Below are 47,724 nucleotides of genomic sequence, written 5' to 3'. Positions count from 1 at the left end.
ACGACAGCCCTCCGCCCCTACGAGCGGCCACTGACCATCCTCGGACTCAACTGACCTGCACCAACGCACGATCAACGAACTTTGCAATCGCCCTGGTCTCGACATGCAGTTCACAATTCCCGCTGGTCAGGACTGTGAGAGCCGTGTCGAAGCAGAGGCGGGTAACCACTCGACCCAGAAGGTTCAGGTTCGTGCCTGCCATCAGGATTCATCGGGATGTGCGTATCCACCTTGGGTCCGGGTTTCCCGTGGAGTCCGATCGGCTTGCCACTCTTGTTGTGGAGGCGAACATAGCCATTCGGGTACCTGCCGGTCGGATCCATCACGCGAACCATGTCGGCCTTTCCGGTCGGCCCAGCTTCTGCCGCACAATTCCCTTTCCGTTGTCAGCGCGCCGCTCTATCCAACCGTCATCGACGTCAGCGGGACACAGGCCAAGACTGATTGCGGTAGGGCATGGTGTCGAATTGTGAACGACGACCGGCGTGGCGCCAGCGAGTACATATAGTACGTGTGCTTGCCGGACGGGTGTCACCTGTAGTTTCGGCTGGTCAACGAATTCCTGCCGGTCCGTGGGTGTGCGTGGAATTATCGTGATGCGCACCCGTGTTGCCGCAGCGGCAGCGTTTCCATCAATCGACCCAGAAGGGTCTGCCGGAAGTATCTCCGGCAGACCCTCCGTCTTTCATCTTCTGTGATTACTAACCTCGTCGATGCGAGAATTGTCCCAACTCTGCACTCCTTGGTGGCCCCCAGGTCAGCGCGTCGGTACCGGTCGCACATACAAAGGCTCCGAAGGAAACGATGAGCCGTCCATGCACTGTGAGCGGATCCTCGTCACTCCCTACTGGTCAAGGTGGCTGACTAAGGAGCTCCTATCCGTAGGAATTCACCATAGATTCGATGCAGTAGAACTGCATATCGATAGTGGGCCTCGGCAGCTTCTCGCTGCTCCGGGGTTGCGCCTTGGCTGAATCGCGCCAGGCGAGAAATGAGCCCTTCAAGCAAACCTATGACGTCTCCCCGGGCCGGCCTGAATATCCCTTCGTCGACAAAAAGGATAGCCTGGGTCACATGTTCGTCGGCGAGGGCTAGGTCTCCATGAATGAGTGCCAGGTTCTCGCCTGCGTGCAACAGATTCTGGCCGCGGCGTAGGACGGGGAACGGCAAGCGCCGCCAGAGAGCGTAGTCCTCCATGAAATCCGACATCGACTCATCCTCTCATTAGCCGGCGCCATACCAGAAGGACACGGCTTTGCCGTCGGGGCCAATGATCCCGCCTCTACCCGTCTGGGGGTCCACGTATTTTATGCCACGCGACAGGTCCACCAGCTCCTCCAAGCTGGCGTTGAGCCCTCTCTTCCCTCCTGGCTGGGCAATGCCCGCCGCCCAGTCTTTCGCGTCCTGGAGGTACTGCTCACGTGTGATACTGCGCGCCTTTGCGTGCTTATCCCAGTGGTATTCGAACTGATCCTGAGAGGATCTGCCGCTGGGGTTATAGAAGACGTTGTCGATTTCCTCGGTGCACAATCCTGCATTGTGCACCAGCACGGGCACTGTACCGGCCAGCACATAGTACGTGTGCAGGTCGCTGATGCTGAGGTTGTAGGCGGACTGGAGGGTCTTCCGGTGACGGACTGCCGAGATCCTCGCGCCGTCGGCATCCGGTGTTCGGAGCGTGTCGCCGGGGGTGAGGTCAGCCGCGTCGGTCCAGGTCCTGGTCTCCTCGGACCAGAAGGGGTGGTGGTCCGTCGTGGTGATGGTCTCGTCACCGGCCAGGGTGATGTCGGTGAAGTCGCGGTCGTCGGGGGTGTAGATGGTGTCTTGGACTCGCCGCGGCCCCTGTGTCCCGGAGTCCGGATCCGCAGCTAGCACTAGGTCGCCGACCTTGATCTGCTCGATCGGAAGTGTCGAACCGTCTCCCATGAGCACTCGCGTACCGGCGGGGAAGCTGTTCTTTCCTACCTCGCACCGGCGGGCCTTTTTTCGCAATTCTGCAAGCTTTTCGAACAGTTCCCTAGCCTTGGGGCCGAGCTTGTCAGCATATCGAGCCCATTTCGCCGGGGTTGTGAACCAACCGACGAATGGGAGCATTGAGGCGCATGACAGTGCGGCATCTTCCCACATTCCCTTGCCGCCGGTGGGCCAGAACTGGTCTATCGTCCCTTCGGTGGCATACGTCACGCAATTGATGCCATCTGCAGGCTCTCCGAGGCCGGGTATCATTCCGAAAATGTCGACTTGGGCGTGCTTGAAGTCGATTTCGAATCTAAGATCGTCCGTGAATATTCCTCCTGCGGCTAGGGCGACCTTCAGGGGGGAGGGGAGCCAGGATGGCCAGAATTTGTTTCTTTGATATTCGCCCGCTTTGAAGTCGAGCTGTTCCTGGACTGTTGCGAGGAATTGGTCTACCTGGTGGCGGGCGATGGTAGCGCGGTATTTGTCTTGGGCTGCGCTGGCGCTCATGCCGGCGTCGAGGGCTGAGTTGCGGGCGGATTCGGCTGCCTTGTAGGCGCTCGCGGCGTATCCGGTGGAGGCGACGGCGCTTGCGTGGGCCGATGCAGCCGAGTCGTCAGCGCGGCGGGCGCTGCGGGCGGCCTGTGCTTCTGCCTTGTGCGCGTTGGCGGCTGAGAGGGTGGCATCGGCAGCGGACTTGTCTGCGCGGTCGGCTGAGTGCTTGGCCTGGGTTGCGTAGTCGTTGGCCTGACTGGCGTATGTGTTTGCCTTCTGGGCGTGGCCGGCAGCCTGGTCGGCGAAGCCCTGGGCTTCGGCTGCGGCCTTGGCGGCCTCGTAGGCGTTCTTGTAGGCGGTGGCCGCGATGCCGCTGGCCTGCGCGATGATTCCCTGGATCTGGGCTACGTGTGCTGCGGTCAGCTGGTCTTGGCGTTGGGCACGGTAGTGGCCGGATTCGATGAAGGTGATCAACTGGCTGTCGGGACTTGCCATCGCGGCTTGTACTGCGGCCTTGACCTCGGGGCCGCCGCCGTCGGCGAGGCGGACCGCCTGGACGCGGTAGTCCTCGATCCGTGCCTGGTGCTGATTGGTGGTCAGGAAGTCGGTGAGAGCCTTGGGGTTGTCGTCGATCTGGGCAGCCCTGGCGGCTCTCTTGACTCCGTCTCCGCCCGCATCGGCGATGCGGGTGACCTCGATGCGCTGGTCAGGGGCCGCGGCCTCGTACTGGCCGTTGGTGAGGAAGGCACGGATCTGGGTTGTGTCGCCCTTCAACGCGGTGGCTGCCGCAGGACGTACGCCTTTGTAGGGAGAGTCCTGCGAGAGGCGGTTGACCTGTTCGCGTTCGTCTTGTTCCTGTGCTGTCTTCCAGCCGGTGCGGGCGTATTCCACGACGATCGCGGTGTCACCGGTAAGGGCCGCCTCGGCTGCGGCAAGGCTCCATGAGCCGCGGGACTGCATGGCCGTGAGGGCCATTCTGCGTCCGGCGACGGCAATCTGCGTGGCGTCGGCACCGGGCTGGGCCGCTTGCTCGGCGAGTTTGGCGAAATCGGTATCGAGTTTGGCGGCTTCCTGCTGAAGGCGGGCCACTTCGGCCTTGACGAGGTTGGCTGCTTCGTCTGCGTCTCGGGCCTGGTTGACCATCGCTTTGGTGCGGGCCGCGACTTCCTCGGCTTCGGTCTTGCGTGCCGTCTCCTGGATGCTCTGAGCCCTCTTGACCGCTGCGGCGGCTTCGTCGGCCGAGCTGAGGGCCTGCGCGGCGTTGACTTTGGCCGCATCGGAGGCCGCTTGGGAATTGCCAGCGTGATCGGCTGCCCTGCGAGCGGCCTCGGCCGCGCTGCGGGCATGGCCGGCGGCGGAGCGGGCCGCGTCACGTGCCTGACGTGCGGCACGCGCGGTATCGGCGGCGTTGGCCTGGGCGGCGGCGGAGGCGCGCTTGGCCTCTGCGGCGTGGCGGCGGGCGGACGCTGCTGCCGCTCGTGCATCTTCGTCGCTGAGGCCTGCTCGTTTGGCCCAGTTGCCGGAGGACTCCGCCAGGTCGGCGGAGGCGGTCATGTCGTTGATCGCCTGGATCGAGGCCGCCAGAGCTGCGTCGGCCTGTTCGACCACTTTGGCCGTGGCCTCGGCCGAGTCGGCTATCTCCTCTGCCTGGCCGGCAGCGGCATCGGCGTCGGCCGCTGCCTTCGCGTCGACCTTGCCTTTGACGGCCGCGTTCCACGCCTGAGTGGCGGTCTGGGATGCGTGAAGTGCTGCGTTGGAGGCGTTGTGGGCTGCGATTGCTGCGGTCTGTGCGGCTGCGTTGGCTGCGCGTGCTGCGGCTATGGCGGACTTGGCGGCAGCAGCAGCGCGGCGGGCGGATTCGGCAGCCCGCCGGGATGCGTCCGCGGCCTTGGCGGCGTCGGTCTGGGCGGCCTCGGTCTCGGCTGCGGCCTTGGCGGTCTCCGCCTTGGCCAGGCGTGCTGAGTTCCTGGCTTTCTCCGCCTCATCGACGGCGTTTCCCTTGGCCTTCTCGGCTGCCGAGCCGGCATCTGCGGTCTGCTTGGCCAGGTCGGCGATAGAGGCGTGCTCCTGGTCTTGGGCCCGGGCGATGTGCTGGCCGAAGACGAGGAAGTCGCGGACATCCTCGATCCCCGTCTTGAGGGCCTGGGCAGCCGCGCGCTTGGTGGCGGGGCCACCCGCGTCCGCGATCTGGACGACGCGGACCCGGGCGTCGTCGTCGCGCTTCTTGTACTGGCCCTCGCGCAGAAAGTCCTCGACCTGCTCGAGGGTGCCGTGCATCGCGATGCTGCCGGCCTCCTTGACGCCTCGGCCTCCGGCGTCCATGGCCCGTGCCGTCTCGACCCGTTCGTCGTCGGCGAGTGGCTGCTTCCAGCCATCCTTCATGAACGCGGCCAGTTCCTGCGGCGTGCCTTCCAGGGCCTTCGCAGCGGCCTTCCTGAGGCCGGGGCCCGCGTCGGTGACGAGTCTGAGGGCAGCCTCGCGCAGGTCTAGTTCTTCTGCGGCCTTCTGGCCGCTGGCCAGGTACTGGCGGACCTGTTCGTCACTTCCGACCAGTGCGGCTCCAGCTGTGGACTTGACAGTGGGGCCGCCGGTCTTCCAGTTCTGGAGGACCTGTTCTCGTTCGCTCAGCGGCAGGGCGCCCTCTGCGGTGGCAGGTGCCGAGGACATCAGACTTGCGAGCAGGGCCAGGGGCAGCAGACCTCGCGCGGCGCTTTTGGCGCCCGCGATTCCTCTGCCGCTGGCTCGGGCCCACCAGTTGCGGTTGTGACGCACGAAAGGGTTCCCTTTGCTGGTTCGTGGGAGCCGTGGTGCGTGCGCGGAGAACCCTTCGACGGGCCTGGCTTCGTTGCCGCTCGGCGCACACCGAACGAGCCTGGCACCCTCTGCGATTCGGCATTCCCAGGCCGAAGACGGCAGGCCCGTTCCCGGGCTCGGCCCGGAACGACGCTACTTGATCACAGGTATGGATCGGCTGCGCCCAAGGATGGTTGTAGAGAAGCCTTTCGTCTTGACGACTTCTTTACTTTGAGTGGCTGGCCAGGGGAATGTTCCGCCCCCCTACGTAGCGGTTCCATCGTGCGTCTATTCTGCTCGGCGGCCCCAGGCGATCATGTCCGGCCGCAACCCGCAACCGCGCGGCATGGTTTCACCTCTCCTCACGCCCTCCCGCACCGGCGGTGAAGGGCCCCGTTTCGAAAGCGAACCAACATCAGTGCGCATACGCAGATGGCTGCCCGCAGCAGCCTTGAGTGCGGCCGTCACCATGGGGTGGACCCCGGTGCCCCTGGCTTCCGCCGCTGCAGATACCCCGGCCAATGTCGGCGCCCCCTTCGTAGTCGAAGACGGCACCTACCCGTATAGAGGCGACATCCTGGCCGCTACCGGTGTCAGCCTGGTCGCTGGTGACGGCAACATCACCTACACGAGCTGCTCCGGCCCTCACCAGATCACGGTCTGGGCACGGGACGTCAAGACCGACAAGTCTATGATCTGCTTCGGGGCCGCCGACACGGGCTACCTCGCCGTTGACATCCCGAAGGCCTACCAAATCGAGGCCCTCGGCCGGGATATCAGGGCCGAGATCTCAGTCAACGGGACCACCCAGAGCGTTGACATCCGCAGAGATGCCCTCCCCAAGGCAATCGGTGAGGGCACTTTTGTCGACCCCAAGACGTCCGTCCTGCTGGAGATGCGGGTCACCGGTTCCAGCGCGGTAGCCACTGCACCCGCCGGTGACAACCCGCTGGCGTTCACCGGCAAACTGCGGATCGGCGATACGCGATCCTGCACGGCGACGCTCATCGACCCGCGCTGGGTGGTCACGGCCAAGAGCTGCTTCGCCGACAAGCCCGCCGAGAGCATCAATATCCCGGCCGGCGCTCCCAAGAACAAGACCGTCCTGACCATAGGCCGCGCCGACCTGGCCACCACCGGCGGACACACCACTGACATCGTCGAACTCGTTCCGCGCGACGATCGGGACCTCGTCCTGGCGCGCCTGGCCACCCCCGTATGGAACATCGCCCCCGTCGTGCCCTCGGACACCGCCCCCGCGGCCGGGCAGGACTTCAGCGTCTCCGGCTACGGCCGGACCGAGAACGCCTGGACTCCCACCAGCCTGCATACGGCAACCTTCACCGCCGGCACCACCGACACCACCGGCTTCGACATCGCCGCCAAGACCCCCGCCAACGCCCTCCTGTGCAAGGGAGACGCCGGTTCCCCGGTCGTGCAAACGGTGAACGGCAAGCCCGCGCTGGCCGCCCTGGTCAGCCGATCCTGGCAGAACGACTGCCTCGACAGCACCGAAACGAAGACCGGCGGATACACCACCCGCCTCGACGACCTCGGCCAGTGGATCGATGACCTGCGCTCACGCCGCTCCGCAGCCTCCAACGAGGCCGGCGGGAGCGAGCGGGTGCGGTGGGCCGATTTCGATGGTGACCGCAAGCCCGACTACATCACCATCGCCGACAACGGCGAGGTCAAGGTCTATCTCAACCACGGCGGAGACCCCGCCGGAGCAGGCGGCTGGCAGCCCGTCGGGAAGGTGGCCGGCGGACTCACCACCGACCGCAGCCGCGTACGTCTCGCTGACTTCGACGGTGACGGGAAGGCCGACTACATCGTCATCGACCCGGACGGCTCCGTGTACGTCTACCTCAACCGCGGTGGCGACACCGGCGGAGGCTGGCAGGCCGTTGGCAAGGTCGCCGTCGGGCTGACCAACGACGCCAGCAAGGTCCGCTTCGCGGACTGGGACGGCGACGGCAAGACCGACTACATCGTCCTGAGCGACACCGGGGCCGTCGGCGTCTACCTCAATCGTGGCGGCGACACCGGCGGCGGCTGGCAGGGTGTCGGTACCGTCACCACCGGCGCCACCACCGACCGCACCCGCATCCGGTTCGCCGACAACGACGGCGACGGCAAGGCCGACTACTACATCGTCAAGCCCGGCGGTGGCATCGACCTCTTCAACAACCGCGGCGGCGACACCGGCGGCGGATGGAAGCCCATGGGGCAGATCGCCGTCGGTCTGACCAACGACCACCCCAAGGTCCAGTTCGTCGACTTCGACGCCGACACCCACGCCGACTACATCCTCGGGGACGCCAACAACGGCGCTACCGTCTACTCCTGGAACGGCGGAGACGGCGGCAATGGCTGGAACGGCCTCGGCAAGGTCGCCGGCGGCGCCTGACCGACCCGACACAGACACCTGGCCGGCCACCGCATCGCCGCAGTGGCCGGCCAGGCCGAGTCGGCGGGCCGGTGGCCTCTGGCGCAGGAGCCGAATCCGGCTGCCGAGCGGCGGCTCAGACCGCCCCGCAGGGGCATGGCGCCCGGTCCGGAGCCTCCGCGGCCCCGGACCGGGGCCGTCAGTGGGCGCCGGCCAGGTCCAGGGAGGACAGGGCGGCGGCGTGCGCGTCCATGCGCTCGGCGGCGAGGATCGCGACGGTGGTGTCGGCGCGGGACGCGGCGACGAGGAGGGCGCGGGCGGCGAGGTCGTGCGCACGCTGGTGCAGCGCGGCGGTGTCCCCGGCGGAATCGGAGGACCCGGCGGCGCCGTGGTCGGCGCGGGTCGGCTGGGCCCCGCGCAGGCGCGCGACCTGGTCGGCGATCCGGTCGGCGGCGTCCTGGAGCCCGAGCTCGTCGGTCAGCGCGAGCAGCGCGGCGAGGTGCCCGGCGAGCTGGATGTCCAGGGCCTCGCCGCGGCTGCTGCGCGGGTAGTCGCTGGGGTGGCCGCCCCCGTGGTGGACGACCGGCTTGGTGCGGATCGGCTCGTACATGAGGAGGCCTCCTGCGTGGTCAGGAGACCATCCTACATTGGATTGGTTCTAAGATTGAGTTGAATCCTGGTAGAGCCTCGCCGGAGCCTACGGCTGGCTGTAGCCGTCCAGGAAGTTCCCGATCCGCGTCACCGCGTCCGCCAGGTCCTTCGACGTGGGCAGCGTGACGATCCGGAAGTGGTCGGGCTCGGTCCAGTTGAAGCCCGTACCGTGCACGACCATGATCTTCTCGGCCCGCAACAGGTCGAGGACCATCTGGCGGTCGTCCTTGATCTTGTAGACCGAGGGGTCGAGCTTCGGGAAGAGGTACAGCGCGCCCTTGGGCTTGACGCAGGTGATGCCGGGGATCTGCGTGAGCAGGTCGTACGCCGTGTCGCGCTGCTCCACCAGGCGCCCGCCGGGGAGGACCAGGTCCACGATGGACTGCCGGCCGCCGAGGGCCGTGGCGATGGCGTGCTGGGAGGGCATGTTGGCGCAGAGCCGCATGTTCGCCAGGATCGTCAGGCCCTCGATGTACGACGCGGCGTTCTTCTTCGGGCCGCAGACGGCCATCCAGCCGGCCCGGTAGCCCGCGACGCGGTAGTTCTTGGACAGCCCGTTGAAGGTCAGGCAGAGCAGGTCCGGGGCGATGGCGGCGGTGTTGGTGTGCGTGGCGCCGTCGTAGAGGATCCGGTCGTAGATCTCGTCCGAACAGACCACCAGGTTGTGGCGGCGGGCGATGTCGGTGAGCCCGCGCAGCATCTCGTCGTCGTAGACGGCGCCGGTCGGGTTGTTCGGGTTGATGATCACGAGCGCCCGGGTGCGGTCGGTGATCTTGCGCTCGATGTCGGCGAGGTCCGGCATCCAGTCGGCCTGCTCGTCGCAGCGGTAGTGCACGGCCGTGCCGCCCGCGAGGCTCACGGAAGCCGTCCACAGCGGGTAGTCCGGCGCCGGGACGAGCACCTCGTCGCCGTCGTCGAGCAGCGCCTGCATCGACATCTGGATCAGCTCGGAGACGCCGTTGCCGAGGTAGATGTCCTCGACGTCCAGGTCGATGCCCTTGGTCTGGTAGTGCTGCATGACCGCGCGGCGCGCGGAGAGCAGCCCCTTCGCGTCCCCGTAGCCGTGGGCGTTGCCCAGGTTGCGGAGCATGTCCTCAAGGATCTCCGGCGGGCAGTCGAAGCCGAAGGCCGCGGGGTTGCCGGTGTTGAGCTTGAGGATGCGATGACCTGCTGCTTCGAGTCGCATGGCCTCTTCGAGCACGGGGCCGCGGATCTCGTAGCAGACATTGGCGAGTTTCGTTGACTGGATCACCTGCATGACGGGAGCTTACGGGGCCCCGTGCGGGCGTGCCGCGCTATTTCGGCCCTTGGTGTGGGGCGCGATATGTCCCGTTTCGCGCGAAGGGCGGGTGCGGGCGGCGCGCACCCTTGGAAACGGTGCCTCCGTGCCGCTGCGGCCTGCGGAATGAGTGCCACCCGCGGTCGGCCGTCGGCCCGGTGTTGCGCTCGTCACTGAACCGTCGGGCCCGGCGGCCAGGGCAGCGCGAAGATCTCAGATCCTCCGCCGTCTGCTGCCCTCCGTTGTCGAAGGCTGTGACAACCTGGCCGTCTGCGCGTCCCGGTCCCGGCCCTGGACTGCCCGAACCCCCGTGCCGTGTTCATGCCATCGCTGTCATAATCGGACGTTGTGTGGACAACGCTTGCGCCGCTCATCGGCGTCCTGCTCGGCGGGCTCATGTCGATGCTGGCCCAGCGCTCGGCAGGACGCGCCTTGGAACGAGGCGAGGCGCGCCGCAGTGTTCGTGAACTTGCCGAGGTGCGCCGCAGCGAGCGTCTCACTCACCTCATCGAATTTCTGTCTGCGGTGCAGGAAGCCGAACGAGTCGCGGTGGATCGGCATCACCACAACCTGGCTGACGAGCAGTGGCAGGCCCGGGCAGGACAGGTCCTTGACAGGGTGTGGGTGATGCAGAAGACGATCCACGTGCTGTGCACGTCCGAGGTCAGCGAAGCGGCACGTAGCCTCGCGTGGGCAGTGCAGGAAGTGATCAGGAAGGGCCCCGAAGACCCGGGAGAGCCACAGGATGAGAAGGTCTGGGCGCACATCCGTCCGAGCCGACAGGCATTCCTTGATCTCGTGCGCGACCAGCTGAGTTGAACCCCGGGGAGGGGTTCGGCAGCTGCCGTGAGCGGCCCGGGACAAGCAGCACCGGCAGCAGGCCGTCGAATGGCTCCTTGGCCCATCGACAAGCTGATCACGATCACTTCGGAATGACTCGTCTAGAAGTACGTCGTGGCACCGGAGACGAGCGTGCCGACGAGGAGGGCGAAGGCCGCGGCGGCCTTGCCGTCGACCCACGGGCGGAAGGTCTTGCGGGGTGCGCGCGTGCGCGTGCGCAGCAGGGCGTCCGTCGCGTGGCCGGTGGTCAGGGGGACCATCAGCGTCTTCAGCTCGTCCAGGCCGAGGTGGAGCGTGCGGTCGGTGGCCAGCGCGCCGAGGGTCACGCCGAGGACGGCCGCCACGGCGACCGGCGCCGACGGGGCCGGCTGGGGGCCGCGGCCCCGGGGGGCACTCTTGCGCTCCGCCAGGGCGGACGCCACCACGAAGGCGGCGGTCACGAGGACGGCCGCGATGAGCGCGAAGAGTCCGGCGGTCTTCCGGGTGTCGGGGGATACGGGTACATCCGATCTGGGGGGAGGGGGCCCGGTCCGGTGGAACCTAGTCGAAGGAAGACGCAGGTGAACTGGCCGATATCGCCCGCTGAATGACCGGAATAGGACATTCCGAATCTTTCGTCGAAGTGATCCGTGTCATACCGAAAGGGGTGCCGGACATGCGGAAACCCGCGGCGGGCGGGCCCGGTGAGGGGCCGCCCGCCGCGGGCGGGTGGTGGTGGGGGCGGTTGTCAGGCCGCCGGGGCCGACCGGGAGGTCGCGCCGCAGCGCACCCGGGTCACACGGCCCTCGGCGGCCAGTTGCCGAAGGTCCCGGTGGATGGTCATCCGGCTCACGCCCAGGTCGCGCACGAGGTCCGCGACCAGTACGAAGCCCCGGGCCTCGGCCGCGGCGGCGATGAGCTCCCGCCGCGCCCCGCAGGGCATGCCCAGGCCGGGGGTCCGCTGACCCGGCACGGCTACTTCGCCTCGGCCTTGAGCAGCTCGGCGAGCTCCTCGTCGGACTCGCGGCCCGGGGTGGGGAGGTTCCACTTGGTGATCGCGAAGCGGAAGACGAAGTAGTAGACGACCGCGAAGCAGAGCCCGATGCCCGCCAGGCCCCACGGGTTGGAGGCGATGCCGAGGTTGAGGAAGAAGTCGATGGCGCCGGCCGAGAAGCCGAACCCGTCCTTCATGCCGAGCGCCCAGGTCAGCGCCATGGACACACCGGTCAGGACCGCGTGGATCGCGTACAGCACCGGGGCGATGAACATGAAGGTGAACTCGATCGGCTCCGTGATGCCCGTGACGAAGGCGGTGAGCGCGAGGGAGAACATCATGCCGCCGACGACCTTGCGGCGCTCGGGGCGGGCGCAGTGGACGATCGCGAGGCAGGCGGCCGGGAGGGCGAACATCATGATCGGGAAGAAGCCGGTCATGAACTGTCCGGCGCTCGGGTCACCGGCGAGGAAGCGGGCGATGTCGCCGTGCTTGCCGTCGAACTCGCCCGCCTGGAACCACGGGAAGGAGTTCAGCAGGTGGTGCATGCCGACGGGGATCAGCGCGCGGTTGGCGACGCCGAAGATGCCCGCACCGACGGCGCCGGAGTTGACCAGCCACTCGCCGAAGCCGTGGATGCCCTTGCCGAGCACCGGCCAGATCAGGCCGAAGACGATGCCGGTGACCAGGCCCGCCAGGGAGGACAGGATCGGGACGAGGCGGCGGCCGCCGAAGAAGCCCGCCCAGTCCGGCAGCTTGGTCCGGTAGAACCGCTGGTACAGCAGCGCGACGATGATGCCCATCACCACACCGCCGAGGACACCGGCGTTGACGGGCGCCTCGACCAGGGCGACCTTGTGGTCGACGACCGCCTCGATCTTCGGGACGTTGCCGTCGGTGAAGGTGCCCAGCACCTTGGCGAAGACCAGGTAGCCCGCGACGGCCGCGAGGCCGGTGGAGCCGTCGGCCTTCTTCGCGTAGCCGACCGCGATGCCCACGGCGAAGAGCAGCGCCAGGTTGTCGAAGATGGCGCCGCCGCCGGCGGCCATGTACCGGGCTATCTCGTTGCACCAGCCCGGCAGCGACTTGCTGCCCAGCATGTCGCCCTGGCCGAAGCGCATCAGCAGCGCGGCGGCGGGCAGCACGGCGATCGGCAGCATGAGGCTGCGGCCGAGGCGCTGCATGACCGCCATGGCGGCGGAATTCTTCTTGGCGGTCGGCGCGGTCTGCGCGGCCGTACTCACGTGGCTTCCTCCGTGGGAACCGGCGCGTTGCCAGGGCAGGTAGCACTTGTGTGGGCTGGGCAACAGCGATGTGGAACACGCCATTTGGACGTGGTGTAGTCCAGTTGTAACACGGTTAAAACGGCATAAATGAGGTGAGCAGAATAATGCGGACCTAAGGCCCGGGAAGAGGGGTCGCAGGCCCCGTGGGCCGGTGCCTTCCGGCGTGCCCCCGGGTGCCGGGCGGGCCGGCTGGCAGCATCGAAGGCATGGACTACCGGTACGCGACCGAGGCCGACGCGCCCGCCATGGCGGCGCTCTTCGCCGCCAACCACCACGACGCGCTCACGGAGGAGCAGCGGGCCGCCCAGGGCTTCGTGCAGGGTGCGTTCGACGAGGCCGCGCTGAGCCGGATGGCCCGGGGCGGGGAACTGCTCGTCGCGGACGACGCGGGCCGGGTCGCCGGCCTGCTCGCGGTGTCGGTGGCGCAGGACATGCCCGCCCCGCCGCCGCCGGTCCTGGGCCTGCTCCGGGCCCAGGACACGCTGCACTGGCGGGGCCGCCCGCTGGGCGAGACCCGCTGGCTGCTCTACGGCCCGGTGGTGGTCGACGCCGCCCACCGCGGCCACGGCGTGGCCCGCGGCCTGTTCACCATGGCCGTCGCGGAGGCGTCCGGCCGCGCGGAGGCGCTCGTCGCCTTCATCGAGGTGGGGAACCTGCCGTCCTGGCGCGTGCACGTGGACGGCTTCGGCATGACCCCGCTGGGCGACTACGTGGCCGCCGACCGCACCTACACCGCGGTGGCGGCTCCCGCCGACGCCTGACCGGCGAGGAACGCCGCCCATGCCGTGGCCGCCACCGCGAACCGCGGACTCGTCTCGCCGAGCTTGGAGTCCCGGACGTGCACAGTGTGCGGGCAGGTGGCGACCTCGACGCAGTTGCTGCCCTGGGCGTCGCTGTACGTCGACTTCCGCCAGTCCAGGGCGACTTCGACGCAGTTGCCGCCCTGGCCGTCGCTGTAGCTGGACTTGAACCACGTCATGTCGCTGCTCATAGTTCCTCCGCGAGCTTCTTGATGTACTCCGCCGAATCCGCCGCGCTGAGGGCGTTTGTGCGGATCATGCCATGGGCCTGAGTGAGCGCGCTGACCTTGTCGGGGTGGGAGTACATCGCACTCGTTTCCTGCCCATCGGCCCATGTCCATACCTGATGCTCGGGGGTCTCCAGGAGGATGATCGGCCCGACGAGGGCGACACCTGGACACTTGCCCCGGGGCAGTACCTGCACGGAGACGTTGCGCAAGTCGGAGAGCTGCAGGCCGTGCAGCAACTGGCGTCGCATTACGTCCGATCCGCCAACGTCGGTGTTCAGCGCGGCCTCATTGACGATGAAGCTGTACATCGTCCTGATCCGGCGCCTCATCACTTGCTGGCGTTCGAGGCGTGCCCGGACGCGTTCCTCGACAGTCTCGTCATCCAGGAGGGGGCTGCTGGAGCTGATCAGGGCCCGCGCGTACTCCTCGGTCTGCAACAACCCCGGGATCAGCAGCGGCTCATAGTTGTTGAAGGCGAAGCACTCGGCCTCCGCCGCCATGAACTCCTCGGACCGTTTCGGGAACGGATCCGGCTTCATGAACTCCGAGATAGCCGCCAGTTTTCCGGCGGCTCCGAACATCTGGTCCGCGACCTGGAGCAGCCGCAACGTCGGCCTCCGGCGGCCCAGTTCCATCGACTTCACCGTCTCCGGGTCGTAATTGGCCTCCGCCGCCAGTTCCTCCCGGGTCTTGCCCGCCTCCGTGCGCCACAGCTTGATCTGGTTGCCGCCGTACCGCCACGCCTCGGTCATCGGTCGTCTCTCCCCTCGCACCGGTACCGCGCGTGTACAACCGGCCCCCGTCTACGCGCGGTTACTCGCCCGGCCCATACCCCCGACACCACTGTATGGACCATGGATCACCCCATCGAGTGGCGCTACCCCCGCGCCCTCCGCAGCGTCCCCCGCGCCCGCGCCCGTCTCGCCGCCCAGGTCCGGGAGTGGAAGCTGTCCGACGACACCGCCGAGACGGCCGGGCTCCTGCTCGGCGAGCTGATGGCCAACGCCTGCCGCCACGCCCGCGTGCCCCCCGGGCGGGAGGTGTGGGTGCGGTGCCTGCTCGCGGGGGAGCGGCTGCGGGTGGAGGTGCTCGATGCCGGGCGGGAGCTGCCCGTACTGCGCGATGCCCGGCCCCTGGCGGAGTCGGGCCGGGGGCTGGCCATCGTGGCGGCGCTGGCCGGGGCCTGGGGGGCGTACCCGAGGGAGTGCGGGATCGGGAAGACGGTGTGGTTCGAGCTCGCCACGCCGAATGATCACGAATGAACGGTTCGTCCTGCGGGGCCTTCCTAGGGTCTGTGTCGCACACCCCCTACCGAAGGGCTCCACCCCCATGAAGCTCCGCAACACCGCAGCCGCGGCGGTCGCCGCCCTCGCCCTGGTCCTGTCGCTGCCCGGCTCGGCCCTGGCCGCCCAGGGCAACTTCTCGTACAAGTACGTCGACGGCTTCGGCCAGCAGCAGAAGGTCGCCCTGCACGACCCCCACAGCGGCCAGTGCATCAACCTGTACGTCGTCGGCGACGAGAGGAACACGCCCGGCTACGGCCCGCACAACGAGACCGACCGGGCGGTGACCGTCTACGCCGGCGCCGGCTGCACGGGCGCCGAGTGGCGGCTGAAGGCGCACGGCAAGCCCGCGCGGGACGACCTGTACGTGCGCTCCGTGCGGTTCGACGTCAGGGCGGACTCGTGATCAGCACTCGATGATCACCAGCGGGATCTCCCGCGGCCGGGCCGCCGCCTGGTAGTCGTCGTAGGCCGGCCACAGGGCCGTCATGGCCGCCCAGTACGTCTCGCGCTCCGCCGGGTCCGCCGTGCGGGCGCGGGCCCGGGCGGTCAGGGCGCCGACCTGGAGGCGCACCTCGGGGTGGGCGGACAGGTTCCGGTACCAGGCGGGGTGGTGCGCCGCGCCGTCGGCGGCCGCCAGGACGATGTACCGGTCCTCGTCCCGCACGTAGATCAGCGGGCTGCGCACCGTACGGCCCGAGACGCGGTCGAAGGTGGTGAGCAGCAGGGTCGGGACCCCGTGCCAGAGGTGTCCGTCGGCACCCGCGGAGTCGACGTACGCGCGCACGTGGTCGAGACGGCGGCCGGGCGGGGGGTCGGCCGGGTGGTCCCAGTCGATGGTGGCGGTCTGCATCCTGCTGTCCTCCGGATCGGGCCCCCGGGCGGCTAACGAGCGGCCACCGATTCTGGATGCGGCCCGGCCCCGCACGGCGAGGAGCCCCCGGGGCCGGGCACCGGGGGCGGGGTCGCCGCTACGGGAGGTAGCGCTCGATGACCTGCGGGCCCTTCTCCTCGATCAGCTTGCGTGCCGCCTCGACGCGCTCCGGAGTCACGTCGCGGCCGGTGGCCATCACCAGGTCTTCGGGGTCGTACGGCCGTTCCCCGCCGGTGTGGAGCCGGTCCGACCGCGTGGGCTGCTGGTCCGATTCACTGTCCATCGGATACCTCCTCCTGTGGTTCCTGGCCCCATCCTCCGACCGTGGCCCCATGAACGCACTTCGGGCGCGCCGGGCATTTCAGGCGGCGAGGACGGTGATCAGCACCCCGAGGGCGAACAGTGATCCGCAGATCGCGAAATTGACCGCCTTGTGCTCCACGAAGACGGCGACGAACTCGCGGATCGTGGCGCTCGGCCAGAAGTACGCCGCGGTCGGCGAGCCCAGCACCTGGCCGTTCACGCCCGCCTTGCGGGCCATCATCGCCGCGCGGAAGGCGTGGAAGTTGTTGGTGACGACCACGCACCGGTAGTCCGGGTCGTCCCCGGCCATGATCTTCCGGCTGAGGACCAGGTTCTCCGCCGTCGTGCGCGACCGGTCCTCCAGCCGGACGTGCTCCGCGGGGACGCCCTCGGCGATCAGCCAGTCGGCCATCGCCCGGGCCTCGGCGACCTTCTCGTCCGAGCCCTTGCCGCCCGAGGTCAGCAGCAGCGGAACCTTGCGGCCGCGGGCGACCTGGGCCTCGTAGATCTCCATGCCCTTGCGCAGCCGGGAGGCCAGCAGGGGTGGCACCCGGTCCCCGCCGATCAGGCCGGAGCCGAGCATCACCACGTAGTCGACGTCGCCGCGCACCTTGATCCGGCCGTAGAGGAAGGCGTACGCGAGGAAGCAGAGGAAGAGGAAGGAGACGTAGACTGCGATCATGATCAGCATGAAGGTCAGCCCGGCGATCTCGGTCGAGCCGGTGCCCATCGCGGTGATCGTCAGGGCGAGCAGTGCGAAGATCGCCAGCCCGGCCAGCAGGGACAGCAGGTTTCCGAGGCTGCGGCCCTCCTTGCGGGCCATCGTCACGCCGTTGGCGACGAGGAAGCAGGCCAGGGCGACGACGCCGACGGACGGGACCAGGAACACGGCGAGGGCGATGAGCCCGCCCAGGGCGCCCGGCAGGTGCCTGACCTGGTAGAGCAGGGCGATCGACAGGGTGACGAAGGTGAGGCCGAGGAGGACCGCGTTGCGGAAGCGGCGGCGGTCCTCCCGCACGCTCACGCAGAAGAGGGCGAAGAGGAGGGCGGCAGGGACAAAGGCGACCATGTCGGCCATCGTAGGCGGGCCGGGTGAACGTCCGTGCGACTTCTAAGCGGCCTCGGGGTGGGGCGTGCGGCGGACCGTGCGGCCGGCGAGGACGTCCGTCCGGCGCCCGTCGCGCATCACGAAGCGGCCGTCGATCAGCACGTACGGGATGCCGGTGGGCAGCGCGCGCGGCCGCTCGTACGTCGACCCGGCCGCGACCGTATCGGGGTCGAAGAGCACCAGGTCGGCGCGGTACCCCTCGCGGAGCAGACCCCGGTCGGGCAGCCGCAGGCGGGCCGCCGGGCGGCCCGCCAGGTGGGCCACGCACTCCTCCAGGGTCAGCACGCCGAGCTCGCGGACGTAGTGGCCGAGGTAGTGCGGGAAGGTGCCGTACGCCCTCGGGTGCGGCTTCGCGCCCTGGAGGATGCCGTCGGAGCCGCCCGTGTGCACGGGGTGGCGCATGATCGCCCGGACGTTCTCCTCGTGCCCGACGTGCTGGAGGATGCCCGTGCGCAGCCGGTCCTCCAGCAGGAGCCGCCGGGCGGCCTCCCAGCCGGGCAGGCGGGTGCCGACGTACGCCGAGAGGGCGGGATCGCCTACGCCCGAGATCTCGATCGTGGACCAGTCGACCGGGACCCCGTGGCAGCCGTCGGCGCCCTCCACCTCCAGCGCGTGCCGGATCCGCCCGGCCTCGGCGTCGTCGCGCAGCCGGGCCAGGACCGCCTCCGGGCCGCCCTCGCCCGCCCAGCTCGGCAGGAGGGCGACGAGGGTCGTGGAGCCGGGGGTGTACGGGTAGCTGTCGAGGGTGATGTCGCAGCCGTCGGCCAGCGCCGCGTCGAGCAGGGCCAGCAGTTCGGGGGCGCGGCCGGCGTTCTCGCCGAAGTTCATGGTGGCGTGCGCGAGGTGCAGGGCGCAGCCGGCCCCGCGGGTCAGCTCGACCATCTCGGCGTAGGCGGCGAGCGCGCCGCGGCCGTAGGAGCGGTGGTGCGGGCAGTAGTAGCCGCCGTAGCGGGCGACGACCCGGCACAGCTCGGTCAGCTCGGCGCCGGACGCGTACATGCCGGGGGTGTAGGTCAGCCCGGAGGACATCCCGACGGCGCCCTCGGCGAGTCCGTCGGCGACGAGCGTGCGCATCCGGTCCAGCTCGGCGGGGGTGGCCGGGCGGTCCTCCCAGCCGAGGGCGTACGCGCGGACCGTGCCCTGCGGGACGAGGTAGGCGGCGTTGACGGCGGTGCCCCGGCCGCCGTGGGCGCGGTCCAGGGCGTCGAGGTAGCCGCCGACGGTGCGCCAGGTGAAGTCGACGTCTTCGCCCGGGCCGTTCCAGCCCGCGATGGCGGCCCGCACCTCGCCGAGGGTGCGGTCGTCGACGGGGGCGTAGGAGATGCCGTCCTGGCCGAGGACCTCCAGGGTCACGCCCTGGGCCGCCTTGGCGGCGTGGTCCGGGTCGCGGAGCAGGGCGAGGTCGCTGTGGGCGTGCATGTCGACGAAGCCCGGGGCGAGGGCGAGCCCGTGGGCGTCGAGGGTCCGCCGCCCTCCGGCCGGGATCCGGCCGATGGCGGCGATGCGGCCCTCGTGGACGCCGACGTCGGCCGTGTACGGGGGCCCGCCCGTGCCGTCGACGACGCGGGCCCCGCGGATGACCAGGTCCACCGTCAGAAGAACGTGCGGATGTAGTCGGTGACCGTGCCGTCGGCCGCCACGACCGGGATCAGCGGCCACTTCTCGAAGATCGTGCAGGGGTGCGACATGCCGAGGGCGACCCAGTCGCCGACGTCCAGGTCCTCGGCCGAGTCGGTCTCCAGCCAGGCGTGCTGGTCGGAGAGCTTGGTGACGCGGATCCCGGTGGCGGGGCGCTCGGTCCCGCCGAGGGCGTCGCGCACCAGCTCGGCCTCGGGCAGGCCGAGGTCGTAGGCGATGTCGCGCTTGCCGGCGTTGACGAAGGCCTGGGTGGGGGAGGGGCGGGAGACGACCTGGGTCCAGAGGCGGAAGGCGGGGCGCAGGCCGCCCTCCGCGGGGACGCGGTTGAAGGGGGTCAGGCGGGTGTACCAGCCGTGGTCGTGCGAGACGTACGCGCCGGAGCGCAGCAGGCGCAGGGCGGGCCGGGTCAGTTCCGGGAGCTCGGCGAAGACGTCGGCGACGGCGTCGAACCAGGCCGAGCCGCCGGCGCTGACGACGATCTCCTCCAGGGCGGGGGAGAAGCGGCCGGCCTTGTCGAACTCGACCACGAGGCCGGTGAGGCGGCGCAGGTACGCGTGCACGCTGTCCGGGTCGGCGCCGGGCACCTCGGCCTCGTAGCCCGCGATGCCGACGAGGCGCAGGGTGGTTGCGGCCAGGGCGACGGCGTCGGCCACGGCGCGGCAGTCGTCGTCGGTGCGGGCGCCGGTGCGGGCGCCCTCGCCGGCGCCGAGCTCGATGACGACGTCGACGCGGACGCCGAGGCCCTCCAGGGCGCGGTCCATGAGCTGTACGCCGCGCACGGAGTCGACGTAGCAGACGAAGCGGAAGTCGGGATCGGCGACGAGCTCGGCGGCGACCCAGCGCAGGGCGGCGGGATCGACGAGCTCGTTGGCGAGGAAGATGCGCCGGATGCCGAAGGCGCGGTAGACGCGGGCCTGGTGGGGGACGGCGGCCGTGATGCCCCAGGCGCCGTGGTCGAGTTGGCGGTGGAAGAGCTGCGGGGCCATGCAGGTCTTGCCGTGCGGGGCGAAGGCGAGGCCGTGGCGGGCCGCGTACTCGCCGAGGGCGGCGAGGTTGTGCTCCAGCGCGTCCGCGTCGAGCGTCAGGACCGGGGTGGTGAACCCGCCGGTGTAGAGGTCCCGCCGCTCGGCGGCGAGCTGCCCGACGGTGAGGCCGGCGGCCTGCGCGTCCGGGGGCAGGCCCTTGAACCGGTGGTCCACCGGCTCGTCGGCGAGTTCCTTGACGGGGTCGCTGGCCATGCGGGTGCCTCCCGGGGTACGCGGTTGCGCTGTCTGCAACGGTCGTTGCGTATGCCGCTGCATGCTGTCTAACATCCCGGGTGACGACGGGTCAACGCCGGCGGCCCGGCGCGGCCGGGCTGGATTCGGGCTGATGCCGCCTTTTGGCGGGCTGGTTGCCGCGCAGCGGCAAAATCCGGCCCCGCCGGCGATTGAGGCGCGGGTCCGGGCGGAGCCCGGTGCTCCGCGGAGCGGAGTTGCTGTGACGACAGAGGAGGCGGCGGCGTGAGCCAGTCCGTGGAGCGGGCGTTGCGGATCCTGCCGGTCCTGGCCAAGGGCCCGGCCGGGCTGGGGGACGTGGCCGAGGCGCTCGGCGTGCACAAGAGCACCGCCCTGCGGCTGCTCCGCACGCTGCACGAGCACGGTTACGCGTACCGCCAGGCCGACGGCCGCTACCGCCTCGGCGCGCAGCTCTTCGCGCTCGCCGCCGAGGCCGTCGAGAACCTCGACGTCCGCGACATCGCGCATCCGCACCTCGTCGAGCTGAACCGGACCACCGGCCACACCGTCCACCTCGCCCTGCACCAGGACGACGAAGTCGTCTACGTGGACAAGGTCGACAGCCGCTACCCCGTGCGGATGTACTCCCGCATCGGAAAGCCCGTACCCCTGACCGTCGCCGCCGTCGCGAAGGTGCTCCTCGCCGACCTCCCGCCCGCCGAGCGCGCGGCCCTGGCCGGCCGGGTCGAGTACCCCCGGTACACGGCCGTCTCGACCCCCGACGCCGCCGCCTTCCTGCGCGAGCTGGAACTCGTACGCGAACAGGGCTGGGCCGCCGACCTCGGCGGTCACGAGGAGGCCATCAACTGCGTCGGCGCACCCGTCCGCGGCCCCGGCGGACGGGTCGTCGCGGCGCTGTCGCTCTCCGCGCCGACCGCCGCGGCCACCGCCGAAGCGCTGCTCGAACTCCTGCCGCTCGTCCTGCACACCGCCGACACCATCAGCCGGGAGTACTCCGGCTCCGCACAGGAAGACGACCACCCCTCATGACCGAGAAGACCGCGATCACCCCCGACACCCACACCGCGCCGCCCGCGAAGTTCTCGCACGGCGTGCGCAAGGGGAACATCCTCCAGGTGGCCGGCCAGGTCGGCTTCCTGCCGCACGTGGACGGACAGCCGCCCACCCCGGCGGGTCCGGGCCTGCGCGAGCAGACCCTGCAGACGCTGGAGAACGTCCGCTCCGTCCTGGAGGCCGGGGGCGCGGGCTGGGACGACGTGATGATGATCCGCGTCTACCTCACGGACACCGGCCACTTCGCCGAGATGAACGAGATCTACAACGCGTACTTCGAGGAGCAGGGCCTGGGGCAGGCCCCGGCCGCCCGGACGACCGTCTACGTCGGCCTGCCCGGCGGGCTGCTCATCGAGATCGACGCCCTCGCCGTCCTCGGCTAGGCACGACGGAGGGGCGCCCCCCTGGCGGTGGGGCGCCCCCGTTCAAACGGCCTCGGCGGCTACGAGCAGTACTGCGACTGCTTGCCGATCGAGCGGTACATGCAGTCCGCGTTCTCCAGGAGCTGGAGCACCGCGTCCTTGTTGCGCGCGGTCTCGCGGTCGATGACCTCGTCCGGCGGGTAGAAGCCGCCGCCACCGCTCTCCGGGTACATCTCGAAGGTGTAGGAGAAGATCTTCTGGTTGCCCCACAGCCAGTCGTCGATCGTCCCGTCGGTGATGTACAGGTCGCTCGACTGCTCCGGCGTGTAGCCGTTGCTGTTGGCCATGTTCGTGCCGATGGTCTTGTACACCGCCAGGTCGTCGGCGGTCAGGCCCGGCGCGGTGTCGTTGTACGTCCACCCGTACGGCCACAGCACCAGCTCGCTGTAGGTGTGGAAGTCGATGGCGGCCTTGATCTGCTGCTTGCCGCCGATCACGCGGCTGCGCACGAAGTCGGAGACCGCCTTCACCTCGGGCGTCGACTCGGCGGCGGGGCCCCGGTAGGTCTCGGAGCTCTTGCTGCCGCTGGAGCCGCCGCAGCAGCCCCACTTGTAGTTCCAGTTGCGGTTCTCGTCGGTGCCCACGTACGAGGAGCCCGAGTTCGGCTGGCGGTTCTTGCGCCACGAGCGGTAGGAGCCCGTCGCGATGTCGTACTCGCCGCCGTCCGGGTTGAGGTCGGGCACGATCCAGATCTCGCGGCCGTTGACCGCGTTGGTGACGCGGGAGTCGGTGCCGTACTTCGAGCCGAACTCCTTGAGCAGGTAGAGCGCCATCTCGACGGTCAGGTGCTCGCGGGCGTGCTGGTGGGCGGTGAAGAGGACCTCGGGCTCGTTCTCGTCGGTCGCGACGTTGTCGCTGATCTTGATCGCGAAGAGATCCCGGCCCTGGTACGACTTTCCGATCACCTTCTTGCTCATGATCGAGGGGTACTGCGCGATGCGCTGGTCGATCTCGGCGCTGGCCTCGGCGTAGTTGTGGTACTTGGCGTCCGCCGACGGGAAGTCCATCGTGCCGACCGCGATCCCGGGCTCGGTGCGGACCGGCGGGCCGGGCAGGGCCGTCAGGCGGTAGCCGAGCTTGCGCAGGGCCTTGGCCTGCATGGTGTCGGCGCTGACGACGACCGAGCGGGAGTCGACCTCGTCGATGGAGATGCCGGTGCGCAGCAGGTCGGTGCGCTCCGCGGCGGTGGACGGGCCCTGGATCTCGTACTGGACGATCGCCTCGTCCTGGGTGGCCGTGGACGGTGTCGGTGGCGGTGCCGCTGTCGCGCTCAGGCCGTAGGCGGGTGCGCCGAGCGCGAGCGCCAGCAGGGCCGCCGTGACGGCGGCCCTCCGGCGGTTGTGGAGCCGCATGCGTTCTCCTGGGTGGGGAGTGTGGGGGTAGCCGTGCGGACGCGCACAGCGTGCTCTTGTGGCATGTCCCGGTCAAGACCTCGAATCAGCCACCCCTACACGTACCGCCTAGGGCAGGCCGTGGACCTTGGGACCCACCGCGTTGGACCAAGCGCTACCCGCCTTGGCGTCCCAGTTGGTCGACCAGGTCATCGCGCCGCGCAGCCCGGGGTAGGTCTTCGACGGCTTGAAGGATCCGCAGTTCGTGCCGCGCGCCAGGCAGTCCAGCGCGTTGTTCACGATGGTCGGGGAGACGTAGCCGCTGCCCGCGCCGCTCGGTGAGGCCGGCACGCCGATGCCCACCTGCGAGGGGTCGAGGCCGCCCTCCAGCTGGATGCAGGCGAGCGCGGTGAGGAAGTCCACCGAGCCCTGGGAATAGACCTTGCCGTCGCAGCCGTTCATGGAGCCGCTGTTGTAGTACTGCATGTTGACGACGGTCAGGATGTCCTTGATGTTCAGCGCGGTCTTGAAGTAGCCGCCCTGCGTGGACTGCATGTCGATGGTCTGCGGGGCCATCGTGATGACGAGCGAGGGGCCCGCCTTCGAGGACAGCGAGCGCAGGGCCTGCGTCATGTAGGTCGGGTTGAGGCCGTTCTCCAGGTCGATGTCGATGCCGTTGAAGCCGTACTCCTGCATCAGTGCGTGGGCGGAGTTGGCGAGGTTGGTCGCCGAGGCCGAATCATTGACCGAGATCGTGCCCTTCTCGCCGCCGATCGACAGGATGACGGACTTGCCGGCCGCCTTCTTGGCGGCGATGTCCGCCTTGAACTGCGCGACCGTGTAGCCGCCGAGTCCCGCCGAGTCGAGGTTGAAGGCGATGGCGCCGGGCGTGGTCGTGGCGTCGGCGAAGGAGACGGCGATGATGTCGTACTGCGCGGAGACGTCGGAGATCTTCTGGACGGTCGCGCCGTTGTTGAAGTTCTGCCAGTAGCCCGTCAGGGCGTGCTTGGGGACGGACGGGTTGGGGTTGCCGCCACCGCCCGTGGTGGTGCCGGTCACCGCCGCGGACTTCGGGCCCTCGCCCGCCGCGTTGTACGCGCTCACCTGGAAGGAGTACGAGGTCGAGGCGGCGAGTCCGGTGACCTGTGCGGAGGCGGCGGACACGGTCTGGACGCGGACGCCGTCCTGATACACGTAATAGCCGGTGGCCCCGCTGACGGCGTTCCACGAAAGGGTGAGCGCGCTTGCGCTCTGGCCGGAAACGGTGGTCCCGGACGGGGCGCCGGGGATGGACGGGCCGGGGTCGGTGCCGCCGCCCCCGTCGGGGCCGAAAACGCTGAACTCATCGACTGTGTAAGCGGGTTGGCCGTACCAGCCGTGCGTCCAGACCGTCACCTGGGTGGTGTTCGGGCCGGTGGTGAAGGTGGTGGACAGTTTCTGCCAGCCGCCGCCCGAGCCCGGGGTCCAGGTGGAGACGTCCTGGGTGCCGGTGCCGGTCGCGCCGAGGTAGACGTAGCTGCCCTGGACCTGCGTGCTCAGGGTGTAGGTCGAGTTCGGCTTGACCGTGACGGTCTGACTGCACTTCGCGTTGTCCTGGCCCGCCGGGGTCCCCCGGAGGGCGCCGGCTCCGGCGTACACGGGCGAGGGGACGACGGCTCCGCTGCCGCCGGTGCAGGACCAGTTGGCGAGACCGGACTCGAAGCCTCCGTTGCGGGCGACGTTGATGTCCGCGGCCTGCGCGGTTCCGGTGGCGAGGGCGGTCAGGCCGCCGGCGGTGAGTGTGGCGGCGCCCAGCAGGGCGAGGGAGCGTATGCGGTTCACGAGGGCTCCGGTGGGGGGAGGAATGGGGGTGAGGGGGAGCTGGGGCGGACGGGGAGCGAGTGGGGTCGCCCCGAAAACGTTTCAGCGCAGCCAAGTTGGTCCAGACCAATCTCCGTGTCAAGAGTGTTTGCAATGTGGCTTGAAATGTTCGGACCGCCAATCCTGGTTGTCCGGGTTTCCCCCACCTGTGACATGTGCTCGGGGCGCGGGAATCACCAAGCCCCTGCCCTGCCAGGGACGACGCGGATATGGTGCTGGAGCAAGGGGGAAGAGCGTTGATCGTTTGCGGTCGCGCAGCGTGTGTGCGGGCGTGGGATCAGGGGAAACCCGGTGGAAGCCGGGGGAGAACGCCCGCGGTGTACGGGGTGAACAGGGGGGATTCGCGTGCCGACCGCCATCGCTGTCACCAGTGCCGATCTGGTGCTGCCGGCCCCGGACCGGCACACGCCGGCGGCCGCGGTGCTGCCGCCGCCCGAGCAGGTCGACCTGGAGTGCTCGCTCGCCCACACGGCCGGCCTCCTGGAACGCCACGGGCACCTCGTGGTCGTCGTACCGCCCTGGCTGGCGCCCGCCGCCGCCCGCCGGCTGCGCACCGTACGGGCCATCCTGGAGAGCGACCGGATCGCGCTCCTCGACATCGATCTGCCCCCGCTGGGCACCGCCCTGCTGGTGCGTCAGCTGCGCCAGCTCAGCGTCTTCGACTTCAGCCCCGGCGTGCTCGCCTCCGCGGCCCGGCTGCTCTCCCACTACATCTACGCGGGCGCCCTGCTCGGCTCCGTGGCCAAGCTCGACCGGGTCCCCGTCGGGCTGAAGGCGCACGCCAAGTCCTGGTCCCCGAGCGCGCAGTTCGCCGTACTGGCCAACCCGGCGCCGCACCTGGTCAAGCTCGGCGGCCCGGGCGCCGGGCACGGCGCGCACGGGGGCGGCGGGCTGCCGCCCGGGCCCGAGTTCGCCACCCACCTCACCTTCGCCCGCGGCCAGCTCGCCTCGGACTGGGTCGCGTCCGAACTCGCCCCCGCCTGGCGGGTCCAGGGCGTCATGGAGAACCCGCTGCCGGCCGACTCGCCCGCCTGGTGGGCCACGCCCAAGCTGGTCGAGTTCGCCGCCGCCATCCCGGACCCGGCCCTGCTCCACCAGCTCGTCGCCTCGGTCCGCCGCGAGGAGTGCCGCTGGTGCGGCTTCGAGCTCATCGGCGACCGCTGCGGCTTCTGCGCCGCGCCGCTGACGGCCCCGCCGCCGGGGCAACAGGGGCAACACGGGGCAGCCGCGGCCGACCCGTACTCCAGATCCAGATCCTGACCGGCCCGAACGAACGAAGAACGGCGAGGTAGTACGTCCGATGAACTCACGCCAGCGCCGCGGCGTCATCCTGCTGCTCCTGTCGGTCCTGTGCGCCCTCGCGGCGTTCGGCGGGGTCCTCGTGGTGATCGGCGACGTCAACTCCAAGGTCGGCGCCGAGGTCGTCGCCTACCGCGTGAAGGGCGACATAGCGCCGTACAGCCCGCTGACCGCCGGCCAGTTCGAGGAGGTCACGGTTCCCGAGCGCTGGCTGTCCGAGACCGCCGTCACCGACCTCGGCGGGCTCAAGGACAAGATCGCGCTCACCACCCTGAAGAAGGGCTCGCTGCTCCAGTCGGACATGTTCGTCGACAAGCCGCAGCTCCAGCCCGGGGAGCAGGAGATCGCCATCATGATCGACGCGGCGACCGGCGTGGCCGGCAAGATCACCTCCGGCGCGAAGGTCAACATCATCGCCACCTTCAAGGGCGTCAAGGACACCGACCCGTCCCGCTCGGTGATCATCGTCGCCAACGCCCGGGTCCTGGGCGTCGGCAAGCTCACCGCCCTCGACAAGGACAGCGACAAGAAGGGCCCGGCCGAGGCCGTCCCGATCACCTTCGCCCTGAACACCAAGGACACCCAGCGCGTCGCGTACGCCGAGTCCTTCGCGGAGCACGTACGCCTGGCCCTGGTGGCCCCCGGCACCGAATCCGCGCCCGGCCCGGCGGACCGCACGTACACCCTCGACGGGGACAAGTGAGGCCCGGATGACCACCCGAATCCTCCCCGCGGTCGGCGACCCGGACGCCGCCCGCGCCATCGTGACCCTCATCGGCCGGCTCCCGGCCGCCGAACCGGCCGGCCCCGTCCCCGACTCCACCTCGCTGCTCGACACCCTCGCCCGGCTGGCCGCGCAGTCCATTGACGAACTGCCCGAGGTGGTCCTGGTCCACGAGCGGATCGGCCCGGTCCCCGCGCTGGAGGTCATCCGCGAGGTCGCCCTGCGCTTCCCGGCGGTGGGCGTGGTCCTGGTCTCCTCCGACGCCGGACCCGGGCTGTTCTCCGCCGCGATGGACTCGGGCGCCCGCGGCCTGATCAGCCTCCCCCTCGTCTACGAGGAGCTGGCCAGCCGCGTCCAGGCCGCCGCCCAGTGGGCCGTGGGCGTACGCCGCCACCTGGGCCGGGGGCCCGACCCGCGCACCGGGCCGGGCGGCCGGGTGGTGACGGTGACCGGGGCCAAGGGCGGGGTCGGCACCACCTTCACCGCGGTGCAGTTCGCGCTGGCCGCGGCCGCCGCGGGACGGCGCACCGCGCTCGTGGACATGGACCTCCAGGCCGGGGACGTGGGCTCGTACCTCGACGTGCAGTTCCGGCGCTCCATCGCCGACCTCGCCGGGATCCAGGACATCTCCCCGCGCGTCCTGCAGGACGCGGTGTACGACGACCGCACGGGCCTGGCGCTGCTGCTGGCCCCGGCGGACGGCGAACGGGGCGAGGAGGTCGACGACCGGGCCACCCGGCAGGTCCTCGGCGCCCTGCGCGGCCGCTACGAGCTCGTCGTCATCGACTGCGGCACCCAGGTGACCGGCGCGAACGCCGCCGCCGTGGAGATGGCCGACGTGGCGGTCCTGGTCACCACGCCGGACGTGGTCGCGGTGCGGGCCGCGAAGCGCATGGTCCGCATGTGGGAGCGGCTCCAGGTGCGCAAGGCCGAGGACACCTCCATGGTCGTCAACCGCTGGACCAAGCACACCGAGATCCAGCCCGCCCTCATCGAGAAGATCACCAGGACCCGGGCCACCCGCACCCCGGTCCCGGCCGCCTTCAAGGAGCTCCAGGCGGTCGTGGACGCGGGCCGGGTCCAGGACCTCGACAACCGCTCGACCGTGAAGCAGGCCCTGTGGGCCCTGGCGGGCGAACTGGGCCTGCTCGAAGCGCCGCAGGACCCGGCGGCGGCCCTGCCGGAACAGTCCGGCGGCGGCTCCGCGCTCGCGGTCCGCCCCGCCGGCCCGGTGGCCCGGCTGCGCGGCGGCGACCGCGGCACGCTGGGCCCGCTCGGCGCCTGGTCGCGCCGCGGCCGGGAGGGCTGAGGGATGCCGGGGCGCAGACGCATGCGCTCCGACCGGGGCCAGGTGGCGGTGGAGTTCGTCGGCACGGTGCCGCTGATCCTGCTGCTGGTGGCCGCGGTGTGGGAGTGCGTGCTGATCGGGTACGCCTTCTCCCTGGCGGGCAACGCGGCCGACGAGGCGGCGCGGGCGGGCGCCGTGAAGGGCCACGGGGCGTGCGTGACGGCGGCCGGGAAGTACGTGTCCCCCGCCTGGGGCCGCGAGGTGCGGTGCAAGGAGTCCGGAGACGTCTACACGGCCACGGTCACCCTCAACATCCCCGTGCTGCTCCCGGGGCTGGGCTTCGGTTCGATCGACGGCAAGGCCGGCGCGGCGATGGAGAGGGAGTGAGCGTGGACCGGGACGGGAAGCGGCGCTCCGGGCGCGACCGCGGGCTGCGCGGCGGCGGGCTGCTCGGCGGCGGGCGCGACCGCGGTCAGGTCGCCATCGAGTACATCGGCTTCGTGCCGATCATGCTGTTCGTCGCGCTGTGCGGGATCCAGCTCGGCTGGGTCGCGTACGTCCACGAGCAGGCGGACACCGCGGCCCGTACCGCCGCGCGCGTGGAGGCCCGCAACGGCAAGGGCGGGGAGGCGGCGGGACGGTCCGCGATCAGCGAGGGCCTGGCCGAGGGCGCCGGCTTCGCCTGGACCAGCACCGCCGACGCCGTCAGCGTCACCGTCACGCTCAAGGTCAACTCCATCGTGCCGGGGCTCTCCATCGACCCGGCCACGGCCACGGCGGTCATGCCCAACGACGCGCCCCCGAAGGGACCCTGACCATGAGCCTGCGCTCCCGCGTCACCACCCCCGACGAACGCCACGGCCCCCGCGAGGACGGCCGGCTGGTCTCCTCGTACCGCGCCAAGCTGCTGGAGGAGATCGACCTCGCCGAGATGTCCGCGCTCGCGCCCGCCGAGCGCCGGGCCCGCCTGGAGCGCGTACTCGGCCACATCATCAGCCGCGAGGGACCCGTCCTGTCCACCGCCGAGCGCGCGCAGCTGATCCGCCGCGTCGTCGACGAGGCACTCGGCCTCGGTGTGCTCGAACCGCTCCTCGAAGACCCGTCCATCTCCGAGATCATGGTCAACGGCCCCGACCAGATCTTCGTCGAGCGCGGCGGCCGCGTCGAACAGCTCCCGCTGCGCTTCGCCTCGCACGACCAGCTGATGCAGACCATCGAGCGCATCGTCTCCACCGTCAACCGCCGCGTGGACGAGGCGAATCCGATGGTCGACGCGCGGCTGCCGAGCGGCGAGCGCGTCAACGTCATCATCCCGCCGCTGTCCCTGACCGGCGCCACCCTCACCATCCGCCGCTTCCCGCGCGCCTTCACCCTGCACGAGATGATCGGCCTGGGCTCGCTCGACGAGCAGATGCTCCTCCTGCTGTCCGGCCTGGTCCAGGCGAAGATGAACGTGATCGTCTCCGGGGCCACCGGCACCGGCAAGACCACCCTGCTCAACGCCCTCTCCGGCCTGATCCCCGAGGGCGAGCGGATCATCACCATCGAGGACTCGGCCGAGCTCCAGCTCCAGCAGGCGCACGTCATCCGCCTCGAATCGAGGCCGGCGAACGTCGAGGGCAAGGGCCGCATCACCATCCGCGACCTCGTCCGCAACTCCCTGCGCATGCGCCCCGACCGCATCATCGTCGGCGAGGTCCGCGGCGGCGAGACCCTCGACATGCTCCAGGCGATGTCCACCGGCCACGACGGCTCGCTGGCCACCGTCCACGCGAACAGCTCCCAGGACGCCCTGATGCGCCTCCAGACGCTCGCCTCCATGTCGGAGGTGGAGATCCCGTTCGAGGCGCTCCAGGACCAGATCAACAGCGCCGTCAACGTCGTCGTCCAGCTCACCCGCTTCGGCGACGGCTCGCGCCGCATCACCGAGATCTCCATCCTCGACTCGCACGGCCGCGAGCCCTTCCGCATCATCCCGGTCTGCCGGTTCATGGCCCAGCCCATGGGCCCCGACTCCCGCGTGCAGGGCTACTTCCAGTACTACCCGCTGCCGCGGCGCATCGCGGACCGGCTGTACATGAACAGCCAGCCGATCCCGCAGGCCTTCGGGGTCGCCCAGCCGGACGACCACCTGGGCTCCTACGACGCCCACGACCCCCTCACCAGCCCCCGCCCCACCCGGACCGTCCTGTGAACCCACTGATCCTCCTCACCCTCGGCGCCACCCTGCTGACCTGCGTACTCGTGGTCCTGGGCGTGCACGCCTACGCCGCGGGCCACGCCCAGCGCGCCGCCCTCATCGAGCGCCTCTCCGCCAGCGGAGCACCCGAACCGACCGGCCGCGGGCGCCGCTTCCGCGCCCTGGACCGGCGGCTGCGCCGCACGGCACTGGGCCGCCGCATCGAGCTCAAGCTCGCCACGACCGGGCTGGACCTCACGCCGGGGGAGTTCTTCGTCTACATGCTGGGCTCGGTGGCGGGCGTCTGGCTGATCGCCGCCTCGCTGCTCGCCCCGTTCTTCGGCCCGGTCGCGGGCCTGATCGGCCTCTGGGCGGCGAACGCGTTCCTCAACTGGCAGCGCACCCGCCGCACGGAACGGTTCATCAACCAGCTCCCCGAACTCGCCCGCATCCTGGCCAACGCAACCCAGGCCGGCCTGGCCCTGCGTACGGCCATCGGCATAGCGGCCGAGGAACTGGAGGCCCCGGCGGGCGAGGAGCTCTCCCGGGTCGCCGACCGCCTCGCGGTGGGCCACTCCATCGAGGAGTCCCTGGGCGAGCTGACGCAGCGCCTCCCGTCGCGCGAACTGGTCGTCCTGGTCTCCACCCTGGTCCTGTCGGCCCGGGCGGGCGGCGCGATCGTGGGCAGCCTGCGCAACCTGACGGTGACCCTGGAACAGCGCAAGGAGACCCGCAGGGAGATCCGTACGCAGCTGTCGCAGGTGATGGTGACGGCCTACCTGGTCCCGGCGATCGGGCTCGGCTCGCTGCTGCTGGTGAACACGATGATGCCGGGCGCGCTCGACCGGATGACCGGGGCCTTCCTCGGGCAGACGGCGGTGCTCGTCTCACTGGGGCTGTTCACGCTGGGGTTCGTGCTCATCCGCCGGCTGTCCAAGATCGACGTGTGAGGGGTGGCGGGATGATTCCACTGCTGCTGGCGCTCGCCGCGGGCGCATCGGTCTTCGGCGTCTTCCACGGCGTCCGCCTCTTCCGGGCGGACGTCAAGCTGCCGACCGACCTGGCACTGGCACTGGAGGTCGGCGCCACGCGTACGACGGCGGTCGGCTCGGCCGTGGACCGCCTCGGCATCCGGTACGCGCCGCTGGTACTGCGCCTGATGGGCCCGAACCAGGTGGCCCGCAAGCGCCGCCAGATCGACATGGCGGGCAACCCGGCCGGCCTGACCATCGACCGCTACGCGGCGCGCCGCGCGGTGTACGGGTTCCTCGGCGCCCTCGGTTGCGTGCTGATGCTGCTCAACGGCCAGCTGGTCCCGGCCCTGCTGATGATCGCGTTCGGGCTGTTCTGGATCGAGGTCGGCCTGTGGTCGGCGATCCGGATCCGCCGCGACCACATCGAGCGGACGCTGCCGGACTTCCTGGACGTACTGGCCGTGGTCGTCAGCGCCGGCCTCGGCTTCCGGCAGGCGCTGGACCGGGTGGCGGCCAAGTACGAGGGCCCGTGGTGCGACGAGATCCGCATCACCCTCCAGCAGATGGACATGGGCGTCAGCCGCCGCCAGGCCTTCGACGACTTGCGGCGGCGCAACGACTCCGAGCAGGTCGCCCAGTTCGTGACCGCCCTCCAGCAGGGCGAGGAACTGGGCTCCCCGATCGTGGAGACCCTCATCGCCATCGCCGAGGACATGCGGCGCACGGACGCCCAGAACGCCCGGCGGCGCGCCGCCCGGGCCGTGCCCAAGGCCACCTTCGCCGTCACCATGTTCATGCTGCCGGGCACGCTGATCCTGCTGGTGTGCGGCTTCGTCTACGGCGCGGACGTCGACTTCGGCGCCATGCTCGGGGGCGGGTGAGCCGTGGCCTCGACCTCGATGGACCTCTCCCCGGCCGGGTGGGCGGGCCCGGCCCCCTCTCCGGCTGCGGCTCCCTCCCCGGCTGCGGCTCCCTCCCCGGCCCTCCAGGCGAACGCGCTCCAGGCGCTGTGCCGCCAGGTCTTCGCGTTCCGGCTGGTGATGATCGCCCTGGGGGCGCCGCTGGCACTGGGACGTACGGCGCACGGGGGGCCGACGTACCTCGTGGGCGGCGCGATCCTGCTCACCTTCATGCTGTCCTACGTGCTCTTCCGCGACTGGGAGCGCTTCGGGCCGCTGCTGCTGCGCCACCGCTGGCTGCTGGCGGCGGACATGGCCTTCAGTGCCCTGCTCCTGGTCACGGCCACGCCCTCGTCGCCGCTCGCCCTCGTGTCGGTCTGCACTCCGCTGCTGGCCGGGCTGGTCTACGGCTGGCGCGGGTCGGCGGTGTACGCGGCCGTCCAGGCGGTCGTCGTGGCCGCGGTGGCGGGCGGCCCGGTGCTGGCCGGCCTCTGCGTACTGGCGGGCGCGGCGGGGGTGTGCCTGCGGGACCTGCTCTTCCGCTTCGGCGCGGCCGGCCAGGCCCTGACCGAGACGCGGGCCCGGCTGGCGGTGGCCGAGGCGGTCCGGGCCGAACGGGACCACCTCGCGCGCGAGATGCACGACTCGGTGTCGAAGACCCTGCACGGCCTGGCGCTGGCCGCGGACGCCCTCGCCCGCACCACGGACCCGGAGGCCGCCCGCCGCCAGGCCGAATCGGTGGCGCGGGCGGCGCGCCGCGCGGCGGCGGAGTCCCGCGAGCTGCTGACGGACCTGCGGCGGGACCTGGACGCGCCGGGGGTCTCGCTGCTGGGCGAACTGCGCGGGCTCGCCGAGGGCGGGGCGGGCGTGGAGCTGCGTACCGCGGGGGTCCTTCCGGTGGTCCCCGCGACGGTGGCGCGCCACCTGCTGGCGGTGGCATCGGAGGCGCTGGAGAACGCCCGGCGGCACGCGGGAGCCTCGCGGACCGTCGTCGAAGCGGCCGTCTCGGCCACGCACTTGACCCTGACGGTCGAGGACGACGGCTGCGGCCTCGCGGGCGACGGCCTCGACCTGCCTTCGCTGCACGGCGCGGGCCACTTCGGCCTGCTCGGCATGGCGGAGCGCGCGGCCGCGATCGGAGCCCGCCTCCACATCGGCGCCCGCCCGGCCGGCCCGGGCACCCGGGTGCGCCTGGCCCTCCCGCTGGCGGCCCTGACCCCGGAGGGGGGCCCGTGACGCCGCCGCTCAGCGTGCTCATCGCCGACGACAACCCGGTCGTACGGGCGGGCCTCGCGGCCCTGCTGGCCACGGTCGACGGCCTCGAAGTCGCGGCCCAGGCGGCGGACGGCCGCGAGGCCCTGCGCCTCGCCCGGCTGCACGCCCCGGACGTGATCCTGCTGGACGTCCGCATGCCCGGCGTGGACGGCATCTCGGCGCTGCCGCACCTGGTGGGGCTGGCCCCGGTGCTGATGCTGACGTACAGCCAGGAGTCGGAGGTCGTCCGGGAGGCCCTGCTGCTTGGCGCGGGCGGCTACTTGGTGCACGGCGAGTTCACGCCGGACCAGCTGGCCGAGGCGGTACGGAACGTCTGCGCGGGCCGCGCCCATTTCAGCCCGACGGCGGCGAGCGCGGTGCTCGCGGAGCTCAGGACCTCTTCGCATCCGCAACGAACTGTGGCACAGTCTTCTGAGCGGCTGCACAACTCGCTGGCCTTCGGGCTGAGTTCGAGGGAGGTGGAGATCATGGATCTGATCGCGTCCGGGATGAGTAACCAGCAGATCGCCGCCGCCTGCTTCATCAGCGAGAAGACGGTCAAGAACCACATCAACCGCATCTTCGCCAAGCTCCAGAGCACGACCCGCAGCGGTGCGATAGCCCGCTGGCTGGGAACAGCCCGTCCGGGGGTGGCTGGACATGGGTAGACGGCATGCGCAGTGGGTCCGTATTTGGGCCCCGGGACCCTTGGTCCCGAACGCCGTCCGGCCGTACCGTCCGCAAATCGACAGCGGCACCCGACCGGGAGGTTCCCCTCATGGCACACAACACGCTGCTGAAGGCGATCGTCAACGCGAAGATCCGGACGAGCGGTTGGGTGCGCGGGCTCCAGTCCCGGGACCGGGACCGGGGTCAGACGGCTTTCGAATACCTCGGGATCATCCTCGTGGTCGTGGTCATCATCGGAGCGATCGTCGGTACGGGCATCGGCACGGCGATCACGGACCGGATCGGCGCGGCCGTGCAGGCGGTTACGGCTGGTGGCGGGAAGAAATGACCTCGGGTCGCTTCCGCGACCGTGGGCAGGCCTTCCCCATCTTCATGGTGGCGGTGGTGGGCCTGCTCTTCGCCGCACTGGCCTACTTCGCCTTCGGGCAGGCTTCCGTCATCCGCAGCAACGCCCAGAAGGCGGCTGACGCCGGGGCGCTGGCAGCTGCGCGAGATGCCAGGAACACGCTGCTGGGCGGCTTCAACCCGGCCGCGTTCAAGCGGGAGGACTGGAGCAAGCTGCTCGACGGGAAGCTGTTCGACGCCAAGGCGGGCTGCGCCGCGGCGAAGAACTTCGCACGCGACAACGGGTCGACCGCGGCCTGCGACGCGTCGGAGTTTCCGCGCTTCACCGTCACCGCCACGACGGCCCACGCGATAGGCGACTCGGTCGTTCCCGGCGCCGCCGGAACACCGGGCGTTGCCACCGCGACCGCGGTGATCAAACCGCGGTGCACCCTGTCCCCGCCGCCCGATGCGGGCGACGATCCGCCGGCCGAGGGCACGCCGCTGCCCGTCGACTTCAAGTGCAGCGGCGCGGATCCCATTCGCCTCGACCCTTCGAAGCCCCCGACCTGGCCGGAGCTGGCGCACAAGCTCTTCAGCGTGAACCTGGTCAAGTAAGAGCCACGAGAGACAAGGAACCGGAATTGATGAGCGTTCGGCACAGGGTGAAGGTCCGCGGGGGAGCGGCCGTTGCGGTTGCGGCGGTCTTGGCCCTCACAGTGGCCGGATGCGGTGGCGACGACGACAAGGCGAAGCCGGAGGACAAGCCGAGCGCGCCGCAGTCGCAGGCCGGTTCGGCCAAGACCTCTCCCAAGGCAACCCCGAGCGCTCAGCCCACCGAGGTGCTCGCCACGTCGAACGGCGATCCGGGCATCGTCCTGACCATCAATTCGGCCGTGCGCGACCCGAGCGGATTCGTCACGGTCAGCGGCCAGATCAAGAACGGCGGCGACGAGGTCTTCACGAAGATCACGGCCTGGCGTGGCGATGAGCGGGACGCCAGCGGCACGTCGGTGGCGGGCGCGAGCTTGATCGACAAGGCCGGCAAGAAGCGGTACTACGTGCTCCGGGACACCGAGAGCCGCTGCCTCTGCACGACCGGCATCACCCGCATCGATCCCGGCACGTCCATCCCGTTCTTCGCCCAGTTCCCGTCGCCTCCGGCCTCCACGACCGAGGTCGACTTCACGCTTCCCACGTTCGCCACGGCCACCGTCAAACTCTCCGGGTGACCCCATGACCACACGCCACCGAACCACCGCCGCCACAGCCGTCGTCGGCCTCGTCATCGCCGGGGGACACCTCATCGGCGCGACCGCCGCCTACGCCGATGACCCCAAGCCGTCCGTGCCGCCGGGAACGGAACCGTCCGCCTCCGCGCCCGTGGCCATCGACTCCAACTCGCCGGGGCTGAAGATCCCCCAAGGCGGAACCCTCGCGCCCGTCAAGGTGCTCGACATCGCCGAGGTCGTCGAGGACCTCGGCGGGGAGCAGCGGCGGCAGGAGACCAACCAGACCGTCATGATGGCGCTCCAGTCCGAGGTGCTCTTCCCCGAGAACAGCGCCGTCTTCAACGCCCAGGCGGCCGCGCGGATACAGGCCATCGCCAACGAGATCAACCAGCAGAAGGCGACCCGCGTGCGCGTCTTCGGGTTCACCGACGACCAGGGCAGCTACGAGCACGGCAAGGAGCTGTCCAAGCAGCGCGCCGATGCCGTGCAGGCGGAGCTGTCCAAGACGGTCACCAACCCGGGTGTCGTCTTCGACGTGCGCGGCTACAGCGAGGACTACCCGATCGCCGACAACGGCACCGAGGAAGGCCGGAAGAAGAACCGCCGCGTCGAGATCACCTTCCCCCGGAGCACGCCCTAGCGGTCCAGGTCCAGGTCCAGGTCCAGGTCCCGGTCGCGGTCCCCGTCCCCGGTCCGGGCCCGGACCAGCGTCGCCGCGGCCTCGGCCGCGTGCCGGGCCGGGGCCGGGCCGGGGGTGAGGGCGGCGACCGCCGTCGCGCCCTCGACCAGGATCAGCAACTGGTCCGCCAGGCCGTCCCGGTCCGGGCCGGCGAGTTCGGCCAGCAGCGCCCGCAGCTCCGCCTTGTGGCGGCGTACGACGTCCAGGATCCCGGCGGGGCCCGCGCCCAGCTCCCCGTACGCGTTCAGGAACGCGCAGCCCCGGAAGCCCGGCTCCGAGAACCACTCCGCCAGCCAGTCGAAGACGGCCGCGACGGGGTCGGCGGCCCCGGCCACCGCGTCCCGCAGGCCGGCCATCCAGCGGCGGTCGCGACGGTCCAGGTACGCCGTGACCAGGGATTCCTTGGCGGGGAAGATCCGGTAGAGCCGCTTGAGCGGCACGCCCGACTCCGCGCGGATGCGGTCCATGCCGACGGCCTGGATGCCCTCGGCGTAGAACAGCGCCTCCGCCGCGTCCAGCAGTCGGGTCCGGGCTTCTTCGTCGTCCATGAGGGCAGCGTAGTCCAGTTCCGCTTGCGGCGAGAACGTGCGTTCTCTACTCTGAGAACGCACGTTCTCCCCGCCGGAAGTACCGCGAGAGGTGACCGCCATGACTGCCGTACGCCCGCCCCTGCCCCCCTTCACCGAGGAGAGCGCCCGCGCCAAGGTCCAGGCCGCCGAGGACGCCTGGAACAGCCGGGACCCCGAGCGGGTCTCCCTCGCCTACACCGAGGACTCGGTCTGGCGGAACCGCGACCGCTTCCTCACCGGCCGCACCGAGATCCGCGCCTTCCTCGCCGACAAGTGGGAGCGCGAGCTCGACTACCGGCTGCGCAAGGAACTGTGGGCGTACACCGGCAACCGCATCTCCGTGCGCTTCGAGTACGAGTGGCACGACACCGCCGGCCAGTGGTGGCGCAGCCACGGCAACGAGCAGTGGGAGTTCGACGAGGCAGGCCTGATGCGACGCCGCGAGGCCAGCATCAACGACGTCCCGATCGCCGAGCAGGACCGTCGCATCGGGTAATCCGGACGTGTGAGGTTGCGGCCCCGGAGGTTGGGCGGCCCGGCTCGCGGTATGTGTCCGGGTACGGCGGGGCCCCGGCCCCGCCGGCCCACGAACCCCGGCCCCGGTGAGGAGGCTCGGCATGGCACGGGCCAGAGCGAACGGCGTCGACCTCTTCTACGACCTCCACGGTGACGGCGGCAACGGCGCCGAGCCCCTGGTGCTGGTGCACGGTTCCTGGATCGACCACCGCACCTGGCGGGACCTCGTCCCGCACCTCGCCCGGTCGTTCCGGGTCCTCGCCTACGACCGGCGGGGCCACGGCCGCAGCGCGAGCCCGCCGGGTCGGGGCAGCCGCAGGCAGGACGAGGACGACCTCGCCGCGCTCATCGAGGCCCTGGACCTCGCCCCGGCCCACGTCGTCGGCAACTCCTTCGGCGCGGCGACCGCGCTGGGCCTCGCCGCCCGCCGTCCCGAGCTGCTGCGCAGCCTCGCGGCGCACGAGCCCCCGCTCGTCGGCGTCGTGCCGGGGCGCGACTTCCACGTGCAGGGCGCCAGGGACAGCCTCGCCGCCGTGCGGGCCGCACTGCGCGCGGGCGAGAGCGAGGCGGCCGCACGGTGCTTCGTGGAGGAAGTGGCCCTCGGGCCGGGCGTGTGGCCACAGCTGCCGCGGGCCCTGCGGGAGCTGTTCGTCGCCAACGCCCCCACCTTCGCGGACGAGCTGGCCGACCCGCACTGGTGCACCCTCGACCTCGCCGCCCTCTCCGGCTACCAGGGCCCCGCCCTGCTGACCTCGGGCAGCCTCAGCCCGGCCTGGTTCCCGCCGATCCTCGCCGAACTCGCTCCCGCGCTCGGCCGGGCCCGGGTCCGGACCCTGGAGGGCGACGGCCACGACCCCCACGTCGCCCACCCGGCGCGCTACGCCGACACCCTCACCGCCTTCATCCGCGACTCGGGCCGCCCCACCGCGCCGTAGTCCCTACGACTCCTGGTGGGCCTGCGTGATGAGGTCCGTGGCGACCTCCAGCGCAGCCTGCCGGGTCTCCTCCGGGTCGCCCTCCACGTGCTGGAGGAACATCATTCCCGCGTGCAGCGTGAACAGTGCGCTCACGCACCGCACCTGGTCGGCCAGCGGCCCGTCCTCCGTGCGGAGCAGGTCGGTCAGGGCGAACAGCCGCTTCTTGACCGTCTCGCCGATGGTCAGCTCCCGCATGGTCGCCTGGTTCTCCTGCATGAACCGGTACAGGGACGCGCCGCCCGCCATCGCCTCGCTGTAGCGCCGCAGGACCTCGCGCTTCATCTCCAGCGTGCGCGGCTGCTGCTCCGCCCATTCGATCAGCTCGTCGATCGGCCGCGTGACGTCGTCGAAGATGCTGATGATGATGTCTTCCTTGGTCTTGAAGTGGTAGTACAGCGCCGCCTTCGTGACCTCCAGCCGCTCCGCGATCTCGCGCAGCGACGTCTTCTCGTACCCCTGCTCGGCGAAGAGCTCCAGCGCGACGTCCTGGATGCGCTGACGCGTGTTGCCGCGACGCTGCTGCGGACTGCTGGTGGACATCGGCTCTCCCCAAAAAATACTTACTTGACGCCCGGCTAGTTACGGGTCTACCGTCCCCAGTGTAGTGAACTAGCCGGGCGACAAGTAAGTCCCGGCGCGGGTGTGTGCAGGGGAGCGGAAGATGGTCGAGATGACGAAGACGGCGGAGACCTCGGAGGAGGTGAAGCCGCGCAGCGTGCGAGTGGTCCTGATGGCCCTCATGATCGCGATGCTGCTGGCCATGCTCGACAACATGATCATCGGTACCGCGATGCCCACGATCGTCGGCGAGCTCGGCGGCCTGGAGCACCTGTCATGGGTGGTCACCGCCTACACGCTGGCCACCGCGGCCTCGACCCCCATCTGGGGCAAGATCGGCGACATGTACGGGCGGAAGGGTTCCTTCCTCACCTCCATCGTCATCTTCCTGATCGGCTCCGCGCTCAGCGGCATGGCCCAGGACATGGGCCAGCTCATCGGCTTCCGCGCCATCCAGGGCCTCGGCGCCGGCGGTCTGATGGTCGGCGTCATGGCGATCATCGGCGACCTGATCCCGCCCCGAGAGCGCGGCAAGTACCAGGGCATGATGGCCGGCGTGATGGCCCTCGCCATGATCGGCGGACCGCTGGTCGGCGGCACCATCACCGACCACATGGGCTGGCGCTGGTCCTTCTACATCAACCTCCCGCTCGGGGCCGTGGCCCTCGCCATGGTGTCGGCCGTTCTGCACCTGCCCAAGAAGAGGTCGCAGGGCAAGATCGACTACCTCGGCGCGGCCCTGCTGACCATCGCGATCACCTCCACCGTGCTCGTCACCACTTGGGGCGGCACCGAGTACGCCTGGGGTTCGGGCGAGATCATCGGCCTGGTCGCCGTCGGCATCGTGTCCACCGCGGCGTTCCTCTACGCCGAGACCAGGGCCGCCGAGCCCGTCATGCCGCTGCACATCTTCCGCAGCCGCAACTTCACCCTCATGTCCGTGATCGGCTTCCTGGTCGGCTTCGCGATGTTCGGCGGCGTGCTCTACCTGCCGCTCTTCCAGCAGTCGGTGCAGGGTGCCTCCGCCACCAATTCCGGTCTGCTGCTCCTGCCGATGCTGCTCTCGATGATGGCCGTCTCGCTGATCGCGGGCCGCGTCACCACCAACAGCGGCAAGTACAAGATCTTCCCGATCGTCGGCGGCGCGCTCATGGTCGTCGGGCTCTTCCTGCTCGCGACGATGGACACCGGCACCAGCCGGCTGATGTCCGGCGTGTACATGGCCATCCTCGGAGCCGGTCTCGGCTTCCTGATGCAGATCACCATGCTGGTCGCGCAGAACAGCGTCGAGATGAAGGACATGGGCGTCGCCTCCTCCTCGGCCACCCTCTTCCGCACGCTCGGCGGCTCCTTCGGCGTCGCCCTGATGGGCTCGCTCTTCACCACCCGGGTCACGGACACCATGTCCGAGCGCCTCGGCCCGCAGGCCGCCGGCGCCGCCGGTTCGGCCCAGTTGGACGCGGCGAGCCTGGCGAAGCTGCCGGAGGCCGTGCGCGACGCCTACCAGCACGCCGTCGCCGCCGGTACGCACTCGGCGTTCCTGCTCGGCGCGGGCGTCGCCGTACTGGGCTTCCTGGCGGCCTGGTTCGTCAAGGAGGTCCCGCTGCGGGGCGCCGGCCCGGCCCAGGCCGGCGGCGCACCGGGCGAGGAGCAGGCGGCCCGGGCCCCGCAGGCCTCCGTCGCCCACTGAGCCACCCCGACCCGCAAGCCCCGTCCCGCAAGGCCCGGCCCCGGTGGACGACGCGTCCGCCGGGGCCGGGCCTTTGCGTTTCGGGCCGCCGCCCCCAGCCCCTCCGTACGCCGTTGCCGAAAGGGCCGTCAGAACGAGGACCGGAACGACCCGGGAGAGTGCCTGGCGCATCACTGGGTAAACCCCCTGGCACGGTCAGGGTCTTGTGGCCCCGAGGCGTTCGCCAGGAGGTTGATCCCTTTCCGTCCGGTTTCAAGCGGGCCGGAATTCGGGACACTTAGGGACCAAGGTCCCATTAGCTGGAATTTATGGGGGAATTGGCTGGAACCCCTCCGTGGAATGAAGCGTCCTGACCTGCGAGACGCTCACAAGGCGGATGGGGAGTGGACAGCTGATGACCCGTACGGACACGGACACCGACACGCGCGCGGACAAGCCCGGCGCACTGCGCGCGTACACGCAGGGCGCCAAGGCCCGAATAGCCATCGCGGCAGCGGCCGCGGCCGTGGCGGCGACGGTGTGGGGAGTGACCGCCGTCGTCGATACGGGCCACCACCCCAGGCACGAGAACGCCGCCCGCCGGACGGACGACCCCGCGAACGGCGGCGGCGGATCCCCCCGGGCCCCCGGGGCGCAGCAGGTGCCCGAGGGCATTGCCCACGACTCGGAGGCCGGCAAGGGCGCCGTCAACATCACCATCGACGACGGGCCGGACCCCACGTGGACCCCGAAGGTCCTGGACCTGCTGAAGCAGTACGACGTGAAGGCGACCTTCTGCATGACCGGCCCGCAGGCCAAGGACCACCCCGACCTGGTCAAGAAGGTCGTCGCGGGCGGCCACCGGCTGTGCGACCACACCATGGACCACAACACGGGGATGGACAAGAAGCCCGTGGAGTACCAGCAGCAGCAGATCCTGGACGCGAAGAAGCTGATCGAGGACGCCGCGGGCGGCGGGGCCAAGGTGGAGTACTACCGCGCCCCCGGCGGCGCGTTCACCCCCGACAGCCGGCGCATCGCCGCGGCGAACGGCATGCGCCCGCTCGGCTGGAACGTCGACAGCAAGGACTTCAGCAAGCCGGGCGCGGCGGCCATCGTCAACACGGTCAAGAGCGAGATCAAGAACGGTGCGACCGTCCTCTTCCACGACGGCGGCGGCAACCGCTCCCAGACCGTCGAAGCCCTGGAGCAGGTGCTGTCCTGGCTCAAGGCCGAAGGGCGCCCGACCGGGTTCCCGGTCGTCACCGGCCCCTCCTCCTGACACGCCGTCCGGCGGCGAACGGGTGACGGTCGCCGCCCCGGCCCGGCCGGAGGTGTTCCCTGGTCGCGCACCCAGCACCGCACGCCCGACCAGGAGGCACCCGTGCCCATCAGCCCCGACAGACTGTCCGACGCCACCGTCGGTGCCCTCGTCACCGCCGTCAACGCACACGACAGGGCGGCCTTCCTCGCGCTCCTGACCCCCGACGCGACCATGTCCGACGACGGCTCGGACCGCGATCTGCACGACTGGATCGACCGGGAGATCTTTGACTCCGGCGGCCACATGGACGTCCAGAAGGAGACCGACGGCGGCCGCGCCCTCGTCGTCGACTACCGCAACGACACCTGGGGCGAGATGCGCACCGCCTGGCGGTTCGACGTCACCGGCGACGGCCGGATCAGCCGCTTCGAGACCGGCCAGGCCTGAGCCGGTCAGGCCTGGCCGGGGCCCTCACAGCCCCCGCGCCACCGCCAGCACCGCCGCCGTCAGGCCCGCGTTCTCCGGGGCCAGCCCGCCGGGGAAGCCGAAGCGGCGGCGCGTGTACCCGTACGCGATCCCCGTCACCGGGTCGGCGAAGCCCTGCCCGCCCGCCGCGCCGGAGTGCCCGAAGGCCTGCGGACCCACGGCCGGCTGCTGCTCGAAGCCCAGCCCGAAGTGGTCCGGCTCGCCCGTCACCCGGTCCTCGCCCGCGAGCTGGAGCCGCGCGACCTCGGCCGCCGTCTCCGGCTTCAGCAGCGGACCGAGGCCGCCCAGCCCGCTGACCGCCGCCGCGTAGAGCGCCGCCACGCCCCGCGCCGAGCCGGTGCCGCCCGCCGAAGCCGGACCGAGCTCCCGTACCCGGGGGTGGTTCGCGTACGCCACCAGGTCCATCGGGGGCTCCCGGTGCAGGTTGAACGCCACCGGCAGCAGCGCCGGCGGCGCGGCCGGGTCCGCCGCCCGCGCGGCGAGCTGCCCGGGAGTCGGCCGCATCTCCAGCACCGGTGCCAAGCGGTCCGCCACGGCCGCGTCCGCCGGCAGGCCCATGTACAGGTCGAGCCCGTACGGGGCCCGGATCCGCTCCTCGTACAGCTCCTGCAGCGAGCGCCCCGTCGCCCGCCGGACCACCTCGCCGGTCAGTGCGCCGATCACGAAGGCGTGGTAGCCGTACGCGGTTCCGGGCTCCCAGTACGGCTTCTGCCGCGCGAGGCGCGCCGCGATCACCGCGTCGTCCGCCATCTCGTCGTAGTCGAAACCCGCGTCGGTGTTGACCAGACCGGACTGGTGGGCGACCAGCTGCCGCACCGTCAGCCGCTCCTTGCCGTCCCCGGTGAACTCGGGCCAGTACGCCGACACCGGCCGCTCCAGGTCCAGTGCGCCCTCCTGCACGAGCAGCGCCACCACCAGGTGGGCGGCGCCCTTGGTGATGGAGAAGACCCCGCTCAGGGTGTCCGGCCCGGTGCTCTCGCCCGCGTACAGGTCGACCACGCGCCGGCCGTGGTGGTGCACCGCCAACTGGGCCTCGGGCGACACCTCCTCGGCCGCGACGAAGGCCGCGAACTCCTCGCGTACGGGCTCCCAGCCCGGGGCCACCGTTCCGTTCACGCTCATGCCGTCCCCCTGACGATCGTGCTGCCGTGTCGTGATCACCAACGGGCGGGCCCGGGGCGGATATTCCGCGCCGCGGGTGATTCCGCGGCCGTACGCGTGCGCTTCCCGTACGGGTGAAAGGGCGCCCGGCGTCGTTCCGGCCCGCCGGGGCCTCCCGTTGGACCCGGCATGAACCGCACCCGCATCGCCGCTCTCGCCCTCGCCACCGCAGCGGCGGCCCTCGCCCCGGCCCTCGGCCAGGGCGCCGCCACCGCCGCGGACGGTACGACGTACCTCCAGGACCCGGGCGGTGGCGAGAAGGCGATGAAGTCGATGTGGACCAAGGACGAGATGCACAAGGTGGAGGCGCAGTTCCGCTTCCAGCCCTCGATCCAGTACAAGACGGTCCCCGGCCCCGGGCCCAAGGGCGCCGAGAGCTACGAGCGCCGGATCCCCGACCCGAAGACGCTCGCCTGGCAGCCGGTGTTCGAGTTCGCCTGGTCGGTGTCGGACTCGGTGGGGGTGAAGAAGGCGCTGACGACCAAGGACGGCAAGCAGGCGATCGTCGTGCACGCGGTGCTGGTACGCCGCGACGGGTCGAAGGCCGCGGAAGTGCGCCAGGAGCTGGCCAACCGGCCGGCGACGGGCCGTACGAAGGTTCCGGGCGGCAAGCGGATCGCGTGTGACACCGGTGAGTACACGGTGAAGTGGGACGTCACGCGCACGGGCTACGGGACCCTCAGCGGCTCCCTGCCCTGGAACTCCAGCTGCGAGCAGTACCGCACGGCGTTCTCCCAGGACCTCGGCAAGCAGCCCTAGCGGCGGGGCGCGGGGCGCGGACGCGGGCGCGCGGCCGGTCAGGAGGGTGGGCCGGCCGCCCCGCGCACCTTGTGGGTGCTCGGCGGGCGACTGGGCCGCGGCCTTGGATCAAGTGCCGTAGCAGCCATGATGCCGCAAGGGATGCGGTGCGGCAGGGGCCGAAAGTCCTCGGTTCGCAGGGCCGTTCAGCGCTTCCTGGCCGCTTCGTTCGCCTTGGAGGCGATCTCCTCCAGGACGGCCTTGGGGTCGCCGGACGGTTCCACGGCGCGCCCGATGTTGCGCTTGATGGTGTCGCTGACCGTCACCCAGGACGGGTCGTTCACCGGGTAGAGCTGGGCGCCGCGCAGGGCGGTCAGGAACTGCTGGTCGTGGTTGTCGATCCCGCCGCCGCCGGCCGGGGTGCGGGAGGCCGAGACGGTGGACGGCAGCAGGTGGTAGCGGCCCGCGAACTCCGACAGGTTCTTGTCCTGGTAGACGAAGTCGAGGAACTTGCCGATCTCCGTGCGGTGGCCGTTCTGCTTGAACGCCATCATCCAGTCGGCCACGCCCACGGTCGGCGGGGTCTCCCCGGAACCGAGGTTGTCGGCGACCGGCATGGAGACGGTGCCGACGCCGATGCCCTTGGCGCGTGCCTCGTGGGCGAGCGACGGGTAGCCGTTGAGCATGCCGACCTCGCCGCGCGTGAAGGCGGCGAAGGCGTCCGCGCGGTTGAGCTGGGCCGGCGGGGTGGGGCCGACCAGACCGGGGGCGACCAGGTTGTCCTTGATCCAGCGCAGGGTCTGGATGTTCTGGTCGGAGGCCAGGTTGTAGTTGCCGCTGCTGTCGGCGTAGCCGCCGCCGTTGCTGAGCTCCCAGATCATCGCCTCGGCGTGCGCCTCCTCCGGGCCCAGGGGCATGGCGTACGGGTACTTCACGCCCTTGTCCTTGAGCGCCTTGGCCGCGGCCTTCAGGTCCGACCAGGTCTTGGGGGCGGAGAGGCCGGCCTTCGAGAAGAGGCCCTCGTTGTAGAAGAGGAGGCGGCTGCTCGCCACGAACGGCAGTCCGTAGAGGGTGTTGCCGACGGAACCGGCTTCGGCGAGCGGCTGGAGGAAGTTCGCCTCGGCGGTGACCGAGAGGAGTTCGTCCGCGGAATAGAGCTTGCCCTGCGCCGCGAAGTCCGAGTAGGAGCCCATCAGGGCCATGTCCGGCGCTTTGCCGGCCTTGACCATACGGGAGACCTCGCGGTCGATGTCGGCCCAGGGAATGAGCTGCACCTCGACCTTGAGGCCCGGGTTGGCCGTGGTGAAATCACCGGTCACCTTGTCCCAGAAGGCCTTGGAACTGGTCGCCGGGGTATCGCCGTATTCGGCGGCGACGAGCCGGAGCGTGCCGCCACCTGCGCCGCCGCCCGTGGAACCGCATCCGGCCAGTGGTGCCAGCAGGCCGAGCACGACCGCGGTGGCGGCCGTGCCGAAAATTCTTCGTCGCACGGGTGTATTCCCCTGATTTTCTTTTGATTCCCGTTACTACTTATGAGTTGCTCCGGGCGGCGGTGTCCCTCCTTGGCCCGTTGGCCGGAATTCTCTCCTGAACGCGGGTGGTTGATTCCATTGGGTCGGCACTTGTGGTCAATGCTCCAAGTGCGACTTTTCCGGATGGTGTTTTCCGATATGTGATCAACAATTCGGACGCGCGTAGACATGCCGAAAAGCCCGTTTCCGGCCACGAAAGGGGCCGGGAACGGGCTGAGGGGAGGAAGCGAGGGGGAGGGGGTGTTGTCAGTCGGCGAAGTCGCCGGCGTACGGGTCCGGCTCGCCCGTCTCGGGGTTGCGGCCCTCCTGCCAGCGGCGCTGGGCCTTGCGCCAGTGCACGAAGCTGAGGTGCCCGCCGTCCCAGAAGGTGATGCTGACGGGGCTCACGTCGAACTCGTCCGAGCAGAGCCGGTAGAGGAATTCGGCCATGCCGTACGGGTACACGGCGAAGGAGTCGGCGGTGTGCCGCCCGACGACCAGCACCGGCCAGCGGTCCGGGTCCGGGTCGGTGGTGAGCCAGCACAGGATGTCGGAGCCGCCGGTCACGCCCCAGGCGATGATCGACTCCGGGTCCACGTCGAAGGCGGCCCGGCCGCCCTCCGATCCCCAGACCTGGCGGGCGTTGTCCGTCTCCTCCGCCATCCCGGCGGGGTCCCACTGGAGCCCCGGCTTGGGCAGCGGCAGCAGGATGCTCGCCTCGCCGTTGATGGAACCCGCGCCGAAGCGGCCCATGAAGGCGACGAAGTCGGCCGGGAAACGGGTGCCCCAGGTGGCCTCCGCCGCCCGCCAGTCGACGTCCTCGTCGGCGCCGTGCGTCGCCGGCATGATCTGCTCCAGCGCCTTGATCCGCGCGTTCTCCGTCATGCCGCTCCCCTGACACCCCAGCCCAACCGCCCCAACCTACCGCCCGGGACCCCGGGGTCCTAGATGCGTCTCGCCGGGTGGTGCTCCGGAGGGGGCGCGCGACGGCGGCGCGGAGTGTCGAAACGATTCGGCTGCGGTCATTGGAGTGAACTGCCGTTCCCGTCGGCGCCTCCGGTCGGTTGGACCGGCCGGTGCGCGGATCGATCTGCGCGTCGTTTCCACAGATTCTTAGGGGAGTCATGCGTATTCGTTCTGCTGTCACCGCGTCCGCCCTGGCCGTCGGCATCCTGCTGGGCGGGGCCGGCGCGTCCCTGGCCAACGACGGGCTCGACATCGAGGGCTTCAAGGGCGGCCACGCCGCCGCCTCCTCCGACTGCTCCTCCTTCGCCGCGGTGCCCGCCACCAAGCCCGGCTACACCGGCCCCACCTACGCGGCGCACTGCGCCACCGACAGCAACAAGGAGTGGGCGGCCGGCTTCCACCTCGGCGCCCACTGACCCACGGGCTCGCGCCACGGGGGCGGACCGACGGCTACCGTCGGCCGCCCCCGTGGTGTTTTCGGCGCCGGGCGGGTTCACCGCCCGGCGGGCCGGATCTCCACGCGGGTCCCGACCCGCAGGCCCCAGGCGGCCATCGCGCCCGCCTCGGCCTCCAGGATGTGCCGGGACCGCAGACGCGGGAGCCCGAGGCGGCCGGGGCGCATGGTGGTCAGCGCGATGACACCGAGGTTGCGGTCCAGGTACGCCACGTCGATGGCGAAGCGCATCCGGAACGTGTGCACGCTGCCCGCCGGGGTCAGCAGCAGCGCCCCGGCGATGCCGTCCCGCCCGAGGAGCCCGCGGGTGCGGGCCCGGTACGAGGCGGCGATCTCCAGCGGCACCGCCACCGGGCCGGCCCCGAGCTCGGCCCTGCCGTCCTGCCAGTTCGCCATGCGGGCCACCCTAGGGGGTGTCTGGCGGATCAGGGCCGGGCCCGGCCCTGGTCCGCCCCACCCCCCCTAGGGGGGCCGGGCCGCCCGGCCCGGGCCCCGGGCCGCGGCCGCCCGG

49 protein-coding genes are annotated in these 47,724 nt (G+C 70.6%); 28 read left to right on the top strand and 21 right to left on the bottom strand.

Annotated features, from left to right (window positions below):
• Positions 1 to 1,224: 1,224 nt before the first annotated feature.
• Entirely contained in the window at positions 1,225 to 5,223 is a 3,999-nt protein-coding gene (locus tag AB0M99_RS32560) for a polymorphic toxin-type HINT domain-containing protein (RefSeq protein ID WP_365926896.1), read from the bottom strand.
• Positions 5,224 to 5,728: 505 nt separating this feature from the next.
• Here AB0M99_RS32560 and AB0M99_RS32555 point away from each other — a divergent pair.
• Entirely contained in the window at positions 5,729 to 7,654 is a 1,926-nt protein-coding gene (locus tag AB0M99_RS32555) for an FG-GAP-like repeat-containing protein (protein WP_365926894.1), read from the top strand.
• Positions 7,655 to 7,832: 178 nt separating this feature from the next.
• On the opposite strand, the gene AB0M99_RS32550 is transcribed toward AB0M99_RS32555, so the two are convergent.
• Both AB0M99_RS32550 and AB0M99_RS32545 read right to left on the bottom strand, forming a co-directional pair.
• A complete protein-coding gene (locus AB0M99_RS32550; protein WP_365926892.1) occupies positions 7,833 to 8,243 on the bottom strand; it encodes a hypothetical protein in 411 nt (136 codons plus the stop codon).
• 87 nt (positions 8,244 to 8,330) lie between these two features.
• A complete protein-coding gene (locus tag AB0M99_RS32545; RefSeq protein ID WP_365926890.1) occupies positions 8,331 to 9,542 on the bottom strand; it encodes a pyridoxal phosphate-dependent aminotransferase in 1,212 nt (403 codons plus the stop codon).
• A 369-nt stretch (positions 9,543 to 9,911) separates the two neighbouring features.
• Here AB0M99_RS32545 and AB0M99_RS32540 point away from each other — a divergent pair, with 369 nt between their 5' ends.
• Positions 9,912 to 10,382: a hypothetical protein gene (locus tag AB0M99_RS32540; protein ID WP_365926888.1), complete on the top strand. Its 471-nt coding sequence runs from the start codon at positions 9,912 to 9,914 to the stop codon at positions 10,380 to 10,382.
• A 122-nt stretch (positions 10,383 to 10,504) separates the two neighbouring features.
• Here AB0M99_RS32540 and AB0M99_RS32535 read toward each other — a convergent pair whose 3' ends face one another.
• The 3 genes from AB0M99_RS32535 to AB0M99_RS32525 form a co-directional block, all read right to left on the bottom strand.
• Entirely contained in the window at positions 10,505 to 10,843 is a 339-nt protein-coding gene (locus tag AB0M99_RS32535) for a hypothetical protein (RefSeq protein WP_365926886.1), read from the bottom strand.
• Positions 10,844 to 11,130: 287 nt separating this feature from the next.
• On the bottom strand, positions 11,131 to 11,355 hold the full coding sequence (locus AB0M99_RS32530) for a DeoR family transcriptional regulator (protein WP_365926884.1): 225 nt from the start codon (positions 11,353 to 11,355) through the stop codon (positions 11,131 to 11,133).
• Between the two features lie 2 nt (positions 11,356 to 11,357).
• On the bottom strand, positions 11,358 to 12,569 hold the full coding sequence (locus tag AB0M99_RS32525) for a PTS transporter subunit EIIC (protein WP_365926901.1): 1,212 nt from the start codon (positions 12,567 to 12,569) through the stop codon (positions 11,358 to 11,360).
• 299 nt (positions 12,570 to 12,868) lie between these two features.
• Here AB0M99_RS32525 and AB0M99_RS32520 point away from each other — a divergent pair, with 299 nt between their 5' ends.
• On the top strand, positions 12,869 to 13,423 hold the full coding sequence (locus AB0M99_RS32520; RefSeq protein WP_365926882.1) for a GNAT family N-acetyltransferase: 555 nt from the start codon (positions 12,869 to 12,871) through the stop codon (positions 13,421 to 13,423).
• Here the strand turns inward: AB0M99_RS32520 and AB0M99_RS32515 are convergent.
• Together AB0M99_RS32515 and AB0M99_RS32510 are read right to left on the bottom strand one after the other, a co-directional pair.
• Positions 13,390 to 13,653 carry a DUF397 domain-containing protein gene (locus AB0M99_RS32515; protein ID WP_365926880.1) on the bottom strand — a complete coding sequence of 88 codons (264 nt, stop codon included), beginning with the start codon at positions 13,651 to 13,653 and terminating at the stop codon, positions 13,390 to 13,392. The genes AB0M99_RS32520 and AB0M99_RS32515 overlap by 34 nt on opposite strands.
• Entirely contained in the window at positions 13,650 to 14,444 is a 795-nt protein-coding gene (locus AB0M99_RS32510) for a helix-turn-helix transcriptional regulator (RefSeq protein WP_365926878.1), read from the bottom strand. Before AB0M99_RS32510 ends, AB0M99_RS32515 begins: the two co-directional genes overlap by 4 nt.
• 102 nt (positions 14,445 to 14,546) lie before the next feature.
• On the opposite strand from AB0M99_RS32510, the gene AB0M99_RS32505 reads away from it, so the two are divergent.
• Together AB0M99_RS32505 and AB0M99_RS32500 are read left to right on the top strand one after the other, a co-directional pair.
• Positions 14,547 to 14,954, top strand: a complete 408-nt coding sequence (locus AB0M99_RS32505; RefSeq protein WP_365926876.1) for an ATP-binding protein — start codon at positions 14,547 to 14,549, stop codon at positions 14,952 to 14,954.
• Between the two features lie 67 nt (positions 14,955 to 15,021).
• Positions 15,022 to 15,381 (top strand): hypothetical protein, encoded by a 360-nt coding sequence (locus AB0M99_RS32500; protein WP_365926874.1) that lies wholly within the window; start codon positions 15,022 to 15,024, stop codon positions 15,379 to 15,381.
• On the opposite strand, the gene AB0M99_RS32495 is transcribed toward AB0M99_RS32500, so the two are convergent.
• The 5 genes from AB0M99_RS32495 to AB0M99_RS32475 all read right to left on the bottom strand — a co-directional run bounded on the left by AB0M99_RS32495 (position 15,382) and on the right by AB0M99_RS32475 (position 20,136).
• Positions 15,382 to 15,828, bottom strand: a complete 447-nt coding sequence (locus AB0M99_RS32495; RefSeq protein ID WP_365926872.1) for a nitroreductase/quinone reductase family protein — start codon at positions 15,826 to 15,828, stop codon at positions 15,382 to 15,384.
• A gap of 118 nt (positions 15,829 to 15,946) precedes the next feature.
• Entirely contained in the window at positions 15,947 to 16,132 is a 186-nt protein-coding gene (locus tag AB0M99_RS32490) for a hypothetical protein (protein ID WP_365926870.1), read from the bottom strand.
• 78 nt (positions 16,133 to 16,210) lie between these two features.
• Entirely contained in the window at positions 16,211 to 17,221 is a 1,011-nt protein-coding gene (locus tag AB0M99_RS32485; protein WP_365926868.1) for a YdcF family protein, read from the bottom strand.
• Between the two features lie 42 nt (positions 17,222 to 17,263).
• Entirely contained in the window at positions 17,264 to 18,850 is a 1,587-nt protein-coding gene (locus tag AB0M99_RS32480; protein WP_365926866.1) for a D-aminoacylase, read from the bottom strand.
• Between the two features lie 2 nt (positions 18,851 to 18,852).
• Positions 18,853 to 20,136: an alanine racemase gene (locus AB0M99_RS32475; RefSeq protein ID WP_365926864.1), complete on the bottom strand. Its 1,284-nt coding sequence runs from the start codon at positions 20,134 to 20,136 to the stop codon at positions 18,853 to 18,855.
• Positions 20,137 to 20,400: 264 nt separating this feature from the next.
• Between AB0M99_RS32475 and AB0M99_RS32470 the strand changes: the two genes are divergently transcribed.
• Together AB0M99_RS32470 and AB0M99_RS32465 are read left to right on the top strand one after the other, a co-directional pair.
• The gene (locus tag AB0M99_RS32470) at positions 20,401 to 21,165 is read left to right on the top strand and encodes an IclR family transcriptional regulator (RefSeq protein ID WP_365926862.1); all 765 of its coding nucleotides are present in this window, start codon (positions 20,401 to 20,403) and stop codon (positions 21,163 to 21,165) included.
• Positions 21,162 to 21,572, top strand: coding sequence for a RidA family protein (locus AB0M99_RS32465; protein WP_365926860.1), 411 nt, complete (start codon positions 21,162 to 21,164; stop codon positions 21,570 to 21,572). The genes AB0M99_RS32470 and AB0M99_RS32465 overlap by 4 nt, the downstream gene beginning before the upstream one ends.
• Before the next feature lie 59 nt (positions 21,573 to 21,631).
• Here the strand turns inward: AB0M99_RS32465 and AB0M99_RS32460 are convergent, their stop codons facing one another.
• Together AB0M99_RS32460 and AB0M99_RS32455 are read right to left on the bottom strand one after the other, a co-directional pair.
• Positions 21,632 to 22,963 carry a M14 family metallopeptidase gene (locus AB0M99_RS32460; protein ID WP_365926858.1) on the bottom strand — a complete coding sequence of 444 codons (1,332 nt, stop codon included), beginning with the start codon at positions 22,961 to 22,963 and terminating at the stop codon, positions 21,632 to 21,634.
• Between the two features lie 108 nt (positions 22,964 to 23,071).
• Positions 23,072 to 24,763, bottom strand: a complete 1,692-nt coding sequence (locus tag AB0M99_RS32455) for a glycosyl hydrolase family 18 protein (protein ID WP_365926856.1) — start codon at positions 24,761 to 24,763, stop codon at positions 23,072 to 23,074.
• 384 nt (positions 24,764 to 25,147) lie between these two features.
• On the opposite strand from AB0M99_RS32455, the gene AB0M99_RS32450 reads away from it, so the two are divergent.
• The 14 genes from AB0M99_RS32450 to AB0M99_RS32385 all read left to right on the top strand — a co-directional run bounded on the left by AB0M99_RS32450 (position 25,148) and on the right by AB0M99_RS32385 (position 36,305).
• Positions 25,148 to 26,062 (top strand): hypothetical protein, encoded by a 915-nt coding sequence (locus AB0M99_RS32450; RefSeq protein WP_365926854.1) that lies wholly within the window; start codon positions 25,148 to 25,150, stop codon positions 26,060 to 26,062.
• Positions 26,063 to 26,102: 40 nt separating this feature from the next.
• Positions 26,103 to 26,804: a Flp pilus assembly protein CpaB gene (cpaB, locus tag AB0M99_RS32445; RefSeq protein WP_365926852.1), complete on the top strand. Its 702-nt coding sequence runs from the start codon at positions 26,103 to 26,105 to the stop codon at positions 26,802 to 26,804.
• Positions 26,805 to 26,811: 7 nt separating this feature from the next.
• Positions 26,812 to 28,134: an AAA family ATPase gene (locus tag AB0M99_RS32440; RefSeq protein WP_365926850.1), complete on the top strand. Its 1,323-nt coding sequence runs from the start codon at positions 26,812 to 26,814 to the stop codon at positions 28,132 to 28,134.
• Between the two features lie 21 nt (positions 28,135 to 28,155).
• A complete protein-coding gene (locus AB0M99_RS32435) occupies positions 28,156 to 28,500 on the top strand; it encodes a TadE/TadG family type IV pilus assembly protein (protein WP_365926848.1) in 345 nt (114 codons plus the stop codon).
• Complete coding sequence (locus AB0M99_RS32430; RefSeq protein WP_365926846.1) at positions 28,497 to 28,928, top strand: TadE/TadG family type IV pilus assembly protein; 432 nt, start codon at positions 28,497 to 28,499, stop codon at positions 28,926 to 28,928. The genes AB0M99_RS32435 and AB0M99_RS32430 overlap by 4 nt, the downstream gene beginning before the upstream one ends.
• A gap of 2 nt (positions 28,929 to 28,930) precedes the next feature.
• On the top strand, positions 28,931 to 30,307 hold the full coding sequence (locus tag AB0M99_RS32425) for a CpaF family protein (protein WP_365926844.1): 1,377 nt from the start codon (positions 28,931 to 28,933) through the stop codon (positions 30,305 to 30,307).
• A complete protein-coding gene (locus tag AB0M99_RS32420; protein WP_365926842.1) occupies positions 30,304 to 31,242 on the top strand; it encodes a type II secretion system F family protein in 939 nt (312 codons plus the stop codon). The genes AB0M99_RS32425 and AB0M99_RS32420 overlap by 4 nt, the downstream gene beginning before the upstream one ends.
• 14 nt (positions 31,243 to 31,256) lie before the next feature.
• On the top strand, positions 31,257 to 32,147 hold the full coding sequence (locus AB0M99_RS32415) for a DUF5936 domain-containing protein (RefSeq protein WP_365926900.1): 891 nt from the start codon (positions 31,257 to 31,259) through the stop codon (positions 32,145 to 32,147).
• Between the two features lie 3 nt (positions 32,148 to 32,150).
• Positions 32,151 to 33,401 (top strand): histidine kinase, encoded by a 1,251-nt coding sequence (locus tag AB0M99_RS32410; protein ID WP_365926840.1) that lies wholly within the window; start codon positions 32,151 to 32,153, stop codon positions 33,399 to 33,401.
• Positions 33,398 to 34,087, top strand: a complete 690-nt coding sequence (locus AB0M99_RS32405) for a response regulator transcription factor (protein WP_365926838.1) — start codon at positions 33,398 to 33,400, stop codon at positions 34,085 to 34,087. The genes AB0M99_RS32410 and AB0M99_RS32405 overlap by 4 nt, the downstream gene beginning before the upstream one ends.
• Positions 34,088 to 34,197: 110 nt before the next feature.
• Positions 34,198 to 34,437 (top strand): hypothetical protein, encoded by a 240-nt coding sequence (locus AB0M99_RS32400; protein ID WP_365926836.1) that lies wholly within the window; start codon positions 34,198 to 34,200, stop codon positions 34,435 to 34,437.
• On the top strand, positions 34,434 to 35,051 hold the full coding sequence (locus tag AB0M99_RS32395; protein ID WP_365926835.1) for a pilus assembly protein TadG-related protein: 618 nt from the start codon (positions 34,434 to 34,436) through the stop codon (positions 35,049 to 35,051). Before AB0M99_RS32400 ends, AB0M99_RS32395 begins: the two co-directional genes overlap by 4 nt.
• 47 nt (positions 35,052 to 35,098) lie before the next feature.
• A complete protein-coding gene (locus AB0M99_RS32390) occupies positions 35,099 to 35,665 on the top strand; it encodes a hypothetical protein (protein WP_365926833.1) in 567 nt (188 codons plus the stop codon).
• 4 nt (positions 35,666 to 35,669) lie between these two features.
• Positions 35,670 to 36,305, top strand: a complete 636-nt coding sequence (locus tag AB0M99_RS32385; RefSeq protein WP_365926831.1) for an OmpA family protein — start codon at positions 35,670 to 35,672, stop codon at positions 36,303 to 36,305.
• Here the strand turns inward: AB0M99_RS32385 and AB0M99_RS32380 are convergent.
• Positions 36,302 to 36,892 carry a TetR/AcrR family transcriptional regulator gene (locus AB0M99_RS32380; RefSeq protein ID WP_365926829.1) on the bottom strand — a complete coding sequence of 197 codons (591 nt, stop codon included), beginning with the start codon at positions 36,890 to 36,892 and terminating at the stop codon, positions 36,302 to 36,304. The genes AB0M99_RS32385 and AB0M99_RS32380 overlap by 4 nt on opposite strands.
• A 100-nt stretch (positions 36,893 to 36,992) precedes the next feature.
• Here AB0M99_RS32380 and AB0M99_RS32375 point away from each other — a divergent pair, with 100 nt between their 5' ends.
• Positions 36,993 to 37,409, top strand: coding sequence for a nuclear transport factor 2 family protein (locus AB0M99_RS32375; RefSeq protein ID WP_365926827.1), 417 nt, complete (start codon positions 36,993 to 36,995; stop codon positions 37,407 to 37,409).
• A 121-nt stretch (positions 37,410 to 37,530) separates the two neighbouring features.
• On the top strand, positions 37,531 to 38,364 hold the full coding sequence (locus tag AB0M99_RS32370; RefSeq protein ID WP_365926825.1) for an alpha/beta hydrolase: 834 nt from the start codon (positions 37,531 to 37,533) through the stop codon (positions 38,362 to 38,364).
• Positions 38,365 to 38,367: 3 nt separating this feature from the next.
• Here AB0M99_RS32370 and AB0M99_RS32365 read toward each other — a convergent pair whose 3' ends face one another.
• Positions 38,368 to 38,946 (bottom strand): helix-turn-helix domain-containing protein, encoded by a 579-nt coding sequence (locus AB0M99_RS32365; RefSeq protein WP_365926823.1) that lies wholly within the window; start codon positions 38,944 to 38,946, stop codon positions 38,368 to 38,370.
• Positions 38,947 to 39,076: 130 nt separating this feature from the next.
• On the opposite strand from AB0M99_RS32365, the gene AB0M99_RS32360 reads away from it, so the two are divergent.
• The 3 genes from AB0M99_RS32360 (at position 39,077) to AB0M99_RS32350 (ending at position 42,344) form a co-directional block, all read left to right on the top strand.
• Positions 39,077 to 40,654 (top strand): MDR family MFS transporter, encoded by a 1,578-nt coding sequence (locus tag AB0M99_RS32360; protein ID WP_365926898.1) that lies wholly within the window; start codon positions 39,077 to 39,079, stop codon positions 40,652 to 40,654.
• A gap of 394 nt (positions 40,655 to 41,048) precedes the next feature.
• Positions 41,049 to 41,915 carry a polysaccharide deacetylase family protein gene (locus AB0M99_RS32355; RefSeq protein ID WP_365926821.1) on the top strand — a complete coding sequence of 289 codons (867 nt, stop codon included), beginning with the start codon at positions 41,049 to 41,051 and terminating at the stop codon, positions 41,913 to 41,915.
• Between the two features lie 102 nt (positions 41,916 to 42,017).
• Positions 42,018 to 42,344, top strand: coding sequence for a nuclear transport factor 2 family protein (locus tag AB0M99_RS32350; protein WP_365926819.1), 327 nt, complete (start codon positions 42,018 to 42,020; stop codon positions 42,342 to 42,344).
• A gap of 24 nt (positions 42,345 to 42,368) precedes the next feature.
• On the opposite strand, the gene AB0M99_RS32345 is transcribed toward AB0M99_RS32350, so the two are convergent.
• Positions 42,369 to 43,505, bottom strand: coding sequence for a serine hydrolase domain-containing protein (locus tag AB0M99_RS32345; RefSeq protein ID WP_365926817.1), 1,137 nt, complete (start codon positions 43,503 to 43,505; stop codon positions 42,369 to 42,371).
• 168 nt (positions 43,506 to 43,673) lie between these two features.
• On the opposite strand from AB0M99_RS32345, the gene AB0M99_RS32340 reads away from it, so the two are divergent.
• Positions 43,674 to 44,303: a hypothetical protein gene (locus AB0M99_RS32340; RefSeq protein ID WP_365926815.1), complete on the top strand. Its 630-nt coding sequence runs from the start codon at positions 43,674 to 43,676 to the stop codon at positions 44,301 to 44,303.
• A gap of 185 nt (positions 44,304 to 44,488) precedes the next feature.
• Here the strand turns inward: AB0M99_RS32340 and AB0M99_RS32335 are convergent, their stop codons facing one another.
• Positions 44,489 to 45,772, bottom strand: a complete 1,284-nt coding sequence (locus tag AB0M99_RS32335; RefSeq protein WP_365926813.1) for an extracellular solute-binding protein — start codon at positions 45,770 to 45,772, stop codon at positions 44,489 to 44,491.
• Positions 45,773 to 46,060: 288 nt separating this feature from the next.
• Positions 46,061 to 46,678 (bottom strand): SMI1/KNR4 family protein, encoded by a 618-nt coding sequence (locus AB0M99_RS32330; RefSeq protein ID WP_365926811.1) that lies wholly within the window; start codon positions 46,676 to 46,678, stop codon positions 46,061 to 46,063.
• Between the two features lie 239 nt (positions 46,679 to 46,917).
• Here AB0M99_RS32330 and AB0M99_RS32325 point away from each other — a divergent pair, with 239 nt between their 5' ends.
• Positions 46,918 to 47,175: a hypothetical protein gene (locus tag AB0M99_RS32325; protein ID WP_365926809.1), complete on the top strand. Its 258-nt coding sequence runs from the start codon at positions 46,918 to 46,920 to the stop codon at positions 47,173 to 47,175.
• A gap of 77 nt (positions 47,176 to 47,252) precedes the next feature.
• On the opposite strand, the gene AB0M99_RS32320 is transcribed toward AB0M99_RS32325, so the two are convergent.
• Positions 47,253 to 47,609 (bottom strand): DUF192 domain-containing protein, encoded by a 357-nt coding sequence (locus AB0M99_RS32320; protein WP_365926807.1) that lies wholly within the window; start codon positions 47,607 to 47,609, stop codon positions 47,253 to 47,255.
• Between the last annotated feature and the right edge of the window lie 115 nt (positions 47,610 to 47,724).

It is taken from the genome of Streptomyces sp. NPDC051183, assembly GCF_040682455.1.
Taxonomy (GTDB): Bacteria; Actinomycetota; Actinomycetes; order Streptomycetales; family Streptomycetaceae; genus Streptomyces.
Note: the sequence above shows the minus strand (reverse complement) of the source record. Positions and strands in the feature narration are given on the sequence as shown.

Bases quoted from the DNA above. Each gene is read 5' to 3' on its own strand.
- AB0M99_RS32485 (WP_365926868.1), bottom strand. From the start codon at position 17,221: ATGGTCGCCTTTGTCCCTGCCGCCCTCCTCTTCGCCCTCTTCTGCGTG.
- AB0M99_RS32490 (WP_365926870.1), bottom strand. From the start codon at position 16,132: ATGGACAGTGAATCGGACCAGCAGCCCACGCGGTCGGACCGGCTCCAC.
- AB0M99_RS32365 (WP_365926823.1), bottom strand. From the start codon at position 38,946: ATGTCCACCAGCAGTCCGCAGCAGCGTCGCGGCAACACGCGTCAGCGC.
- AB0M99_RS32320 (WP_365926807.1), bottom strand. From the start codon at position 47,609: ATGGCGAACTGGCAGGACGGCAGGGCCGAGCTCGGGGCCGGCCCGGTG.
- AB0M99_RS32505 (WP_365926876.1), top strand. From the start codon at position 14,547: ATGGATCACCCCATCGAGTGGCGCTACCCCCGCGCCCTCCGCAGCGTC.
- AB0M99_RS32360 (WP_365926898.1), top strand. From the start codon at position 39,077: ATGACGAAGACGGCGGAGACCTCGGAGGAGGTGAAGCCGCGCAGCGTG.
- AB0M99_RS32395 (WP_365926835.1), top strand. From the start codon at position 34,434: ATGACCTCGGGTCGCTTCCGCGACCGTGGGCAGGCCTTCCCCATCTTC.
- AB0M99_RS32325 (WP_365926809.1), top strand. From the start codon at position 46,918: ATGCGTATTCGTTCTGCTGTCACCGCGTCCGCCCTGGCCGTCGGCATC.
- AB0M99_RS32440 (WP_365926850.1), top strand. From the start codon at position 26,812: ATGACCACCCGAATCCTCCCCGCGGTCGGCGACCCGGACGCCGCCCGC.
- AB0M99_RS32465 (WP_365926860.1), top strand. From the start codon at position 21,162: ATGACCGAGAAGACCGCGATCACCCCCGACACCCACACCGCGCCGCCC.
- AB0M99_RS32475 (WP_365926864.1), bottom strand. From the start codon at position 20,136: ATGGCCAGCGACCCCGTCAAGGAACTCGCCGACGAGCCGGTGGACCAC.
- AB0M99_RS32370 (WP_365926825.1), top strand. From the start codon at position 37,531: ATGGCACGGGCCAGAGCGAACGGCGTCGACCTCTTCTACGACCTCCAC.
- AB0M99_RS32400 (WP_365926836.1), top strand. From the start codon at position 34,198: ATGGCACACAACACGCTGCTGAAGGCGATCGTCAACGCGAAGATCCGG.
- AB0M99_RS32380 (WP_365926829.1), bottom strand. From the start codon at position 36,892: ATGGACGACGAAGAAGCCCGGACCCGACTGCTGGACGCGGCGGAGGCG.
- AB0M99_RS32545 (WP_365926890.1), bottom strand. From the start codon at position 9,542: ATGCAGGTGATCCAGTCAACGAAACTCGCCAATGTCTGCTACGAGATC.
- cpaB (WP_365926852.1), top strand. From the start codon at position 26,103: ATGAACTCACGCCAGCGCCGCGGCGTCATCCTGCTGCTCCTGTCGGTC.
- AB0M99_RS32425 (WP_365926844.1), top strand. From the start codon at position 28,931: ATGAGCCTGCGCTCCCGCGTCACCACCCCCGACGAACGCCACGGCCCC.
- AB0M99_RS32460 (WP_365926858.1), bottom strand. From the start codon at position 22,963: ATGCGGCTCCACAACCGCCGGAGGGCCGCCGTCACGGCGGCCCTGCTG.
- AB0M99_RS32520 (WP_365926882.1), top strand. From the start codon at position 12,869: ATGGACTACCGGTACGCGACCGAGGCCGACGCGCCCGCCATGGCGGCG.
- AB0M99_RS32340 (WP_365926815.1), top strand. From the start codon at position 43,674: ATGAACCGCACCCGCATCGCCGCTCTCGCCCTCGCCACCGCAGCGGCG.
- AB0M99_RS32330 (WP_365926811.1), bottom strand. From the start codon at position 46,678: ATGACGGAGAACGCGCGGATCAAGGCGCTGGAGCAGATCATGCCGGCG.
- AB0M99_RS32345 (WP_365926817.1), bottom strand. From the start codon at position 43,505: ATGAGCGTGAACGGAACGGTGGCCCCGGGCTGGGAGCCCGTACGCGAG.
- AB0M99_RS32495 (WP_365926872.1), bottom strand. From the start codon at position 15,828: ATGCAGACCGCCACCATCGACTGGGACCACCCGGCCGACCCCCCGCCC.
- AB0M99_RS32525 (WP_365926901.1), bottom strand. From the start codon at position 12,569: ATGGCGGTCATGCAGCGCCTCGGCCGCAGCCTCATGCTGCCGATCGCC.
- AB0M99_RS32375 (WP_365926827.1), top strand. From the start codon at position 36,993: ATGACTGCCGTACGCCCGCCCCTGCCCCCCTTCACCGAGGAGAGCGCC.
- AB0M99_RS32510 (WP_365926878.1), bottom strand. From the start codon at position 14,444: ATGACCGAGGCGTGGCGGTACGGCGGCAACCAGATCAAGCTGTGGCGC.
- AB0M99_RS32515 (WP_365926880.1), bottom strand. From the start codon at position 13,653: ATGAGCAGCGACATGACGTGGTTCAAGTCCAGCTACAGCGACGGCCAG.
- AB0M99_RS32500 (WP_365926874.1), top strand. From the start codon at position 15,022: ATGAAGCTCCGCAACACCGCAGCCGCGGCGGTCGCCGCCCTCGCCCTG.
- AB0M99_RS32550 (WP_365926892.1), bottom strand. From the start codon at position 8,243: ATGTACGAGCCGATCCGCACCAAGCCGGTCGTCCACCACGGGGGCGGC.
- AB0M99_RS32355 (WP_365926821.1), top strand. From the start codon at position 41,049: ATGACCCGTACGGACACGGACACCGACACGCGCGCGGACAAGCCCGGC.
- AB0M99_RS32385 (WP_365926831.1), top strand. From the start codon at position 35,670: ATGACCACACGCCACCGAACCACCGCCGCCACAGCCGTCGTCGGCCTC.
- AB0M99_RS32435 (WP_365926848.1), top strand. From the start codon at position 28,156: ATGCGCTCCGACCGGGGCCAGGTGGCGGTGGAGTTCGTCGGCACGGTG.